57 protein-coding genes, 1 tRNA gene and 1 pseudogene (1 of these 59 cut by a window edge) are annotated in these 56766 nt (G+C 41.9%); 11 read left to right on the top strand and 48 right to left on the bottom strand.

Annotated elements, in window-relative coordinates; translation table 11 throughout:
• Positions 1-39: 39 nt before the first annotated feature.
• From pepT to AC4HAF_RS02405, 8 genes are all read right to left on the bottom strand, one after another.
• Entirely contained in the window at positions 40-1260 is a 1221-nt protein-coding gene (gene pepT / locus AC4HAF_RS02440) for a peptidase T (RefSeq protein ID WP_491096524.1), read from the bottom strand.
• An 88-nt stretch (positions 1261-1348) separates the two neighbouring features.
• The gene (locus tag AC4HAF_RS02435; protein ID WP_491096523.1) at positions 1349-1957 is read right to left on the bottom strand and encodes a DUF6287 domain-containing protein; all 609 of its coding nucleotides are present in this window, start codon (positions 1955-1957) and stop codon (positions 1349-1351) included.
• A gap of 15 nt (positions 1958-1972) precedes the next feature.
• The gene (locus AC4HAF_RS02430; RefSeq protein WP_491096522.1) at positions 1973-4855 is read right to left on the bottom strand and encodes a GBS Bsp-like repeat-containing protein; all 2883 of its coding nucleotides are present in this window, start codon (positions 4853-4855) and stop codon (positions 1973-1975) included.
• Positions 4856-4997: 142 nt separating this feature from the next.
• Positions 4998-5315, bottom strand: a complete 318-nt coding sequence (locus tag AC4HAF_RS02425; protein ID WP_491096521.1) for a hypothetical protein — start codon at positions 5313-5315, stop codon at positions 4998-5000.
• Between the two features lie 33 nt (positions 5316-5348).
• Positions 5349-5921, bottom strand: a complete 573-nt coding sequence (locus AC4HAF_RS02420) for an acyltransferase family protein (protein ID WP_491096519.1) — start codon at positions 5919-5921, stop codon at positions 5349-5351.
• Positions 5922-6176: 255 nt separating this feature from the next.
• Positions 6177-7475 carry a surface-displayed alpha-enolase gene (eno, locus tag AC4HAF_RS02415; protein ID WP_491090773.1) on the bottom strand — a complete coding sequence of 433 codons (1299 nt, stop codon included), beginning with the start codon at positions 7473-7475 and terminating at the stop codon, positions 6177-6179.
• Positions 7476-7672: 197 nt separating this feature from the next.
• Positions 7673-8323 (bottom strand): DUF4352 domain-containing protein, encoded by a 651-nt coding sequence (locus AC4HAF_RS02410; RefSeq protein WP_491096518.1) that lies wholly within the window; start codon positions 8321-8323, stop codon positions 7673-7675.
• A 23-nt stretch (positions 8324-8346) separates the two neighbouring features.
• The gene (locus tag AC4HAF_RS02405) at positions 8347-8622 is read right to left on the bottom strand and encodes a hypothetical protein (RefSeq protein ID WP_491096517.1); all 276 of its coding nucleotides are present in this window, start codon (positions 8620-8622) and stop codon (positions 8347-8349) included.
• 137 nt (positions 8623-8759) lie between these two features.
• Between AC4HAF_RS02405 and AC4HAF_RS02400 the strand changes: the two genes are divergently transcribed.
• Both AC4HAF_RS02400 and AC4HAF_RS02395 read left to right on the top strand, forming a co-directional pair.
• Positions 8760-9212, top strand: a complete 453-nt coding sequence (locus tag AC4HAF_RS02400; protein ID WP_491096516.1) for a YueI family protein — start codon at positions 8760-8762, stop codon at positions 9210-9212.
• 9 nt (positions 9213-9221) lie between these two features.
• Complete coding sequence (locus AC4HAF_RS02395) at positions 9222-9884, top strand: HAD family hydrolase (protein WP_491096515.1); 663 nt, start codon at positions 9222-9224, stop codon at positions 9882-9884.
• 168 nt (positions 9885-10052) lie between these two features.
• Here AC4HAF_RS02395 and AC4HAF_RS02390 read toward each other — a convergent pair whose 3' ends face one another.
• Together AC4HAF_RS02390 and AC4HAF_RS02385 are read right to left on the bottom strand one after the other, a co-directional pair.
• Positions 10053-10724, bottom strand: a complete 672-nt coding sequence (locus AC4HAF_RS02390; RefSeq protein WP_491096514.1) for a response regulator — start codon at positions 10722-10724, stop codon at positions 10053-10055.
• Positions 10721-12259: a Spo0B domain-containing protein gene (locus tag AC4HAF_RS02385; protein ID WP_491096513.1), complete on the bottom strand. Its 1539-nt coding sequence runs from the start codon at positions 12257-12259 to the stop codon at positions 10721-10723. Before AC4HAF_RS02385 ends, AC4HAF_RS02390 begins: the two co-directional genes overlap by 4 nt.
• A 337-nt stretch (positions 12260-12596) precedes the next feature.
• Here AC4HAF_RS02385 and AC4HAF_RS02380 point away from each other — a divergent pair, with 337 nt between their 5' ends.
• Together AC4HAF_RS02380 and AC4HAF_RS02375 are read left to right on the top strand one after the other, a co-directional pair.
• Positions 12597-13916: a 2-hydroxycarboxylate transporter family protein gene (locus AC4HAF_RS02380; protein ID WP_491090783.1), complete on the top strand. Its 1320-nt coding sequence runs from the start codon at positions 12597-12599 to the stop codon at positions 13914-13916.
• Positions 13917-13950: 34 nt separating this feature from the next.
• A complete protein-coding gene (locus AC4HAF_RS02375) occupies positions 13951-15114 on the top strand; it encodes an NAD(P)-dependent malic enzyme (protein ID WP_491096512.1) in 1164 nt (387 codons plus the stop codon).
• 136 nt (positions 15115-15250) lie between these two features.
• Here the strand turns inward: AC4HAF_RS02375 and AC4HAF_RS02370 are convergent, their stop codons facing one another.
• Entirely contained in the window at positions 15251-16228 is a 978-nt protein-coding gene (locus tag AC4HAF_RS02370) for a hypothetical protein (RefSeq protein WP_491096511.1), read from the bottom strand.
• A gap of 246 nt (positions 16229-16474) precedes the next feature.
• Between AC4HAF_RS02370 and mazE the strand changes: the two genes are divergently transcribed.
• Positions 16475-16690: a type II toxin-antitoxin system PemI/MazE family antitoxin gene (gene mazE / locus AC4HAF_RS02365; RefSeq protein ID WP_491096510.1), complete on the top strand. Its 216-nt coding sequence runs from the start codon at positions 16475-16477 to the stop codon at positions 16688-16690.
• A complete protein-coding gene (locus AC4HAF_RS02360) occupies positions 16680-17036 on the top strand; it encodes a type II toxin-antitoxin system PemK/MazF family toxin (RefSeq protein WP_491096509.1) in 357 nt (118 codons plus the stop codon). The genes mazE and AC4HAF_RS02360 overlap by 11 nt, the downstream gene beginning before the upstream one ends.
• A 129-nt stretch (positions 17037-17165) precedes the next feature.
• Here the strand turns inward: AC4HAF_RS02360 and AC4HAF_RS02355 are convergent, their stop codons facing one another.
• From AC4HAF_RS02355 to AC4HAF_RS02340, 4 genes and pseudogenes are all read right to left on the bottom strand, one after another.
• The gene (locus AC4HAF_RS02355) at positions 17166-18059 is read right to left on the bottom strand and encodes a ketose-bisphosphate aldolase (protein ID WP_491096508.1); all 894 of its coding nucleotides are present in this window, start codon (positions 18057-18059) and stop codon (positions 17166-17168) included.
• A 22-nt stretch (positions 18060-18081) separates the two neighbouring features.
• Positions 18082-19172 (bottom strand): annotated as a pseudogene (locus AC4HAF_RS02350) (PTS fructose transporter subunit IIC).
• A 30-nt stretch (positions 19173-19202) separates the two neighbouring features.
• On the bottom strand, positions 19203-19520 hold the full coding sequence (locus tag AC4HAF_RS02345) for a PTS fructose transporter subunit IIB (protein WP_491096507.1): 318 nt from the start codon (positions 19518-19520) through the stop codon (positions 19203-19205).
• Between the two features lie 13 nt (positions 19521-19533).
• Entirely contained in the window at positions 19534-20004 is a 471-nt protein-coding gene (locus tag AC4HAF_RS02340; protein ID WP_491096506.1) for a PTS sugar transporter subunit IIA, read from the bottom strand.
• Positions 20005-20240: 236 nt separating this feature from the next.
• Here AC4HAF_RS02340 and AC4HAF_RS02335 point away from each other — a divergent pair, with 236 nt between their 5' ends.
• Positions 20241-22163 carry a BglG family transcription antiterminator gene (locus AC4HAF_RS02335; protein WP_491096505.1) on the top strand — a complete coding sequence of 641 codons (1923 nt, stop codon included), beginning with the start codon at positions 20241-20243 and terminating at the stop codon, positions 22161-22163.
• A 120-nt stretch (positions 22164-22283) separates the two neighbouring features.
• On the opposite strand, the gene AC4HAF_RS02330 is transcribed toward AC4HAF_RS02335, so the two are convergent.
• The 18 genes from AC4HAF_RS02330 to AC4HAF_RS02245 all read right to left on the bottom strand — a co-directional run bounded on the left by AC4HAF_RS02330 (position 22284) and on the right by AC4HAF_RS02245 (position 40024).
• Positions 22284-22466 carry a DivIVA domain-containing protein gene (locus AC4HAF_RS02330; RefSeq protein WP_491096504.1) on the bottom strand — a complete coding sequence of 61 codons (183 nt, stop codon included), beginning with the start codon at positions 22464-22466 and terminating at the stop codon, positions 22284-22286.
• Positions 22467-22477: 11 nt separating this feature from the next.
• Positions 22478-22792 carry a phosphoribosyl-ATP diphosphatase gene (gene hisE, locus AC4HAF_RS02325; protein WP_491096503.1) on the bottom strand — a complete coding sequence of 105 codons (315 nt, stop codon included), beginning with the start codon at positions 22790-22792 and terminating at the stop codon, positions 22478-22480.
• Between the two features lie 144 nt (positions 22793-22936).
• Positions 22937-23278, bottom strand: coding sequence for a phosphoribosyl-AMP cyclohydrolase (gene hisI / locus AC4HAF_RS02320; RefSeq protein WP_027976354.1), 342 nt, complete (start codon positions 23276-23278; stop codon positions 22937-22939).
• Positions 23275-24033 carry an imidazole glycerol phosphate synthase subunit HisF gene (gene hisF / locus AC4HAF_RS02315; RefSeq protein ID WP_491096502.1) on the bottom strand — a complete coding sequence of 253 codons (759 nt, stop codon included), beginning with the start codon at positions 24031-24033 and terminating at the stop codon, positions 23275-23277. The genes hisI and hisF overlap by 4 nt, the downstream gene beginning before the upstream one ends.
• A 1-nt stretch (position 24034) precedes the next feature.
• Positions 24035-24754, bottom strand: coding sequence for a 1-(5-phosphoribosyl)-5-[(5-phosphoribosylamino)methylideneamino]imidazole-4-carboxamide isomerase (gene hisA / locus AC4HAF_RS02310; protein WP_491096501.1), 720 nt, complete (start codon positions 24752-24754; stop codon positions 24035-24037).
• A gap of 386 nt (positions 24755-25140) precedes the next feature.
• The gene (gene hisH / locus AC4HAF_RS02305; protein ID WP_491096500.1) at positions 25141-25749 is read right to left on the bottom strand and encodes an imidazole glycerol phosphate synthase subunit HisH; all 609 of its coding nucleotides are present in this window, start codon (positions 25747-25749) and stop codon (positions 25141-25143) included.
• Position 25750: 1 nt separating this feature from the next.
• Positions 25751-26335 (bottom strand): imidazoleglycerol-phosphate dehydratase HisB, encoded by a 585-nt coding sequence (hisB, locus tag AC4HAF_RS02300; RefSeq protein WP_491096499.1) that lies wholly within the window; start codon positions 26333-26335, stop codon positions 25751-25753.
• Between the two features lie 72 nt (positions 26336-26407).
• The gene (locus AC4HAF_RS02295; RefSeq protein WP_491096498.1) at positions 26408-26800 is read right to left on the bottom strand and encodes a DUF6608 family protein; all 393 of its coding nucleotides are present in this window, start codon (positions 26798-26800) and stop codon (positions 26408-26410) included.
• A gap of 67 nt (positions 26801-26867) precedes the next feature.
• On the bottom strand, positions 26868-27509 hold the full coding sequence (gene serB, locus AC4HAF_RS02290; protein ID WP_491096497.1) for a phosphoserine phosphatase SerB: 642 nt from the start codon (positions 27507-27509) through the stop codon (positions 26868-26870).
• Positions 27496-28779, bottom strand: coding sequence for a histidinol dehydrogenase (gene hisD / locus AC4HAF_RS02285; protein ID WP_491096496.1), 1284 nt, complete (start codon positions 28777-28779; stop codon positions 27496-27498). Before hisD ends, serB begins: the two co-directional genes overlap by 14 nt.
• Positions 28776-29423 (bottom strand): ATP phosphoribosyltransferase, encoded by a 648-nt coding sequence (gene hisG, locus AC4HAF_RS02280; protein WP_491096494.1) that lies wholly within the window; start codon positions 29421-29423, stop codon positions 28776-28778. The genes hisD and hisG overlap by 4 nt, the downstream gene beginning before the upstream one ends.
• A gap of 8 nt (positions 29424-29431) precedes the next feature.
• Positions 29432-30394 (bottom strand): ATP phosphoribosyltransferase regulatory subunit, encoded by a 963-nt coding sequence (locus tag AC4HAF_RS02275; RefSeq protein WP_491096493.1) that lies wholly within the window; start codon positions 30392-30394, stop codon positions 29432-29434.
• Positions 30391-31440 carry a histidinol-phosphate transaminase gene (gene hisC, locus AC4HAF_RS02270; protein WP_491096492.1) on the bottom strand — a complete coding sequence of 350 codons (1050 nt, stop codon included), beginning with the start codon at positions 31438-31440 and terminating at the stop codon, positions 30391-30393. The genes AC4HAF_RS02275 and hisC overlap by 4 nt, the downstream gene beginning before the upstream one ends.
• A 1550-nt stretch (positions 31441-32990) precedes the next feature.
• A complete protein-coding gene (gene ezrA, locus AC4HAF_RS02265; protein ID WP_491096491.1) occupies positions 32991-34715 on the bottom strand; it encodes a septation ring formation regulator EzrA in 1725 nt (574 codons plus the stop codon).
• Between the two features lie 93 nt (positions 34716-34808).
• Positions 34809-36761, bottom strand: a complete 1953-nt coding sequence (gene gyrB, locus AC4HAF_RS02260; protein WP_491096490.1) for a DNA topoisomerase (ATP-hydrolyzing) subunit B — start codon at positions 36759-36761, stop codon at positions 34809-34811.
• Positions 36762-36772: 11 nt separating this feature from the next.
• Entirely contained in the window at positions 36773-37333 is a 561-nt protein-coding gene (locus tag AC4HAF_RS02255; RefSeq protein WP_491096550.1) for an HAD-IA family hydrolase, read from the bottom strand.
• Between the two features lie 145 nt (positions 37334-37478).
• Positions 37479-38726 (bottom strand): FtsW/RodA/SpoVE family cell cycle protein, encoded by a 1248-nt coding sequence (locus AC4HAF_RS02250; protein WP_491096489.1) that lies wholly within the window; start codon positions 38724-38726, stop codon positions 37479-37481.
• 173 nt (positions 38727-38899) lie between these two features.
• The gene (locus AC4HAF_RS02245) at positions 38900-40024 is read right to left on the bottom strand and encodes an alpha/beta hydrolase family protein (RefSeq protein ID WP_491096488.1); all 1125 of its coding nucleotides are present in this window, start codon (positions 40022-40024) and stop codon (positions 38900-38902) included.
• 139 nt (positions 40025-40163) lie between these two features.
• On the opposite strand from AC4HAF_RS02245, the gene AC4HAF_RS02240 reads away from it, so the two are divergent.
• Positions 40164-40724 (top strand): TetR/AcrR family transcriptional regulator, encoded by a 561-nt coding sequence (locus tag AC4HAF_RS02240; protein ID WP_491096487.1) that lies wholly within the window; start codon positions 40164-40166, stop codon positions 40722-40724.
• A gap of 202 nt (positions 40725-40926) precedes the next feature.
• On the opposite strand, the gene AC4HAF_RS02235 is transcribed toward AC4HAF_RS02240, so the two are convergent.
• The 9 genes from AC4HAF_RS02235 to add form a co-directional block, all read right to left on the bottom strand.
• Positions 40927-40998 (bottom strand) — tRNA-Arg (locus tag AC4HAF_RS02235).
• Between the two features lie 190 nt (positions 40999-41188).
• Positions 41189-41533 (bottom strand): 50S ribosomal protein L19, encoded by a 345-nt coding sequence (rplS, locus tag AC4HAF_RS02230; protein ID WP_027976371.1) that lies wholly within the window; start codon positions 41531-41533, stop codon positions 41189-41191.
• Between the two features lie 204 nt (positions 41534-41737).
• Positions 41738-42979, bottom strand: a complete 1242-nt coding sequence (locus tag AC4HAF_RS02225; RefSeq protein ID WP_491096486.1) for a voltage-gated chloride channel family protein — start codon at positions 42977-42979, stop codon at positions 41738-41740.
• A gap of 49 nt (positions 42980-43028) precedes the next feature.
• Entirely contained in the window at positions 43029-44240 is a 1212-nt protein-coding gene (locus tag AC4HAF_RS02220) for a chloride channel protein (protein ID WP_491096485.1), read from the bottom strand.
• Positions 44224-44514, bottom strand: a complete 291-nt coding sequence (locus AC4HAF_RS02215; RefSeq protein ID WP_491096549.1) for a chorismate mutase — start codon at positions 44512-44514, stop codon at positions 44224-44226. The genes AC4HAF_RS02220 and AC4HAF_RS02215 overlap by 17 nt, the downstream gene beginning before the upstream one ends.
• A 44-nt stretch (positions 44515-44558) precedes the next feature.
• A complete protein-coding gene (locus AC4HAF_RS02210; RefSeq protein WP_491096484.1) occupies positions 44559-45236 on the bottom strand; it encodes a TVP38/TMEM64 family protein in 678 nt (225 codons plus the stop codon).
• Positions 45237-45316: 80 nt separating this feature from the next.
• Positions 45317-46699 carry a Fe-S cluster assembly protein SufB gene (gene sufB, locus AC4HAF_RS02205; protein WP_491096483.1) on the bottom strand — a complete coding sequence of 461 codons (1383 nt, stop codon included), beginning with the start codon at positions 46697-46699 and terminating at the stop codon, positions 45317-45319.
• 193 nt (positions 46700-46892) lie between these two features.
• On the bottom strand, positions 46893-47336 hold the full coding sequence (locus tag AC4HAF_RS02200) for a flavodoxin (RefSeq protein WP_027976377.1): 444 nt from the start codon (positions 47334-47336) through the stop codon (positions 46893-46895).
• Positions 47337-47370: 34 nt separating this feature from the next.
• Complete coding sequence (gene add, locus AC4HAF_RS02195) at positions 47371-48417, bottom strand: adenosine deaminase (protein WP_491096482.1); 1047 nt, start codon at positions 48415-48417, stop codon at positions 47371-47373.
• Positions 48418-48527: 110 nt separating this feature from the next.
• On the opposite strand from add, the gene yghU reads away from it, so the two are divergent.
• The 3 genes from yghU (at position 48528) to AC4HAF_RS02180 (ending at position 50937) form a co-directional block, all read left to right on the top strand.
• Positions 48528-49319 (top strand): glutathione-dependent disulfide-bond oxidoreductase, encoded by a 792-nt coding sequence (gene yghU, locus AC4HAF_RS02190; RefSeq protein ID WP_491090829.1) that lies wholly within the window; start codon positions 48528-48530, stop codon positions 49317-49319.
• Between the two features lie 202 nt (positions 49320-49521).
• On the top strand, positions 49522-50463 hold the full coding sequence (locus tag AC4HAF_RS02185) for a DHH family phosphoesterase (protein ID WP_491096481.1): 942 nt from the start codon (positions 49522-49524) through the stop codon (positions 50461-50463).
• A gap of 231 nt (positions 50464-50694) precedes the next feature.
• Positions 50695-50937 (top strand): type B 50S ribosomal protein L31, encoded by a 243-nt coding sequence (locus AC4HAF_RS02180; RefSeq protein ID WP_491090831.1) that lies wholly within the window; start codon positions 50695-50697, stop codon positions 50935-50937.
• Between the two features lie 121 nt (positions 50938-51058).
• Here AC4HAF_RS02180 and AC4HAF_RS02175 read toward each other — a convergent pair whose 3' ends face one another.
• From AC4HAF_RS02175 to whiA, 6 genes are all read right to left on the bottom strand, one after another.
• The gene (locus tag AC4HAF_RS02175) at positions 51059-51361 is read right to left on the bottom strand and encodes a cupin domain-containing protein (protein WP_491096480.1); all 303 of its coding nucleotides are present in this window, start codon (positions 51359-51361) and stop codon (positions 51059-51061) included.
• Entirely contained in the window at positions 51354-51701 is a 348-nt protein-coding gene (locus AC4HAF_RS02170; RefSeq protein ID WP_491090834.1) for a cupin domain-containing protein, read from the bottom strand. Before AC4HAF_RS02170 ends, AC4HAF_RS02175 begins: the two co-directional genes overlap by 8 nt.
• A gap of 90 nt (positions 51702-51791) precedes the next feature.
• On the bottom strand, positions 51792-52742 hold the full coding sequence (locus AC4HAF_RS02165) for a zinc-binding dehydrogenase (protein ID WP_491096479.1): 951 nt from the start codon (positions 52740-52742) through the stop codon (positions 51792-51794).
• Between the two features lie 160 nt (positions 52743-52902).
• Positions 52903-54426: a metal ABC transporter solute-binding protein, Zn/Mn family gene (locus AC4HAF_RS02160; RefSeq protein ID WP_491096478.1), complete on the bottom strand. Its 1524-nt coding sequence runs from the start codon at positions 54424-54426 to the stop codon at positions 52903-52905.
• Positions 54427-54587: 161 nt separating this feature from the next.
• Positions 54588-55985, bottom strand: a complete 1398-nt coding sequence (locus AC4HAF_RS02155) for a C69 family dipeptidase (protein WP_491096477.1) — start codon at positions 55983-55985, stop codon at positions 54588-54590.
• A gap of 13 nt (positions 55986-55998) precedes the next feature.
• A protein-coding gene (gene whiA, locus AC4HAF_RS02150; protein ID WP_491096476.1) for a DNA-binding protein WhiA crosses the window boundary here: on the bottom strand, positions 55999-56766 show its 3' portion. 144 nt of this gene lie beyond the right edge of the window; 768 of the gene's 912 nt are visible here — the last part of the coding sequence; the start codon falls outside the window, past its right edge; it ends in the stop codon at positions 55999-56001.

Here is a 56766-nt window from a genome sequence, read left to right as displayed (position 1 = left end):
TACATTATTTTATCATAGTTAAGTGATTTTTTCCAAACTTTAATGTCTGAACCTAGCAATGCCTATGATGACTTCAGCAGCTTTCTGCATGGTTTCTAAGCTGACAAATTCAAAGCGGCCGTGCATATTTTCACCGCCTGCAAAAAGGTTAGGGGTCGGCAGACCCATAAAGGATATTTTGGAGCCGTCTGTTCCGCCCCGAATAGGTTCAATGACGGGTTTTATCGCTAAATCTTCCATGACTTTCTTAGCGATAGTAACACAAGTCATATCTTTCTCGATTACTTTTCGCATATTGTAATATTGATCATGAAGTTCAAGCTGTACCCGTTTTGTTCCTAGCTGTGCGTTCATTTTTTCAGCAATTTGCTGCATCAAGGCTTTACGATCAGCAAAGCTCTGATCCCCAAAATCGCGGATAATGTACGAACTGCGCGCCTCTTCCACTGTTCCATTAAGACTAAGCAAATGATAAAATCCTTGATAGCCGTCTGTCTTTTCAGGACGGTCACCGGCAGGCAGCTGCTCATGAAAATCAATAGCTAACTGCAGGGCATTGACCATCTGATTTTTAGCAGTTCCCGGATGAACATTGCGCCCCGCAAAGCTAATCTCTGCCGCAGCAGCACTGAAAGTTTCATACTGCAGCTCTCCAAGCGGTCCTCCGTCAACAGTATAGGCAAAATCAACATCAAAATCAGCTGCGTCAAATTTATCAGCACCAATGCCGATTTCTTCATCCGGCCCAAAACCAACACGAATTTCACTGTGTTCTATCTCAGGATGACTGACCAGATACTCCATTGCTGTCATAATTTCAGCAATTCCGGACTTGTCATCACTCCCCAGCAAGGTTGTCCCGTCTGTCGTAATCAAAGTCTGCCCCACATAGTTTTTAAGATTGGGAAAATCTGCCGGGTCAAGAGTAAAATCGGTCTGACCAAGCTGAATAGTTCCGCCATCATACTGTTCAATGACCTGCGGATTTACACCTTCAGCATTAAAATCAGCCGTATCCATATGGGCAATAAAACCGATTTTATAAGGAAAATTCCCATTTGCGAGTAAGGTTCCTACCAAGTAGCCATTCGGCAAATAATGAACATTTTTGAGACCAATGCTCTCCATTTCCGGTTTTAAAACAGTCAATGCAAAGTCTGTCTGACTTTGCGTTGTTGGTGTTTTCGTACTGTTTTCATCACTTCTTGTATTGATTTTGACATAGGTCAAAAAACGTTTTAGTAAATTATCGTAAGTCATTTTCTACCTCTTATCCTCTTAATTATAACAGAAAAAACCGCAGATATCTGTGGTTTTTAAAATATTATTCAGAAGTTTTTCAGTTTTATTAATGGTCTGATACATGATAATAAACATGCTCTGTCAGCTGACTGCTGCTCAAATCCTCAGAAGAAATGATACGGTCTTTTGATTTATCAGATGTATCTGTCTGCCCATTAGGAAAGTATTGCTGGGACAGAGTATGGTTGGCCGGAACCATATAGAGAATCAGATTGGTTTTGTTCCCTGTTTCCACATTCAGCAAGAGAATACCATTCTGGTCAATATCCAACAGACTGACTGTCATTCCAGAAGTTGTCAAGCCTTGGGCATTAAAATTAAGATTCTGCCCTTGGGCATTTTTCCAAGTACCTGCTGCAGTGCTGTAATCAGCCTTCAAGATAGCACCTGTATCAATAGGAACGAGACTCTCTGCCTCATGGCTCTCCTCACTGGAAGAGCTGGAGGACTGAGTGCTTTCCGAGGTGGACTCTGCCGTCTTCTTTTGCTCAGATGAGCTGTGCCTATCGCTCTTATGTGATTTCGACTGCAAACTTGTCTTAGGAGAAGCCGATTCCTCCCTGTCATTATTCTTTTTCTGATTTGAGCAGCCGACAAGAAGAAAAACTGACAGCAATACGACAGCAACACGCTTGAAGATAAGTTTCATTTTCATAAATCGAACTCCTTGTTACGACTGTCGGGTAAAGCGGCCGGTATAGTCAATGTTTTCATCTAAAGGATGAGATAATTTAGGAGAAACACTTGTGTATTGCCAAGCCGCTGCATTGGCATAATAATTAAAGGATTTAGCCTCTTCCTGACTCATGTAAGTATAGCCTTTGGCATAGTGGGCAATCCAAAAATTGTTAAGGCCAAATTGTCCTGTATTGACACTTCCGCCACGGATATCCAACCAGCTTGCCATGGTATAGTGAACCAAGTTGCTGTAACCCAACCGCTTCATCTCATTTTGCCAGGCCTGAACATTGGCATTGATGTTGTTCAGCATAGAAGATTCTTCCATGTCATTGACCATAACAGTCGAAGAGGACAAGCCATGTGCCTTAGCAGCATTGACAAAGTAACGTGCTTCTTCCTGTGCTCCTGCTGCTGATGTGTAGTGCGAATAGTGATAGGCAGAAACTTTGACACCTGCTGCTTTGGCATTAGCAATTTGTGATTTTGCATAAGGATTGATATAGCTGGTACCTTCTGTCAGCTTAACAACAACTCCCTGAATCCCTTGCTGCTTTAAACTTTTAAATTCTGCAACAGAAATACTTCCGTTATGACTGCTGATATCAATAAAGTAAGATGGCAGAGCAATCGCCGGCTTTTCAGCTTCCAATTGATAAGTTCCTGTATCAAAACCAGCTTCTTGGCCGTCTTGATAGGTCACATAAGCATGAACATGGTAGCTTCCTTTGATGTACCCATGATTTTTTTCATTGACCGTAATACTGATTTTGCCGTCTTTGACAGTATTGCTGGTATACCAGTAGAGATTGCTCTGTTTGTCTTCTGACCAAGCAGCGACCTTAACAGATTTTAGTTTTTTAGAATTACTGTTTTCCGTAATGACAACATCCAAAGTACCTTTCTTAGCCTGGTGATTAATCACGGCAACCTTGGCATTAGCGATTTTAGCCGCAGCAACTGTAAATTCTTTTCCTCCCATGCCGATTAATTTATTGTTTTCCAGCCTGCTTTTGCCATAGACATGAGCATTGTAGCGGCCTGTTTCAAACTGATGGTTTTTAAGGAGAACTTTGACCTCATAGGTTTTGTCTGATACCTTGCGGGTTCCGTACCACTTAATATCATCCTGATTGTTCTTGCTGGTCCACACAGGAACCTGCACGGAGGAGATGTAATAAGGTACATTTTTAAGCGTAACAGTGTACTCATTGTCACCTGTTTTAGAAATGCTTGTTGTTACAGTCGGTTTGGGAACTGTCAGTGTTGCTGTCCCAAGATCTGACAATCGGCCGTTTTGATTATGATAGACATGGATATTATAAAGACCGTAGCCCTTGTGATTATCATATCCGGCAACTGCTTCACCACGCTTATCCGCCTGATACCATTTCAGGTCGTCCTGACCTTTTTCATTTGACCAAACGGCAAAGGAAACCTTGCTCTTATCCTTGATATTAGCGGCAGTTAGCTTCAGTGAAATCCCTTTGGGCGTTAATTTAGCCTCGGCGACTGATTTGGTAATTTTATAAGTTCCTAAAATTTTTCCTGACTTCGTTCCGTCAGTATAGTCTGTATAAACATGAACATGGTAAAGTCCGGAGACGTCAGCATGGTTAGCAATATTTATTTTAGCGGTCGCTTGATTATTGACAACTGCCGGTGTATACCATTTCAGATCATCCTGACCCTTGTCTTCTGACCAGACAGCAACACTGACAGATTTTATGGCATTTGTAGTCGGACTGCCTTTAACAACTACATCAAAAGTACCTGAGGTTTCTTTGTAACCCACGACTGAAGCCACCGCATTGGAACGGCTGTCAGTATTATTAAAACCTGAACTTGTACCTAAACCAATTTGAGACTGAGTAACAGCGCTGTAGCCGTAAATGTGAGCTTGATAGTGTCCCAGAGTATTTTTATGATTCTGCAGATTGACCGTCGTTTTATAGCTGCCGCTAGCTGTTTTTACTGCCTTATACCACTTAAGGTCATCCTGGCCGTTTTTATCTGACCATACGGGAATCTGAACCTGTGTGATGGTAATTGGCACATTAGAGACAGTAATGTCAACATGATTAGCCGAAGTCTTTTGAATTTTTGTTTTAATCTGCGGCCTAGCAATCGTAACAGTCATCGCATTGAGCCCAATCATCTTACCTTTTTGATTTGCATAGGTATGGACATGATAGACGCCATATTCGCGGTGATTTTTAAATTCAGCATAGGCAGCTCCCATATTATTAGCGGTGTACCACCTAAGATCATCCTGTCCTTTTTGTGCCGTCCAAACTGCAAACTGAATCTTGCTGCCCTTGGCAATAGGCTGTTTGTACTGTAATTTTATCCCTTTTGCTTCAACTCTAGCGGCTGTCACTTCCTTAGGTTTAGCCGCTTTTTGCACAGTTGCAGCACTTGACTGAGGAACCTGTGTCACAGCTTCTCTTTTTAAAGGGGCAGCTTGTTTGAGAGACTGAGAAGACGAGGATTGTTGGCTTTGAACATCAGCTGCAGCTGTTGCCGGCTGACTTTGACTTTGGTTGTCTGGCTGATCAGATACAGACTGGTTCGTCGTTACAGCAGCAGGCTCTTTAACAACTTGAGAGGATTTTGCAGCTTGCGGTTCAGTAACAGCCGTCTGGGCATCTGCTTGTCCTGCTGTCTCCTGACTGACCGTACTTGTGCTTGGAAGCGTGTTTGCTTCTGATACCGATGTTTCAGTGCCGGATACTGCCGTTACCTCAGAAGATACCGGCTTATCTGAGACAGAGGAAGTCTGAGCTGTTTCGTCTGCAGACACCTTGCTTGCAGCCATAAAAAGAGTCAGAGCCAAGGGTATCATCAGATAAGTTTTAACGTTATTTTTTGCCATATTGCTTTCCTTCAAAATATACTTGTTTTCATTATAACATATTCGCAATTGCCGCTCAAAACCAGCTGTTTTCTCTGCAATATTTTAAGTCTCATTTTTTACAATTATAAAAATAACAATAAAGATAAAAGAGATCACTCTTCTATCTTCCATATATAATTCTGTTTAGCTTTAACTTACTAGCGATGTAATCCACAATTAACGGGAATAGTACACCAACAATGATAAGTATGATAATCAATACAAGTATATTCTCAAAGCCCATAAACCTCGTTATTATTATTCTGCTGCCAGCTATTGCTAAAATATGCCATAAGTAAATGGGTAATGATTTAATGCCAAGATATTCAATCACCTTGTTTTGTTTGAATGATTTTGAAAGCATGACAGTTACAGCAGTTCCCAGTAAGCCATAAATAAAAAATTCTAGTAAGTCAATATCGAAATAATAAGCTGCCATTGAAATAATCGCTAAGAATATTATAATCCACAATTAGTACTTTTTTAACTGTTTTTCATAGTCAAAAAACATTGAACCCAAAACCAAGAAAATAAAATGATGGAAAATTCTTGACAGTTCCCAACCACTCATCCAAGGTGTGGCAGCAAACAAAGCTAAAGATACTAATAAGACCAGTTTACTGTTTTTTAATAACTTACTAAGAACATAAAACAATATTGTCATAAAGAACAAGTCATATAAATACCAAAATTGTCCTAAAGGATCAATTGGCAGCGATATAATCTTATCCCACCCTTGACCGCTATTGGTAAATCTAGAAAAGACAGCCATGATTGAGCCTTGAGTAATTCCCCATAAAAAGTATGGATAAAGTAAATTTTGTGCTTTACTCTTCAGTACTTTTGCAAACTCTCTAGCAAGCATCTTATTCAAAAACAAACCTGATAAAAAAAAGAATAAAGGCATATGGAATCCGTAAATTATTGCATGCTGAATATCATAACTTCTGAAAGAATAGCCGCCTTCAGCAAGCCCCTCTATAACATGTCCATATACGACTAAAAATATAGCAAACCCTTTAGCTACATTTACCCATCTAACCAAATTAACTCTTCCTTACCGTTAATATTCTATACAGTATTATACTATAGTCTGACATTTAATATCGACTATGCAAAATTTCGCTGAAGCCCAGCGTTTACTAATACAAGCGACAATTCAAAAATACAGAAAAACATTGCCGCAGACAAGCTCGACAAAATTAACAAACGATAAATACTTACCCCTTATTTAGCCCATCGAAAACCAAAAAACCTCAGCATATAAACTGAGGTCTTTAAAAGGTTATTCAATCACCGATTATTTTTTCAAATTGTAGAATGATTTCAAACCGCGGTATTCAGCCACTTCACCAAGTTGATCTTCGATACGAAGCAATTGGTTATATTTAGCAATACGGTCAGTACGTGACAGTGAACCTGTCTTGATTTGGCCGGCGTTAGTTGCAACTGAAATGTCAGCAATTGTTGAATCTTCAGTTTCACCTGAACGGTGTGATACAACAGCAGTGTAGCCAGCTTCTTTAGCCATTTCGATAGCTTCAAATGTTTCAGTCAATGTACCGATTTGGTTAACTTTGATAAGGATTGAGTTAGCTGCACCTTCTTTGATACCGCGAGCAAGGTAGTCAGTGTTTGTAACGAAGAAGTCGTCACCAACCAATTGAACACGTCCGCCAAGGCGTTCTGTAAGAGCTCTCCAGCCTTCCCAGTCATTTTCATCCATACCATCTTCGATAGTGATGATTGGGTATTTGTTTACCAATTCTTCAAGGTAATCGATTTGTTCTGCAGCTGTACGTTTTGCACCTGTTTCACCTTCGAATTTAGTGTAGTCATAAACGCCGTCTGCATAGAATTCTGATGATGCACAGTCAAATCCGATGAATACTTCTTCACCTGGTTTGTAACCTGCTGTTTCAATAGCCTTGATAATTGTTTCTACAGCATCTTCAGTTCCGTCAAATTTAGGAGCGAATCCGCCTTCGTCACCAACAGCTGTTTCCAGTCCGCGTTCTTTAAGAATTTTCTTAAGAGCATGGAAGATTTCAGCACCCCAGCGAAGAGCTTCTTTAAATGTAGGTGCACCGGCAGGTACAATCATAAATTCTTGGAAAGCAATAGGAGCATCTGAGTGAGAACCGCCATTGATGATGTTCATCATTGGAGTTGGGAGAACTTTAGTGTTGAAACCGCCAAGGTAGCTGTAAAGCGGAATTTCAAGGAAGTCTGCAGCAGCACGGGCTACGGCGATAGAAACACCAAGAATGGCATTAGCACCAAGTTTACCTTTGTTTGGAGTACCGTCAAGAGCGATCATAGCACGGTCAATAGCTTGTTGGTCACGAACATCGTAGCCGATAAGTGCTTCTGCAATAACATTATTTACGTTATCAACAGCTTTTTGAGTCCCAAGACCACCATAGCGTGATTTATCTCCATCGCGAAGTTCAACTGCTTCGTGTTCACCAGTAGAAGCTCCTGAAGGAACCATACCACGTCCGAAAGCACCTGATTCAGTATAAACTTCTACTTCAAGTGTTGGGTTACCGCGTGAGTCAAGGACTTCGCGAGCGTAAACATCAGTAATAATTGACATTATGTTACTCTCCTTATGAGTTTTAATTTTTACATGTTAATAATACCACAAAGTTAGAACTTAGGCAAACCAAAAAAAGATTTGTTTGCTGATCTTCTCTTTTTTGCCCTGTTTTTTTCTGAGAAACAGACCTCTGACTAAAAAAGACCGGAAACACTTCAGCTGTTTCCGGTCTTGTGATTTTATGCATCTAGCGGTTAAACTGAGCGGGAGTTTTTTTGATAGGCAGACTGAGGTACCCAGTAAGCATTGCCGAAATTGACGATATAAGGGGATGTTTTAGAGATGGTGAAATAAATTTTGACATCAATGGTCTTTCCCGGTTCAATGGTCTCTGGAATTTTTTCATTGGCGGCATAGTCGCTTAAGTCTGCAATATCAAATGTTCTGTCATAGATATAGAAATCTTGGGGACTGAACTGAATCATGTTCCTCGTTGTATTTTTCACGCTGACAGTCAGAGCAATTTTTTGATCGCCATCAGAAGTCTCCTTCATCTTAGTATTTGATACTGTTTTAACACCTGTTACAGTGACCTCTTCACCGCTAGCCAATTCAGCGCTCTCGCCAAAAATATACTGTTTAATTTTATTATTTGGATCACTGTACCAATCATCATAGCTGCCGCTGCCATTTCTTATCCTATCATAGAGCTTTAGCCGTTTAATTTCTTTTTTCTTGTTGGCAATGGTTCTGTCCTGCATAGCGTTTGTCGCCATCCATTGGTTAAAATCCTGTCTGGATGCTATATAAAGAGCACTCATAACCAGGGTAATGAGAAAGAAAAAACCTGCTAAGCTCATAAAGACAATACTGATAATTTTCCAGACATTCGTTCTTTTTCCCATTTTCGTCTCCTTACTGTCCGCTTCTAATCATCGTAGCTTCCATCTAAACCGCGGTTCCAGCTGTAGCGATAGTAAGTATTTCTAATATCTTTAGCTTCTTTTTCCTTATACTTTCTCGCTGTTTTTCGATAGTCGGAAATTTTATCTTCCTTATCTTCTGAACGTTCAATTAACTGATGAACATCCTGATGGGATAAAACGTACACGGTTGTCATAGTCACCGTTGAAATGACAAAAACACTGGTTAAAACAATGAAGATTATGCCGAGAACCTTCCAGACATCTGTTTTTTCTTCCATTTTTCCTGCCCTCCCTCAACTTTTCTTGGGTTGATTATATCACTAAATTTCCTTAAAAAGCAAATTCTGCTTTATCCGCACAGCTTTTCTCTGTAAAATAGTGTATAATTTTGATAAATGATAAAACGAGGTGAACAATGACTGATTTAGAAAAGAAAGTTCTGGAAAGTGCCCAGGGTGAACGCCGGTTAAATCCTGATGAACAGCGCAAGTATTTGGGCACTTTTGCTGAGCGTTTGGTGCTGAGTATTTTTTTAGCAGATGCTGAAAAACAGGCTGTTTTTGAGGCCATAGATAGTGTTTTTGCCGACCTCAAAGCAAACTACGGTGAATGTTCCCTGAAAATTTCACCCAAGCTGTCGCTGAACAGCCAAATGGTTTACATGAAAAAAGCACAGAAAGCCGATCTGTCTGCAACCATCGTTGATGAGGACAATTCTCAGTCTCCTTTTGGCCTGCTGGCGCATACAAACAAGGCTGAAAACCTTGAGAATACTGATATCAGAGTCCTCTATCCCAAGCTATTTAAAGAGCAGGCTGAACAGCCCCGGCCAAAGTCTTTTTGGAAAAAATGGTTTTCAAAAGATTAAGGAGAAAGTATGTATCAGACAATTTTATTTGATTTAGACGGTACCTTGACCGATTCAGGACAGGGAATCCTTAATTCTATCCGCTATGCTCTGACTCAGCTAAAACATCCGATACCAAATGATGACCTGCTGAAAACCTTTATCGGGCCTCCTTTAAAAGTCAGCTTTGAACAAACTCTGGGGCTGTCTTTTTCTGAAAGTCAGGCAGGCATTCAATTTTACCGGGAGTATTTCAGACAAAAAGGAATCTTTGAAAACCAGATTTATTCAGGTGTTCCTGAACTTCTGACAGCCTTAAAAGAGCAGCAAAAACAGCTCTTGGTCGCTACATCAAAGCCCGAAATGTTTGCGCGGCAAATTTTAGAACACTTTGAACTCAGTCATTTTTTTGACTACATTGCCGGTGCCAGTATGGACAGTTCCCGCAGCAACAAATCAGATATCATTGCCTATGCTCTGGCAAACGTCAGCAGCACAAACCTTCGTGCAGCCCTTATGGTTGGCGATCGGAAATATGATATTGCAGGTGCCAAGAAAAATCACATTGCTTCAGCTGGCGTGCTTTACGGATATGGCAGCTTGGAGGAATTACAGGCTGCAAAAGCTGATTATATCGCCAAAAACACGCAGGATTTAAAACGGATTGTGCTGGAAACCAGCAAAAACAATTAGCATTTAAGGTATAAAGAAAGTGAGGAAAATCATGATTTTCCTCACTTTTTAGGAGATTTATGAAAAAGAAAGTTTTAGGATGGTTATAATATAACAAGGAAGGCTTAAACGAAACTTAAGATTGTTTGCTGTTTATAATTTTTTATTTAACCTTGCAGAATAGCCTTTTTACTTTTTTCTTTCAAAGACTTTATAAGGACGTCCGACTTTTGTATAAATAACTTGACTCTTAAGGTACTCATGTTCCTCTAGGTAGGAGATGTATTTGCGGATGGTCACATGCGAAATCTGACAGCAGTCAGCCAGTTCTTGAACGGTAAAGGGAGCAGACAGTTTTAAGATGGCTGCTTTTACTTTATCCAAAGTCTCCAAAGACAGTCCCTTATCAAGATCTACTCTATGCTGAGGAGCATCTGCTTTACTGCTCACAAGCTGATCAATCTGAGCCTGCTCTACAGTGTCTTTATTCAGATTGATCATTTGTCTGATAAAGAGATTAATGCTTTGCTGAAAACGCTGATTTGTAAAGGGTTTGATCAAATAGTCGACAACGCCTAAGTGAAGCCCTTCCTTAACCGTTTGGGCTTCATTGGAGGCTGTGATGAGGATGACATCACTGCTGCAGCGGCGTTTTCGCAGCTCACTGAGCAAATCCAGACCGTTCCCGTCTCTCAGGTGAACGTCCAGCAATATCAAAGCGACCTCACATTTTTCCAGAAGTTCCTTAGCATCTTTTAAAGAATTAGCCGAATAAATATTGTCAAACTGTCCGCCTTTTTCCAAGTAATTGCGGTGGATAAATTCAACCATCGGATCGTCTTCTATGATGAGTACGTTCATGTCTTTGCCTCCTTGTAAGGTGATACCAGAACAAGCCGGATGAAGTTTTCTTCTGCTTTCATGTCAAATGCTGCCTGATTTTCCTTGAGTATCTGTTTAAAGAAATGGTTGTCAAAATGACTTTGCAGCTGCTCTTTTTGATCCTGCGGCAGCGTGAGAAAATACCTGGTTGTCAGCTCATTGTCTTCATAGTGAATCACCAAAGAAAGGTTTCCCTCCAGCACCAATTGTAAGAGAGCATGGTGAATATAGCGGTAAACATTGATAAGAGCTTTGGTTTCTTCCTCATTTTGGTTAGCCGGTATTTTGGGTGAGATTTCAACCAGAAATGGTATCTTTCGTTCAGTAAATTTTTGACGTTCACCATTGAGAAACCCTGCAATCTGAGGATTTTGCACCAAAAAGGACAATTGGTGAGCAAACTCCTTGTCCGGCGCCAGAATATCTTCCAAATAAATTTTCAGCTCCTCATAAGCATTGAGATCGGCTAAACCGTAAATCACGTGAAGACGGTTGACAAACTCATGCGTCTGAGCCTGAAGCGATGAAGCGTAGGCGGTCGTATTGGCCAGCTGGTCCATGATCAGAAAAGACTCGGTCGCATTTCGCAAAAAAATAATCCAGCCGATCAGCTTACCGTTGACCTCGATCGGGGCAGAAGAAAAAATGTAATCCTGTCCTTTTTGACGATAGACCTGCTCTTTTTTGTCCTTGAGCATCTCTTTCGAAAAAGCTGTTATCAGCTGTTCAATCGGCTGATGCACTAAGCTGTCTTTTGCTCCGCTTTGTTTGCGATAAAGTTCCTCAGCCGCAATATTAGCCAGATTTATCCTGTACTTAAGGTCAATCACGACCATGGCATCCTTTGTCTGATCCAGCATGGCATTGCGTTCTTCAAACAGACGAGAAAGCTCCCGCGGCTCCAAATTCAGGAGCTGCTTTTTTAGGTAAAAAGCGAGGCCGGTTGCAGCTGCAAAACCTATTGTCATGCTAAGAAGCAGCGCTAAAGAGTAGCCCTGCCGAGAATTCTTAATAAGCGTACTTAAAGACTGCACCTTAATGCCCAATACCGCAACGCCGATTTGCTTTTTCTTAGCCTTATCAGCATAGATGGGAACAAAGCCTCTCAACGATTTGCCGAGGCTCCCCTGACTGACCGAGACTTTGGTCTTTCCTTTGAGGGCAGGCAGCTCATCGCCCCCTTCAAAGTGCTTGCCAATCTTGCTTTTGTCAGGATGGGTCAAACGAATGCCCTGCATATCCATAACCACTACAAAATCCAAATGATGGATTTTAGCAATTTTTTTAGTATATGCTTCAAGCTTATCATCTCTCTTTTTAGTTAAAAGTGCATGTTTAATCTGAGGATCAAGAGCCAGCTGGCGGCCAACAGACAGCAAATGCTCTTCTTGCTGCTTGCGAATAAGCTGGGAGTGCTGATAGAGGGTCAGTCCATAGAATAAGGAAGCCATCAGCAGCAGTATTAAGATAAAGACCATGGTCAATAAATTTCTGAGATGCAATCCCTTCCTCATGCTCAAATCTCCTATTCTCGGATAACCCAATGTCAGGCGCAGGTCAAAGTATGCCTGCCACAGTTTTGCAGTTTTTTATTCCCTCTTATTATCTGTCTTAAAGAAAGCAGAACCGAAAAAATGATTGCCCCAGACCATCTTTCCCCTTTTAAATCAGCTGACAAGGCTCTTTTGCTGCTTTAAAAAAACCGTTTTATTGTCCATTATTATACCATATTCTTAAAACGGCAGCCGTTCTTAAAAAAGTTGATTTACTTAAATTACTTAAAAAATCTTAAGTTTAAAAAGCAGTTTTTCTATAATGGGGGTAATTCCAATCATTTAGGAGGAGAAACTTATGGCAAAAGAGAAAACAGCTGAGACGTCTCCAACAGGATGGGATAAATGGATGAACCGCTATGTCGGCTCTGTTCCCCTCCCTGTCTACGTCGCCTTATCACTCATTATATTAATAACAGCCCTCTTGCAGCAGCTCCCGGTCAATATGCTGGGCGGCTTTGCTGTTATTTTGACTTTGGGCTGGCTCTTAGGAACGATTGGTGCCAGCATTCCAATTTTAAAAAACTTTGGCGGACCGGCAATCCTTTCCTTATTGATGCCGTCCATTTTAGTTTTTTTCAATCTCGTCAATAAAAATGTTTTGGATTCTGCTGATATCCTGATGAAACAGGCTAACTTTTTATACTTCTACATTGCCTGTTTGGTCTGCGGTAGTATTCTGGGAATGAACCGCAAAATTCTGGTACAGGGACTGATGCGAATGATTATTCCGATGATGCTGGGTATGGTTTGCGCTATGGCTGTCGGAACGCTTGTCGGCGTTTTGCTGGGACAGGATTGGAAACACACGCTCTTCTTCATCGTAACCCCGGTTCTTGCCGGCGGAATCGGCGAGGGTATTCTTCCGCTGTCGCTGGGCTACAGTGCTATTACCGGCATGGGAAGCGAGCAGCTGGTGGCTCAGCTCATTCCTGCAACGATTGTCGGTAATTTCTTTGCCATTATGTGCACAGCTATCCTATCACGCTGGGGCGAACGGCGGACGGATCTTTCCGGACAGGGGCAGCTGGTAAAAATGAAATCAGAAGACGATATGGCTGATGCCCTTAAAGATACTTCCGGTCCGCTTGACATCAAAAAAATGGGAGCCGGTGTATTGACAGCCTGTACCTTGTTTATCGTCGGCCATCTGCTGCAGCATTTGACTGGTTTTCCGGGACCGGTACTGATGATTGTTGCTGCTGCCGCTCTCAAGTATCTCAACGTCATTCCGACTGAAACACAGCACGGAGCTAAACAGCTTTATAAATTTATCTCAGGCAACTTTACCTATCCTTTGATGGCGGGACTTGGTCTTCTTTATATTCCTTTGAAGGATGTTGTCGGGGTTCTGACCCTGCCTTACTTTATTATCGTTATCAGTGTTGTCTTTACTGTTATTTCAGTAGGATTTTTCGTAGCTCGTTTTATGAATATGTATCCTATTGAAGCTGCTATTATTTCAGCTTGCCAAAGCGGTATGGGCGGTACAGGTGATGTTGCTATTTTAAGTACAGCAGACCGCATGAATCTCATGCCCTTTGCACAGGTAGCAACACGGCTCGGCGGAGCTATCACTGTTATTACTATGACAGCTATCTTACGGATTATCTTTTAATGATTAAATAAAAATAGAAACAGGAGAAACAATTATGGCAAATGAAGATGTTAGAGAATTGGCCTTGCAGCAAGCAAGAGAAAACGGCGGCAAATTAGAAGTTGTTTCCAAGGTTACCGTCGAAAACAAAAGGGATCTGAGCATCGCTTATACACCGGGTGTTGCTGCCGTTTCATCGGCTATTGCAGAAAACGAGGAGCTGGCTTATGAGCTGACAACCAAAAAAAATACTGTTGCGGTAGTCAGCGACGGCTCGGCCGTTCTTGGGCTGGGAAATATTGGAGCTGAGGCGGCTATGCCTGTTATGGAAGGCAAGGCAGCACTCTTTAAACGCTTTGCAAATGTTGATGCTGTTCCGATTGTTCTTGCTACACAAGATACCGAGGAAATTATCGCAACGGTTAAGGCCATCGCTCCAACCTTTGGCGGTATTAACTTAGAAGACATCAGTGCACCGCGCTGTTTTGAGATTGAGCAGCGGCTCATTGAAGAGTGTAACATTCCTATTTTTCATGATGACCAGCACGGAACAGCCATTATTGTCCTGGCAGCCGCCTTTAACAGTCTGAAACTGATTGGCAAAACCCTTGATGAGGTCAAAATTGTTGTCAACGGCGGCGGATCGGCCGGCCTATCCATCACACGTAAATTCTTAGCTGCCGGCGCCAAACATATTACCGTTGTTGATCGAACAGGTATCATCAACGAAGAAGACAGCAGTCTTCCTGCCCACCATGCCGATATTGCTAAGGTTACCAACCGTGAGCATCTCTCAGGTGACTTACAGACAGCTCTTAAAGGTGCAGACATTTTCATCGGGGTCTCCGCACCGGGTGTCCTTAAAAAGGAATGGATTAAAGAAATGGCAGACAAGCCTGTTATCTTTGCCATGGCCAATCCTGTTCCTGAAATTTTCCCTGATGAAGCTATTGACGGCGGTGCTTACATCGTCGGAACAGGACGCAGTGATTTTCCTAACCAAATCAATAATGTTTTAGCCTTTCCGGGCATCTTCCGCGGCGCCTTGGACGCTCGCGCCAGAAAGATTACCATTGACATGCAGATTGCTGCAGCACACGGCATCGCTGATCTTATCCCTGATGCCGAACTCAGCCCGACCAATATCATTCCGGATGCCTTCCAAGAAGGCGTCGCTAAAACCGTTGCTGCTGCTGTCAGAGAAAGTGCCGCACACTAGAGTCACAATTCAAAGGCCAGTAAGCTACTCCGCATAAGCCAAAAAAGACTGAATTTGTACTGTTTTTCTAAATCGGACATCAAAATCCAATTTAGGGACAGCCAGATTCAGTCTTTTTATGCAGCCATTTTAAGGCTCAGTCTGCTTTTTTTGCTTTGGTGTACTGGATATGCAAATGCTTAGACAATTTGCGGTAAGTAAATTTAGAAAAGTTAAAGTCTTCAAGCGATTTCGTGATTTCTGGGTTTTCCATAGTCCAAAAATAATCTACTCTCTTTCCAGACCTGACAGGAATAATCTCGTCCGGGCGTTTGCCTAAAATGGTTAAACTCTTGACTTCTTTTTTATTGTGCCACATGCCAAAGTATAAATCCTGCTCTGCCATGGCTGAGACACCTGCTCCCGGCGTATATTTAAAGAAGTACTCTTCGGAAATACTGTCACAGGCAGCATCATCACAGTCATATAAGTAATAATCATCTAAGTAATCTTTCATAAAATATTCTTCCGCAGCAGGTTTAAAATATGTGCCGTCTTTCACCTCCAGCGTGTATACTGTAAAGGTCTTTGATTTGCTGGGAGTATAAAAATAATGCACAGTGCCCCTTAAGCCTTTAATGTAAAAGAAATCTTCATTCGTTTTTCCCTTTATTTTTTTAAAATGATTCAAGGCTTCGCTTTCAGTTGAGTACCAGCGACCATTTTCTGATATTTTTTTCCGTTCTTTATGTCTATTTACTGACTGATTGGATGAATGAGTCGATCGGACACCAAAGGACTGAGGCAGATCAGAGACATCTGATTTTATAGTAAAAACAGTAACAAGGAACATAATGATCACTGTCATAACAGAAGCCAGGCAGGTCAGTAGAATCTTTTTTAAAATCTTTTGATACTTGAGCATAAAGACAGCGCTAATCAGCATATTGAAAGGCAGAAAAGCCATTATAGCAATGACCAACACTTTCATCTGCACAGGCGAAGCATCTTTAGGCAAAAAATCCGTAACAGCATAAATCATCAAACTGACTAACAAGAAACTGCTCACAATAATCATACTTGCAGCCAGCCATTTTCTTAGTTTGGATTGTTTTTCCTTTTGCTTAGCAGACATAGTTTTTCCTCTTTTCTGTCAATAAATTTTTATTCAATATTGTTGACATTTGTCTTTTTTGCCATTATTTTCCTCTTTTTAACAATTTTATTACACTTATTATTATAGCACTATAAAAATACTATTTATACCAAGACTTGACTATTTTTGTCTAGTTTTCCCGAATAATCTAAATGAAAACCATTTGACTTTGCAAGTCCTTTTGCATATACTTGATGTATACAAAAGAGTTTAGAGGTGATTTTCATGGTAACAGTAAAAGCGAGAAAGGTTGGGAATTCTATGACGGTGACGATTCCAAAGGATTTAAAGGTAAAAGAAGGCACCGAATTCTCTGTTTACAGAGGGGTGGATGGTGTGATTGTTCTGGCACCAAAGCTTGCAAATCCTTTTGATGGCAAGACTGATTTAGCCATGTCCGACGATTTTGAAGGGATGGCTTTGCTGGATCATGAAGCCTAACTATATTCCCCAGAAACAAGATTTGGTCTGGATAGATTTTGATCCTTCAGCAGGCAGAGAAATTCAAAAACGCCGACCGGCACTCGTGGTTTCCAGTTACAATTATGCTAAGCAAACTGGTTTTGTGGCAGTCTGTCCTATCACCCATGGACAAAAGAAACTGAAAGCACAAAATCTTCTTGTTGAGGTCCATCATCCAGAGATAGATGGTGATGTCAACCCTTTCCAACTGCTTACCTTTGACTATCGTGCCCGCAACATTCAGAAAGTCGGACAGCTGGACACTGGGGCTTTTCAAAAGGTGGCACAGCTTTATCCCTACATTTTTGAAGATTCAAAGGGTTAATTCTGCATCAAAAAAGCTGCCAGAGTGATTTCTCTGGCAGCTTTTTGTTTTGCTGTTGCTTTAAGTAATGGATAGTGATGTGAACTTGTTGTCTTTTCCCAAGTCATCCTGTTTGGTCTATGGTCATAACTATAGAAATTCAGCACGCCATGGTTTCACTGATTTATATAGTTCAGCTTTTCCAACAGAATTGAATAATTCATTCTTGTGATGGACAACTTTTTTACCTTCTATCAAGCATTCTGGGAAGAGATTATTTGGATCCCAGCCTTCATCATTTGCTAAGATTTCACGAACTTTATCGAAGAATGCATGTTTGAAATCAGATGAGATATTGACTTTTGTAATACCATGTTTAACAGCTTCAGCAATTTGATCATCTGGATTTGATGAACCGCCATGTAATACGAATGGAATATTGACCTTGCTCACAATGTCGTCTAGGATATCAATGCGAATTTTGGGGGTAACATCTTTTGGGTAGATTCCGTGAGCAGTACCTATACCTATAGCTAGAGTATCAACACCAGTTTCTTCAACAAAACGCTTTGCATCATCTGGCTTCGTATAAATACCATTTTGTAATCCATCTTCAACAGCAGTACCTGTTTTGCCAATAGTACCGAGTTCTCCTTCAACGCTCACTCCGACACGATGGCAAATTTCAACCGTTTTTCTTGTAATGTTGACGTTTTCTTCCCATGACAGCAATGAGCCATCAATCATAACAGAACTAAATCCATTGTGAATAGCCCTTACGACACTATCTAAGTTATCACCGTGATCAAGGTGAAGTACAAAAGGCACGCTGCTATTTTTAATCCGTTGCAAGACATAAGCAAAGAAATCATCTTTACAATAAAATACTTCTGTTGGGTGAACTTCAATGATAGCTGGTGCGTTATCTTCTTCACATTGTTCAACAACGATTCTCATTAATTCAAGATTTGAAATATTATAAGCACCAACAGCGAATTTATTTTCTTTTGCAATAGACAACATTTGTTTCATATTAATTAACATATTAAGACCTCCAAATTTTTTATTATTCAAACGAAAGATTAGACAGATCAACTTCCTCTTCGGTATCATCAAGTGTGCTATCAAACTCTGCATCAGATAACGGTTTTTTTAGCAAGACAAGAAGAATTGCAGTGACACATGAGCCAACTAAAAGAGCAATAATTGCAACAAGGGGTTTATCCATTGCCGGAATTACAAAGATCCCCCTGATGGAACAGGGCTGCCATTACCAAATAAATAGCTAATTGCTCCTGTTATTCCACATCCGATAGAAGTTGAAATAACAGTGCGTATCAAGTCATTCATTGCAATTGGAATTACGCCTTCAGAAATCATACACAATCCCATTGGAAAGGCTACTTTGATTGCATTGACCTCCTGTTTAGTGTAAATACGTTTGTGAACTATATTGGAGAATAGATATGCAAATGTTACTCCAATTGGAGGAACCATAGCTGCAAGTACTTTGATCCCTTCAGGTCCTGTAATTCCTTCAAGTAATAAACCATCACAAATCAAGTTAGGAACCTTCGAAATTGCTCCACCATAGTCGATACATCCAATAGTACCGATAATGAAACCATACATTGCTTTTTGAGATTGGTCTAATCCAGTAATAAAATCCGTCAGACCTTTTGTTGCCATTGTCAGAGGAGTTCCTAGAATGAAGAACATAAGTGTTCCACCGATAATAGCAGAAAGTGTTGGTACGATCATCATAGGCATCAAAGCTTGCGCCCAATTAGGAACTTTTAGATAATCTTTAATGAGTTTCGAGATATAACCAGCGATGAAACCACCAATAATACCACCTAGGAATCCAGCTCCAAGATATGAGGCAATTTGTCCCATTAAGAAACCGGGTGCAATACCTGGTCTGTCAGAAATGGAGTAGGAAATATAGCCTGCGATGAAGGATGGCAGTAACCCCATACCTAAGACACCAAGAGTTGTCAAGGCATCAGGGAAAGACATGCCACTTAGCTTAGTTACGTTTTCTCCGCCCATTAAATTACCAATAGCAATCAATAGACCTGATGCTACGACCAAAGGCAGCATGTAGGAAATAGCAGTTAGCAGGTGCTGTTTAACTTCTTGGCCTACTTTTTTCATTTTGTTTTCCTCCTTTTCAAAAAGATAGTTTTACTTTTTATTTTTTAAATCTGCTTCAATTTTTTCAAGCAACTGCTTTGGAGCTTTTACGACCATAGAAGTTGGTACTTTAATGGTCGGCAATGATTTAAAGCGTTCGTTTCCAGTTGTTTGAATATCGACTGCAAGAATAGCAACATCTGCGTTTTTGATGTCTTCTGCCGATAGTTCATCCTCAACACCAATTGTTCCCTGTGTCTCAACATGAATGTTGTGACCAAGCGCTTCCGCAGCTCGAATTAGCTTTTCTTTTGCAATGTAAGTATGAGCGATGCCTGATGTGCAGGCTGCAACAGCTACAATGTTCATAACGAAACCTCCTTTATTGTAGTAATAGTTGAATTAATTCCTCTTTTGATGTTATTTTATGTAATGCTTCTACAAATTCCTCGTGTGCTAAAAGTGTTGCTATTTTTTGAAGTAATTTCAAATGCAATACGTTTGAATCTTGGTCTCTGACAGCAAATAAAAAAATAGCCGTTACAGGTTCATCATCTAATGCTTCCCATTTAATAGCCTTATTTGACAGACCAATGGCAATTGTTGTATTTTCTACTGCTATTGATTTTCCGTGTGGGATAGCAACCCCATTACCAATGCCTGTCAGTCCTTCCGTCTCTCGAAATAGAACATCTTCAACAAATGCTTTTTTATCGTTGATATAGTGGTTTTGGAATAATAGATCGCTCAGCTCTTCAATAGCATCTAACTTTGATTGTGCCTGCAAATGAATTGAAATTAGATTCGGATTTATAAATTCTGATAAATTGAGAGTGTTTTCATCGATACTCATAACTTACCTCCTGATAAATTTACTTTTCTGCTGACTTAAAACTTTACGGTTAAATCATAACATGGCAATAATGGCTTGTCACTAACTCTCTTTGCCGTTTTCAGTGTCAAAGAAATGTAAAAAATATTCCTTTTAATTTCCGAATTTTGCGGCAATAATTCAATCTGATCAATCATACATATGTGATATAATAAGTATCCACATGACGTCGTAATATTAAAGGAGTAAGGAAATTCATGTCAAAACTAGATTATATGCGCTTAGATGATATTTTGAATTACTTAATTGTACAAAAAAATCCTATTCCCTCTGATATCCTATGCAAAGATTTGAATATTTCTATTCGGACATTGAGGAATGATATTCGATTGATTAACGATTATATTGGGAAACACGGAGCTAGAATTGAAATTATTCGTAAGGAAGGTTATCGACTACAGTATGACAATAAAAATGAATTTGATGAATTTTGGTCACATGAAGATACTGGAACTTTTTTATTTACTTCATCTGAAGCAAGATTGCAATTTCTACTCAGAATATTTTTGACAACAGAACATTTTATAACAAAAGATTATCTGCTTGATACAATGTTTATCAGTCAAAACACACTGTATAATGATTTAAAAAAACTAAAAACAATGTTGGCTTTTTATAATGTTAAGATTCAAAATAAAAGCAATCTAGGCTATACCGTCAAAGGGGAGGAAGAGAATATTAGGAGAGCAATTGTAAATCTTATTTTTCAGGATGATTTACACGATTTTATCATTGAACAAACAACCACAGTCAAAGATGTGTGTGGAAATGTGGACTATGATTTGTTTTCAGAATTATTTTATTCCCTTTTTGATGAAATCAAACTCAGCAATACAGATTATTTTGAAAAGCTGACATTTGTTCATCTGCTCCTTTCTGTTAGTCGAATAAAATCTGGCCATAAAGTAAATCACGTGTTGATTTCTCAGACGAAACTGTCCAAAAAATATGATAAATTTTTTATTCAATTTATTAAAGAGATAGAAAACCGATTTCAAATTGAAATATCTGACAATGAAAAGTCCTATTTTCTATTTATTTTATCTGAAAATTATCCAAATATTATTTCTAGTCTTTATTCTGTAAAACATAATGAAATATTAGCAGATGAGATTGTCAAAGTGATTATCCATAATCTTTCAGCTTCTGTAGCCAGCAATTGGGTTTTTGATGTTGATTTACATAATAATTTAAAAAATCATATCTTAAGAGCCTTGAATATTCAAATTATCAATGGTAACCGTACAAATCCAATTATTGAACAGATCAAAAATAATTTCCCATATGCTTTTGAACTGGCAATAAATGAAATGTCAAAAGTTGAGACAGAATTTAGGCTGTCATTTTCTGAAGATGAGATTTCTTTCATAGCCTTATATTTTGAAAATGCAATCGAGAAGCATCGTTCAGATGATACAGATAAACTGTCAGTAGCCATTATATGTGGGACAGGAAAAATTGTTAGTTCGATCATAGAGAATAAATTGATGAGAAAATTTGTAGGACTCTTAGGAAAAATCGATAAATTATCCTACCGAGAGTACGAAACCTGCAATTGTGACGAATATGATTTAGTTATTTCAACAATTCCAAATATTCATGATAAGACTAATGTTTATTATTTAGATATTAGTAATTTTGAACAAAATTTTAAGAATTTAGAAGGACTATTAAAGGAAAAAAGAGCAAGAATCACCTTGTTTTATCCCCAATTGTTACATGTTGTTGATACACCCATTACGAAAGAACAATTATTACAACGTTTATCAGAACAATTGGTAAATGAAAACTTTGTATATGATTGCTTCTACCAAGACGTCTTGCAGCGTGAAAAGATATCGAATACCGTTTTAGATAATGTACTGGCTATTCCTCACCCTATAAAAAATAGTGTGAAAAAATCAGCTATATCAGTTGCTATCTTACCAAAAGGAGTACTTTGGAATGGTAGTAATATTAAATTTGTATTTTTACTTGCAATCAAGGCAGACGATATCCACGCACTTGAATTTATTTATGAGCGAATGATTGATTTTTCAACATCACTATCATTACAAAAACGTTTATTGAAGGATAGAAATGTTAATACTTTGAATTCAATTTTTAGAGTGTCTAGTTGACGAGGCGAGATAAAAAAATCCACGTGTGTGGATATTTTTATTATGTAATTTGTCCATCTCGCAACCTTTGTACAAGATAAAATTAGCCACTCATTTGACGAGTGGCTAATTTTATTAATCCTACAACAAATAGTCATCTCCCGACTTAAGCCGCTTGATCTGTCTTTTGAGTGATTGATTTTCCTGCTCTAAGGCGTCCAAGGTTGCTATCATCTCATCAAGAAATTCATCGACTTCCTCCTGATTATATCCTCGAAATTTAGCAGAGAATTGCTTGTTGCGGATGTCCTGCTGGCTTAGCATTTTGATGCTCCTTAATAATTTGTGATTTCTTTGCGGTCGTGGACATTGCTTTTTTTGCCCTGGCGGGCTTCCAGCACTCTATTGACATCGTCCGGTGTCACGCCGCTTTCAACCATCATGACGGCCAAATGATAGAGGACGTCTGCTGTTTCGTTGGCAATTTCGTCCTTATCTGCATTTTTGGCAGCAATAACGACTTCTGTTGCTTCCTCACCGATTTTTTTGAGAATCTTATCCAAGCCCTTGTCAAAAAGGTAGTTGGTGTAAGACCCTTCTTTGGGGTTCTGTTTGCGGTCAAGGGCTTCTTTATATAGTGTTTCTAACATAATTAAGATGTGAGAGCGTCTAAAAAGTGACCGAATTTTAGGAAATTATCGGAAAATCCTGATTTTCCAGATAATTTATCTAAATTCCGAGCTTTTAGCTCAAACTCAATTCCTTTCTTTCGATTTTTTGAAAAATAGCAGAGCTTATTGCTGTGAGTTTTCTTCGCTGTATATCTCATTAAAAAAACAGCTGTAAGCACCCGTATGGCAAGCTGCGCCGACTTGCTCAACAGCGATGAGCAGGGTGTCGCAGTCGCAATCGGCTGTGATGGATTTGACATATTGGTAGTGGCCGCTGGTTGCGCCCTTGTGCCAGAGTTCCTGCCGCGAGCGGCTCCAGTAGTGCATTTGCTTGGTTTCAAGGGTCAGTTGGTAGGATTCTTCATTCATATAAGCCAGCATGAGGACTTGCCCTGTCTGATAATCTGTGACAATGACAGGGATTAGTCCGTCTTGCTTAGCAAAATCAAGTTGAATATCTGTCATAAGCGCACCTCAATTCCCGCGTCAGCCATGGCTTTTTTGGTGTCAGCGATAGCAACTTCTCCATAATGAAAAATGGAAGCCGCCAGGGCACCAGTCGCCGGGGTCTTCTCAAAGACCTCTACTATGTGATCGCTGTTACCCGCACCGCCTGAAGCGATAATGGGCACGTCCGCCACTGCTGCTACACTATTAAGCATGTCCACATCAAAACCAGATTTTGTGCCATCCTTATCCATAGAGGTGAGAAGAATTTCACCCGCACCCAAACTAACGGCTTCTTTAACCCAGTCAATCAGATCTCTGCCGGTATCCTTGCGGCCTCCGGCCACATAGACATGCCAACTGCCGTCTGCCTGTTTCTTGGCATCAATCGCCACAACCACACACTGACTGCCAAATTTTTCAGCACAGTCCCTGATGAGCTGGGGATTAGCAAGTGCAGAAGAGTTGACAGCGACCTTGTCCGCACCGGCCTTGAGCATCTTATTCATGTCATCGCTGGTGCGGATACCGCCGCCGACTGTAAAAGGAATAAAGACCTGATCGGCGACGCGGCGCACCATGTCTACCGTAGTATCGCGCTTTTCATGGGTTGCGGTGATGTCCAGAAAAACCAGTTCATCACAGCCTGCCTCATAGTAGGCACGCGCCGAGTCAACAGGGTCGCCCACATCGGTTAAATTGACAAAATTGATTCCCTTGACAACACGTCCGTCCTTAACATCCAGACAGGGAATAATCCGTTTTTTCAGCATCTCACTCCTCCAGTTCTTTGAGCTCCTCTAAGCTGATATTGCCGCTATAATAGGCCTTGCCAACGATAGTGCCTGCTACTCCCAGTTCTTTTAGTTTGGTCAGATCAGACAGCTCAGCAATTCCTCCGGAAGCAATAACCTGGGCGGTCGTCAGTTCAGTTACTAATTGTTTGTAATGGTCAAAATTGGGACCAGTCAGCGTACCGTCACGATCAACGTCTGTATAGACAAAGAGCTTGACCCCCATTTTCTCCATTTCCTTAGCCAAGCTGATGTAGTCAACTGTACTGGTCTCAAGCCATCCCTCTGTAGCGACATAGCCATTTTTAGCATCAATGCCAACCACAATCTTATCCGCCCCAAACTGCTCCAGCGCAGCCCTGACGAAATCAGGATTTTTGACTGCCATGGAACCGATAATGACGCGGTCGATACCGACATTGAGATAGTCTTCAATCTGCTCCAGCGTGCGAATCCCGCCACCCACCTCAATACCAAGGCCTGACACCTTCTTGATTTGGGCAATTAAATCGCGGTTGGTCGCGCGGCCGTCCAAGGCGCCGTCCAAGTCCACCACATGGATAAACCGGATGCCTGCCCGTGCAAAGATTTTAGCTTGATCAAGAACATCGGGGTTGACCACTGTTTTCTGGCTGAAGTCCCCCTTAAACAAGCGAACCGCCTGTCCATCTTTAATATCAATCGCAGGTAAAATTTGCATAATTAAGATACCAAGAGCGTTAAGAAAGCGAGATGAAAATAGGAAACTGACGGCGTATGCCCGCACACAAGGATGTTTATCTTTTTCACAACGCTTTTAGCTCGGGTTCAGTTCAAAAAATTTACTTGATCTTATCCCTGAACCTTCCTTTCTTTTTTATTATCTAGTTCAAAATAACGCGGAGAGTACATTGGTTTGGAACCTCTGACAAAAAGTGTCTTAGGTCCTTATTTTCTTAGAGGAATACCCTCTGATACAGTGGCGCCGTCAGAGCGAACAAGCTATTTTTTTGACTAACTTTCGAGCCATACTCTCTCGAAAGATTGCGTCCTATTCCACTAGGGCGAGAGTATCTGTTTCTACTCACTTCGTTCGCAATAACTGAGCTACTTGCACAAATCCACAAATTTTTTGAGAATTCCCAAACCAACCTGCCCTGACTTTTCCGGATGAAACTGGGCTCCGTAGACATTATCCTTATGAATCATAGCCGGCACTTCGATACCATAATCAGCAGTGACATCGATGTATGCTTTAGGGACATCTGTAAAATAGCTGTGCACGAAATAGACATCCTGTCCCTGTAGGTCAACGGTCAGTGGCGTTTCTTGCTTGACCTGTAAATCATTCCAGCCCATGTGGGGCACTGGAAAACCATCCTTGGCTGGGATTTCACGTGTCGCACCCGGAATAAAGCCCAGACCAGCCGTTTCCTGATGTTCCAGCCCTGTTTCGGTCAGTAATTGCATACCCAGACAGATGCCCAGCAAAGGCGTCTCGGCAGCTACAGCTTTTTTGATAGCAGATACTAACCCGCGTTTTTCCAGCTCGACCATGGCTGTCGGATAGGCACCGACACCCGGTAAAATCAAGCCGTCTGCTGCTAAAATCGCGGTCGGATCGGCCGACAGCTCAGCCTCAACACCAATTTTAGACAGTGCCCGTAAGACATTGGCCGTATTGCCGGCATCGTAATCAATAACAATCATTTTCATATCACAAGAGTCCTTTAGTTGAGTTGACACCCTTAATTTCAGGATTGAGCGTAACAGCTTCGCGCAGCGCCCGTCCCGTCGCCTTAAAAAGACTTTCTGACTTGTGGTGGTTATTCTTCCCGTGCAGGATTTTGAGATGCAGGTTCATCTGAACATTGAAAGCCAAAGCCTGGAAGAATTCCTCAACCAACTCCGTATCAAAATTCCCCAGTTTGGGATTGTCAAACGTGCAGTCAAAAACTAAATAGCTACGCCCCGACAAGTCAAGACTGGCCATTCCAAGTGTTTCATCCATAGGCACAAAACTGGTCCCATAGCGATTGATACCGGCCTTATCGCCAAGAGCCTCTTTCAAGGCTTGTCCGAGGACAATACCGACATCTTCCACCGTGTGATGGCTGTCTACATGGAGATCCCCATCTGCTTTAACCACCAGCGACATACGGCTGTGGCGGGCAAAAAGCGTCAGCATGTGGTCAAAAAAGCCCACACCGGTGTCAATCTCAACCGGATCCTGAGCATCTAAGTTCAGACTGAGCTTGATTTTCGTTTCAAATGTATTGCGTTCAATGCTAGCTTGTCTCATCGTTAGTTCTCCTTTGCTATTACCTTCGTAATGTTTTTAATAATCACCCTAAACTTTATCAGAAGCCTAGACTTATCCTCGTTTCCTTTTTAAAAAATCGGCCAATTCTTTTACCATGATAAACAGCACAAACATCCCTGTGAAATTAAACCAAATATCTCTATAAGCGCTGCTTGCCAATGGTTCAATAAAACCTGACAGCCACGTATATATAAAAGTCAATAAGAGGCTGGGAATATAGGATAAAAGACATCGTAAGACAAACGTCTTTTTCTTCATAGCTGCGTATAAGGTGTAAGCTGCCATACCAATTAGTACAATTGCAGCTCTGTTAAGCTCATGCCAATTCCCGTTTGGGTCCTCGTATACACCATTAAGCAAGTACAAAATACTATTAAGTATGGTGGCAAAAGTATACAGCACTGAGTAACCAAATAAAAATTCTTTCCAAATGTGTTTATTCATAACATTACCTTTTATTGATTTCTTGCTTATATTGACTAAAGAACCGCTGAATGCAGTCTTGAAACAGCTAAATATTGTCCAAGAGCTCAATCACCTTGTACAGATCAGCTTCATTGATTTGATAAGGTGCTTGCTCTCGAACAATGGGCTTGGCACAAAAGGCAATACCGACGCCGGCCGTCTGTATCATTGGCAAATCGTTGGCACCGTCTCCCATGGCAACGGTCTGTGCCAAATCAAGATTATTTCGGGCAGCCCATTCTTTTAATTTGGCGACCTTCACTTCTTTTGTGACAATGTCGCCCAATGTCCGGCCCGTCAAGACACCGTTTTCTACTTCCAGACGATTGGCCATCACATAGTCAATATTGACCGCTGCTGCCAGCCGGTCTACGGTTTCATGAAAACCGCCGGATACCAGGCCAACCTTGTAACCGCGCGCATGAAGTTCAGCTACCAGCTCCTTGGCACCTTTATTAAAGTGAATGCGGGCATAAACCTTATCAAAAATGGATACGGGCAGGCCTTTGAGGGTTGCCACCCGCTCAGCAAGCGCTTGTTTGAAGTCAAGTTCTCCCCGCATGGCACGCTCAGTGATTTCCGCAACTTGGGCACCGACACCTGCTTCTTCCCCCAGCAAGTCAATGACTTCTTCCTGAACAAGGGTAGAATCCACATCCATGACCAAAAGACCTCTAGTTTTTGCCATTTCTCACCTCAATAGCTTTTGCGTGCGCCTGCAGACCTTCTGCATAGGCCAAAGTTGTAATATCCTTTTCTGCGCTGTTGACCGCTTCCTTACTGTATTGGGTGTATTGGATGCGTTTGACAAAGTCATGCACTCCCAGAGCCGATGAAAAGCGGCTGGTCGCTGTGGTCGGTAGGATATGATTAGCACCGGCATAATAATCACCAATCGGTTCGCTCGTATAGTGCCCTAAAAAGACAGAACCAGCGTTTTGGACCTTGTCCAGGCAGTCGTAAGCATTTTCCATAGCAATTTCCAAATGCTCCGGTGCTACTTTATTCATCAAATCAAACATGTCATCGGTAGTTTCTGCAATGATCATGCGGCCGTTATTTTCAATAGACGGACGGGCAATCGCCTCGCGCGGCAGCTCCTTTAACTGCTGTTCAATTTCTGCTTCAACCGCATCCGCCAGTTCTTCAGAATCCGTCACCAAAATCGCGCGTGCACGGACATCATGTTCGGCCTGTGACAGCAAATCCGCAGCAACATAGACGGGATTGGCTGTGCCATCCGCAATCACACCGATTTCTGACGGTCCGGCAATCATATCAATGCCGACAATACCGTAAACCTGCTTCTTAGCTGTTGCCACAAAGATATTGCCGGGACCTGTGATCTTATCAACTTTTGGAATGGTTTGAGTGCCATAAGCCAGAGCAGCGACCCCTTGAGCACCGCCGACTTGGTAAATCTTATCAACCCCAGCCAATTTAGCTGTTACCAGAATGGCCGGCACAAAGTGCTCCTGCGGCGGTGTGATCATAATGATTTCTTTGACCCCTGCAATCTTAGCCGGGATGACATTCATGAGAACAGAAGACAGATATGCTGCTGTTCCTCCCGGCACGTAGACGCCCACGCGCCCAATCGGGCGAATAAGCTGGCCGCGAAGCACACCTTTACTCGGCTGGTCTTCAAAGCCCGTTTCCAGCTGCTGACGGTGATACGATTCAATGTTAATTTTGGCATTTTCAAGAGCTGTCAGAACATCCTTGTCAACCTCAGCAAAAGCCTGATCAATTAAATCCTGCCCAACTTCAAAGTCTGTCACATCAATCTTATCAAACTGGTGTGAATACTCACGCAGCGCGTCATCGCCGCGTTTTTTTACCTGGTCAATAATGGTGCGGACGGTTTCTTCTACATTGATATTCTCCCGGCTCAACTCCAGCTGCTCCTGATAGAGAATCTTTGATATTTCTTCATTAGTTCCTGTCAGACGTTTCATTTAAAAGCCACCTCCCGGTCTCCAACCAACTCTTCAATTTTTTTAATAAAAGGCAGCAGCTCCGTTTTGTTTTTTAAACTGGCCTTGTTGACAATCATCCGTGCCGAAATGCGGCAAATATCTTCAAATACCTCTAAACCGTTAGCTTTGAGCGTATTGCCAGTTTCCACAATATCGACAATAGCATCTGCCAGACCGATAACAGGGGCAATTTCAACACTGCCTTGGATGGAAATAATTTCCACATCTTCTCCCTTTTGGTTGAAGAAGTTTTTAGCGAGGGTGGGATATTTTGTGGCAATGCGTTTGCGCTTATGGTCAGTCGGATTATAATCTTTGGTCGAAGCTACAGAAAATTTACAGAGTCCAAAATTCAGATCCAGCATTTCCAGATAGCCCGTCGGATGCTCAATCAGAACATCCTTGCCAACCACACCGATATCAGCCACCCCGTGGCGGACATAGGTCGTCACATCCGGCGCCTTGACTAACAAAAAGCGAAACCGTCTGTCAGGACTTTCAAAAATCAAATTGCGGCCCTTATCAGCCATAAAAGACATATCAAATCCTGCTTTTTCCAGCAGTTCCACTGTGCCTTTTTCGATCCGCCCTTTGGTCAGGGCAATGGTTAGTTGCTTAGTCATAACGCCTCCTAAAAACGAATCTGATCATGAATAGCCTGATAAACACTGTCAATATCAAGCGCCCAGCCAAAAGCCGTCAGCTCTTTGGCACCGAAGCGCTCAAACAGCTTGTCATAGCGGCCGCCGGAAACAAAAGCATCCGGAATTTTATCGCCAAATACCTTAAACATGATTCCCGTATAATAAGGCATGGTGGCAATTTGTGCCAAATCCAAAGTGATCTCTGAAAGCAGCTCATCCAGGCCTGCAAGTACATTTTCCAAATCAGCCAGAGCCTGTAAAATACCCGAATTCTGGCTCAGACGGCGGGCTTTCTCCAATACCTGAGTGCTTTCTCCAAACAAGAACGGCAATTCTCTGATAAGACTGTCAAATTCACTGGGATAGCGAAAGGTAAATTCATTGAGCCCTGTAATATTTTTACCCTGAATGAGCACAGCCAGCTCCTCTTTGGCATAATCCGGAATCTGCAGGGAAGCAAAAATGGTCTGCAAAATATGGGCATGGGAAAATTCAAATTTGTAGTCTTTCAGACCGCTGACCTTCAGTGCATCATTTGCGGACAGCAGGGCATCTTTGAGGGCATGGTCAGCTTCATAGCCGACGATTTCAATTCCTGCCTGAGTATGTTCGTTCAGCAAGCCGCGCAGCTCTTCATTGTCCTTAAACACCTTGCCGGAATAAGAAAATTTAATAGGCGTTTCCACCTGGGTTGAAGCAATGACTCGCCCAATCTGACTGGTGATGTCAGGACGCAGACTTAAAAGATTGCCTTTCTTATCAAACAGATGGTAGTGCTCGGGCAGCACCTCATCTGCAAAGACTTCAAAATGCTCCAAAGTCGGTGTTTCAATTCGATTGAATCCTTCTTTTATCAAAAGATCGCTGATATTGCGTTCAATCTCATACATGGCACGCGCTCTTTTAAAGAGCTTGTCATGCATACCAACCGGTAAACTTGTTTTTTTCATGTCAACTCCTTAATAGTTCTGATGACTTCTTCCATTTCTTCCCGCCTGCCGATGGAAATCCGCAGGTAATCTTTGATTCTCTTAACTTTCGGAAAATAGCGCACGTAAATGTTTCGGGACTGCAGCCCCTCAAATAAATCCTTGGCAGCAATACCTGCCGGTTTTGTCAGCACAAAATTCGTCTTGCTGGGCAGAACTTCAAAGTCCAAGGCTTGCAGCTGCTGTGAAAACCAATCCCGTGTCCGCTCAATCTTTTGCGTATTGTTCTGATAATAGTCCCAGTCCTCAACAGCTGCTGTCGCTAAGGCTTCTGCCAGCAAGTCCACCGAATAAGGATTGATGGAATGTTTGACCGCAGTCATCACCGCAATCAGCTCAGGACTCGCAATCGCATAACCAACGCGCAGGCCGGCCAAGGCTGCATCTTTGGAAAAAGTCCGCGTGATCACAAGATTGTCGTAGCGATCAAGCAAAGGAACAGCCGACTGACCGCCAAAATTAATATAGGCTTCATCCACCACAACCACCGTCTTCGGATTAGCTTTGAGAATAGTCTCGATTTCTTCAAGCGGTTTGTAAATACCAGTAGGCGCATTGGGGTTTGCAAGAATAATGCCGCCATTTTCAGCCGTCAGATAATCCTCTGTTTTAACCGTAAAATCATCCGCCAAAGGAATTTCTCTGTAAGGGGTTTTATAAAGATCTGCCCAGACCTTGTAAAAACCATAGGTTAGATTGGGGAAAAGAACAGGCTCCGGATTGTTAAAAAAGGCCAAAAAGGCGATGGATAACACATCATCCGAACCGTTAGCAATCAATAATTGCTCAGGTTTTACGCCTAAATTCTCGGCCAAAACAAGACGCAAGTCAGCCTGATCCAGCGTTGAATATCGGCGCAAGTCATCAGCTTTAAACCCTGACAAAGCCTTGCAAACTCTGGGACTGGCACCATAGGCATTTTCATTGGTATTTAACTTAATGATATCTTTTTCAGCAGGCTGAGTGCCTGCCACATAAGGTTCAATTTTCCGCAATCCTCTAATCATCTCATCACCTCAGATAACGATTTAAAAAGCGCCCCTGCAAAAATTGCAAGGACGCTTGAAACGTGGTTCCACCTTTACTTCAGCAGCCTGTCGCCAGACTGCCCTCAGGGAGTTAAAACTCCAATCCGTAACGTGGATAACCCGTCAGGCACTACTCTCATCCAATTTGGCACCTGCGCTCAAGAATGTGTCGTCTAACTGTCTTGTATGTTCTCAGCTGCCATACTCTCTGTTGTTGCCGGATAGATATATCAGCTTGTCTGTGCCTGTAACCCACCCGGTGACTTAGACTTTTTCTCTCATCGCTTTTCTATTTTTCTCTATTCTACAAGAAAATTCTGAATATTGCAAGCCCTAAATTATTATCTAACTTCTAATGAACAGCTGTATGCTTATTACTAAAAACTGCTTATTCTTTCTGAAATTTGAGCAGTACTGTCTCGAATATTTAAAAAGCAACGGTATCAAAACCGTTACTTTTTTGTTTGAGCTGGGTCACTAGTGTTCCAGTTCTTGGTCATTAATTTATCTATCTACTGTTTTTCAGATGAAAATTGAGCACCCAGAAATCTCCAACCAACTGAATTTGAAGTCTCTGCGATTGCTGCAAGCTGCCAAGTTGGTACAAGCCTTAGGTTTTTATTTATTTTTCATAAAATCGACAATGCCTTTGAAAATTTTTGTAAAATCTTTCCAGCAAAATGCAGTGACTAAGATAGATTCAACTATAAAAAGTCCAAAAATAATAATCTTTACCGTTGTATTTTCTGAAAAAACTGAGACTAGCAGGATAATTGGCAGGCTAAATAAATATCCATAACTCAGATAAAGTGATCTTTTTGAAGGTATCATAATGACTTGCCTTTCCATAGATGATAGATAAACGACTTATTAAAATGGTAAGTTATATCCGGCAATGCCTCCAGTAATAGCACCGCCGATACCGTCAACTGCGGCTGAGGCTCTTTTAATCACAGATAAATAGTAATTGGTGGTGCAGAGAAATTCAAATCATTAGCGATTAAGATAATTATTTTTCAAATAACTATAAATAATTACCAGTGCATTAATCACAAGTAGGGCATAGATGAACAGTCTCATTTTATTATTTGGAAATATAACCAACAAAAGTAACAGTATTGGTATAGCTCCCATGATAATGCTAATAAATTTAGGAAAATGCATTTTCATACCTTCTTTAAATCCATGGTCCCCATGTATCACCAGCCGCACCAGCAATACCAAGCAGCGAGTCCTTGCCTTCTGATTACCAGAAAGAGCCATTCTGTCCGCTTGCCTTAAAGCTGTCAAACATTCTTGACTAAACGATATTTAGCTTAGCAAATTCCCTTTCACTTGGCAATATCATTAAGCTTGTTTTAATCAAATCTCAAAGTTATTGTTGCAAGAAACATAATTTTCTGTACTCTTTAATTTTTGTTAGTAATAAAAAATCGACGCTATTGGCTTCCTTATCACTATTTTGGCACTTTATTCTAAAAATAAAAAACAACACCAATTAGCCTTGCTAATCAGTGTTGTCAGTATTATTAAAAGCGAATGGTTTCACGTGTCTTTTCATATGAAGAAACAAAGCGGTCTGTAACACCGGGTTCTACGGTTTCCAAAGCATAGGAAATTTCATCAAAAGACCCTTGGTAGTCGTATTCTTCTTCAAAGAGCTTAAGAGCGATATCAAAGCTTTCCTGAACACTTGGCTCAAAACTGCGGTAACGGTTTGAGTACTGCAGGAGCTGCTCAGTCAGGGTTGCATTTTGAACCACACGATAAGCCGTTTCCTCCAAATTAGCTACAGCTGCCGTTGCTGCTTCTGTCAGGCGGTTCACTGTTTCAATATGGATACGGGCACGATTCAGTTCATCCATTAAGGTTTCCAGCTGAGCGCTGGTTGTGAAGAAAACACTCAGAAATTCTTGAGGGATTCCCGGAAGATTGCGTTTCTCCATGAAACGTTTGATGGCGTGCAGCTGATTGATGTAGCCGTCCAATTTTTGACGCGAGGTCTTTTCGATATTTTCAATATCTTTCAGACTGTTGAAAACATCCAGCTGACCTTCTTCAACGAGATCCAGTTTCTTGATGGCACGGTCAAATTTATCCTCTAACAGCGAGAATGGTTTTTCCTGCACATCAAAATTCTCAATAATCGGCAGAACATCTTTTTCAATGGCTGTCAAATCTTCATTGAAATCACGGACATTGATTTCTTCTTTTTCGTTCAAGACATAACGATGCGTCAGACGTTCAATCTCTGCTTCCAGCTGTTCGTTGTTTTTCTTGGCATGCTCCAAGTAAGCCGGAATGATTTTCTTGCTTTTAACAATCTTTTTATGAGCTCTGATTTCACGCTCAAAGATATCGTAGAGAGCATCAATTTTTTCTTGGATGGATTCATTTTCTGACTCAGCCTTATCCAAGTCCAAAGAGACCAGTTCACTGGAATTGCTGCCAATTGCTTCGCGGATTTCTTGAAACCGTTCTTCAATATTTTTCTCAGGGAAGTGATAATTTTCTTCCAAGAGACGGCGGTAGCCAGACTCCAAATCATCCAGCTGATCCGGAAAATCATCCTCTAATTTAGCAACAATGGCCGGAATCTTTTCAGTCATTTGTCCCAGTGCAATGGTATGCTCTTCGGCACGGTCGAGAATCTCAGAAGCTTCTACGGGATCGCCTGAGGAATTCAGGGTGACAAACTGTGAAAATTCAGCTTCAATATTTTTCAGCTGTTTTTCAATTTCGGGCATGGTCGTCCCAAAATTGCTGTCTCCTTCTTCTACTGAAGCCTGCAGTTTTTCATACATTTCCAGCGCATGCAGAACACGGGCACTGTTCTTTTCTTCCTGCTCTTTTAAGACAGCAAGGGCTTCTCTGATTGATTTGATATCTTCTTCTGCAAGGTTCAGCTGACTTTCAATACTGTTGATTTGATTGTGAGCACGGATAAAATTGAAGGTATCATTGAGATTTTCTGCTTCAAAGATATGATTTTCAATATCGCTGAATGAGTTGAGGGATAAATCAACCCACTTTTGATTCCACTCACGAAAAGTCGTCTGACTCTGACCGATTAAATGCAGTTTCTTAACTTCTTCAATCTCATCATTGACAGGCAAATCAAAAAGATTTTGTTTGCGTTCTTCTAATTTTGTGATTAACGAATCATTTCGTTTTCTGATAATAACAGCAATCAGGTAGGCTGTAATAACTACCAGCACTATTGCCACTATCAGCAATACAATTCCGCTAGACATCTTAATCTCCTTAAATTGTCTTATTATTGTCAAAATAGGCTATAACGTTACGATTATAACATACTTCCAGCTGCTTTTCAAAAAAATCTTCGATTAAATGTCAAGCGTACTATAAACCGCATTTTCTTCAATAAATTCACGACGGGGTTCGACGCGATCCCCCATAAGCATATCAAATATCTTATCAGCTTCAGCAGCATCATCTACAGAGACACGGGCCATCAGGCGATTGTCAGGATTCATGGTTGTTTCCCACAGCTGGTGGTCATCCATTTCTCCCAGACCTTTATAGCGCTGAACAGTCGGCTTAGAGCGGCCCTGACTGTATTTTTCCAAAGCTTCCTGCAGTTTTTCTTCCTGATCATTGCCCGGCTGAATGTACTCTTTGATGTCACTGCCGACCTTGACGCCGTAAATAGGTGGCTGAGCAATATAAACGTAGCCGGCCTCAAGAACGGGACGCATGAAGCGATAGATAAGGGTCAAGAGGAGGGTTCTGATATGGGCACCATCAACATCGGCATCGGTCATGATTACCAATTTTTGATAGCGTGCCTTGGAAACATCAAATTCTGCTCCAAAGCCTGTTCCCATAGCTGTAAAGAGACTTCTGATTTCGTCATTGGCTAAAATCTTATCCATGGTCGCTTTTTCGACATTGAGGATTTTACCGCGAATAGGCAAAATTGCCTGAAACTCTCTGTTCCGTCCGGACTTGGCAGAACCGCCGGCGGAATCTCCTTCCACGATGAAGAGCTCATTTTGCATAGGATCGTTTGAGGAGCAGTCTGCCAGTTTACCCGGCAGATTAGAAATTTCCAAGCCGGACTTCTTGCGAGTCACTTCACGCGCCCGTTTAGCCGCAATTCGTGCCTTAGAAGCCAGTATGCCTTTTTCAACAATCTTTTTGGCAATCTGAGGATTTTCCAATAAGAAACGGCTGAGCGCATCGCTGAAGAGGCGGTTAGTGATCTTAACCACTTCTGAATTGCCAAGCTTAGTCTTAGTCTGTCCTTCAAACTGAGGATTGGGATGTTTGACTGAGATAATGGCTGTCAGACCCTCGCGAACATCTTCACCAGTCAGATTGTCCTCATTTTCTTTGAGAATCTTGTTTTTCTTGGCATAGTCATTGATGACCCGGGTAAGAGCTGTCCGAAAACCTTGCTCGTGCGTTCCGCCTTCATGGGTATGAATGTTGTTGGCAAAACTCATGATGTTTTCATGAAAGCCGGTCGTGTACTGCATGGCCACTTCAACAGCAATACCATCGAGTTCACCGTCCGTATAAATAGGCGTATCAAATATAACTTCTTTGTTTTCATTGATAAATTCCACATAGCTGACAATACCGCCCTCATAGTGAAACTCTTCAGCTTTTTCCTGACCGGGACGCTTATCTGTAATAGAAATTCTCAATCCTTTATTCAAGAAAGCCAATTCCTGAATGCGTTTGGCCAGTTTGTCAAAATCAAATTCAGTTGTTTCGGTAAAAATTTCAGGGTCCGGTGTAAAATGAACAATCGTTCCTGTTATATCAGTATCTCCGATAACCTTTAAATCATCAGCGACAGCACCGCGGTGGTATTCTTGGAAATGTATTTTGCCGTTTTTGTGAACACGGACATCTAATTGTGTTGACAGGGCATTAACAACCGATGAACCAACGCCGTGGAGGCCGCCCGATACCTTGTAGCCGCCGCCGCCAAATTTACCGCCGGCATGAAGGACCGTAAAGACCGTCTCAACTGCCGGACGTCCGGTTTTTTCCTGAATATCAACCGGAATCCCGCGGCCGTCATCAATAACCGTAATTGAATTGTCCTCTTCGATGAAAACCTGAATATGGCTGGCAAAGCCTGCCAAAGCTTCATCAATAGAGTTATCAACAATTTCCCAGACAAGATGGTGAAGACCTTCTTTAGAAGTTGAGCCGATATACATGCCCGGACGCATGCGCACAGCTTCTAAGCCTTCCAGAACCTGAATCTGACTGGCATCATATTCTTGAGCTAATTGATCTAAACTTTTGTTTTCTTCTGTCATTGTCCTAACCTTTATTTTATGATTTCTATCAGGGATTTAGAGCCGTCTGTCAATACTGTATCAAACCCCGCTGCCTGGCCGGCTTCTATATCAATCTTGCGATCGCCGATAACCAGCGCCTTCTTAATGGCGTATTTTTTCTTGAGATAAAGCATACTGGCAGGGTCGGGCTTTCTGGCAAAGCCATTGCTGCTGGTGACAACTTCCGTAAAAAGAGGGGCAATTTCTGTCTTCTCCAGAATATCCAACACCTGGTTATCCCGATGAGACACCAAAAAATTACGTCCTCCGCTTGCTACAACCTTCTCAAGAACGTCTTTAGCCCCCTCAAAAAGAATGGGATGCTCTAAAAATTCAGCCTCCTTTTTCTTGTAGGCCTTTAAAAAACCGGTCTGATTCGGCACGAAATAAGCAAGCGCAGCATCTGTTGACTCCCGCAGCTTGTCGTAGACTTCCTGATGGGAAGCCCTAACACCAAAATCCGCCAGTGTAGCAACAAAGGCTCTGGTTGACAGGCCGTAATTATCAAGCAATGTTCCGCCTAAATCCCAGATATAATCCTGATAATTCATATCTTTCATTGTAACATATTTTTAAGTTTTTTGACAGTTAGAGCCACAAGAAAAAGACCCACTGTCTAAAGAATGAGTCTTTATTATCTTGATTAGTCAGAGAAGCTGCAAACACTCTCTAAAGCTTTAACACCAGCTTTCCGCTTCAAGCCTTAGAAGCTGTTTTAGCTCCTGATTTTGTCTTGGGATGTTCAAAGTGTTTTTCCATTGCTCTTTCTTGATTGAGACTGTTTTGATAAGACATGGAAAGAACCAGACCGACACCGATCAGATTTGAAATCAGCGAACTCCCCCCTTGAGAAATAAAGGGAAGCGGAATCCCGGTCAGCGGTAAAATGCCAACGGCTGCTCCGATATTTTCAAAAATATGAAAGAGAATCATCATGATAAAGCCTGTTGAAATATAGGTATAAAACAGATTATTGGACGCAAAGGTCACGCGCAGCATGCGGTAAATCAAAATCAGATACAAAGCCAAAACAATACTGCCGCCGATAAAGCCAAAATTCTCAGCAATGACAGTAAAAATCATGTCACTTTCACGTACTGGAACAGGCAAATCAATGACATTAACTCCCTTACCTAAGAGCCCGCCGCTGCCAATCGAAATCATCCCTTGTGTCTGCTGATAGGCAATGCTGCCGGCATAGTCAAAGGGATTTAACCAGGCTGAAAGACGGTTGATCTGATAAGTGTCCATGCCCATATGATGATAAAGAAATTCTTTGCCGCCCGGCACCAAAAAGACCACCATGAAAAGTGCAGCTATAAGAGCCGCTGCTCCTACAACCGGCAAAATAATCTGCCAGGAGATCCCAGCAATTAAAACCAAGCCCGCTAAGATTGCCATAAAGACCATAGCTGTTCCCAGATCTTTCTGCAAAGCCAGCAAAATCATAATGGGCAGGGTCAGCAGGGCAAACCACAGCAAAAGTTTGCCGTCTTCTCGCAAATCCTTTTCCCCATCCTTATATTTCTGCTTAAAGCTGACGGTTAAGCGCGCCAGAATTAAAATATACGAAATTTTCATGAATTCAGAGGGCTGAAACAGAGTCACCGATCCGATCGAAACCCAGTTTTTAGCACCGGTTGAAGCCACAAGCTCCGGACTGTAGAAAACCAAAGGCAAAATCATCAAGACCAGACCAAAACCATATAAATACGGCGTGATTTTCCAAAGGAATTCCGTGCTGAAAAGCATGACAATAAAGCTGATAGCACCTCCCATAACCAGCCAGATCATCTGCTGTCCCATAACAAGAAGAATCTTATTGGGATAGTCATGAATCGTTGCCGTATAGACTGAATACAGCCCAATAAGCACTAAAAAGAAGACTGGTAAAATAAGGGAATAATCCACTCGGCTGTCAATAGGTTTTTTTTTCGCTGCCATGCTTGCTCCTAAGAATTTTATAGAAAATATTATATCATTTTTATGACCTCATAGTGTCTTAAAAGCTAAAATCCTGTAACAAAAAATAAGGCTAAATTTTAAGAACAGCAAGCTGCAGTCAACAGTTACACCAATCTACAAAGCAGCCAAAAGGTCTGTCAGTTCTGATTGTTTTAAATTTCCCCTTCTAAAAAATCTTTTACAGCTTTGAGAGCTAAGGAGGTTCCTGCCTGACAGTGCTGCTCTCCGCCTGTCTTTTCTGTAAAAAGATAAGAGCTTACTTTTCCGGCATTGACTAACTCTTTCTTTATTTGTTTCAAACGCCTGACAGGAACATATTGATCCTTTTCCCCTGCCAATAACAGCACTTCTTGATTAATAAGCGCCCCTAAGTTTTTCATGCTGTGACGCTCTAAATCTTTAAGTAATTTGTAAGGCGTTTCGGTTCCTGTCAATTCATAACCACGGTTGATTTTCCAGCTCAAATCCAAACTTTTCTTCATTTCGCGGCTGATAAGAGTATCAATCAATTTTTCCTGTCCGCAGACGATTAAGGTCTTCAAAAGTGCCGCCGAAATAGGATTCAGTCCAGTCATCAAAGCATCTAAACTTTGGTAAAAAATATCCAAGGCAATTACTTTTTCAATCCGTTTTTCAAAGGCGGCCGCCCGCATAACAAAATATCCGCCCCAGGAAAGTCCCAGAGCTGTTACTTTATCTAAATTAAAATAATCTAAAATCGCAGCCACAGGTCTTTCAAAATTCATAATAAAATGGCTCTTTTGAGCTTTAAATAACATGTTGCCTTGTCCGGATCCTTCAAAAATAATCAGATTATAGCCATTATCTTTCAAAGAGGCAAACCATAAGATAAGTTCTTCCAGGTTGCTGTCATAACCTCCGAAAATCAAGAGATTTTTGTCAGCTTTCGGATGACTGAATTTGGCTGCTGATAATTTGATGTTTTCGTAAGGAACCTCATATTTTTCAAACCCTAAATCTGCATAAGCCTGATAAAAATTTTTCAAACGATGCCGCTGAATGAGTTCTCTATCCTTATCGTCTTTCAGTAAGTAAAAACCAGCACCAAAGAAATAAGTCGCTGCAATGTCATGATCTCCCTTTGCCTCCCGCATAAGGGCATACTCTTTCCAAACCTTATTCCAAGAGGGAATATCTTTTAATTTAGGAACGATCTCCTTTAAATCGGCCTCCACCTTTTTGTTACCTTCAAAAGAAAAACAGAGGCGGTTAATTTGTAAATCAAATTGCTTGTTGCCTGTATAGTGATGAAACATTTTCTCCTCCTTCAATATGAGTAACCTCAGTATAAACGGAAAAGCCCTTGACAAACAAGCAATAACTTCTTATAATTTGTAGGAAATCAAACAAAATGTTCGGAAATTATCCGTTAAACAACAAAAAAGAGGTCATTGTATGCCAGAAGATGTTCGGGTTTTTAAAAGCAAGCGCGATATTGAAACAGCTCTTATCCAATTAACTTTGGAAAAAGATTTTCACCGCATTACGATCCAGCAGATTTGCCAAAAGGCTCTGGTCAGCCGCTCCACTTTTTACAGTCATTATTTAGATAAATACGATGTCATTGAACAGCTGGCTGCAAAAACTATAGCTCAGCTGGAAGAAAAATTTTCCCAAAAATATCAGGCACAGATCTCCGCAGATAATTTGCAGGATTTTCTGGCAGACATTTATAATTTTTACCAAGAAAATCGATTGACTTTAAAGGCTCTCCTGAAAACACCTCTGACAGGAAAAGGAAACTTTGAAGAGAGTTTTCGTCAGCTTTGCCAAAAATACACTAACCAGCTCTTTCAAAATGCTAGAACTGATTTACCGCCTCAGCTGCTGACTGAGCTTTTTACCGTTAATATCCTGACCCTTATGAAATGGATGCTGGATCATCAGCCCTCAGCAGAAATTACGGCCTTTGCCAATCAGATGCATCGCTTTTTCCTGCGGTTAATCCAGAACTAGGAATACCAGCAAAAAAGTGTTAATTAGGATGCCTCATTTCTAATGATTACTATTGCAATGATCTGCCGCTGCTTTTACGCAAAGCCAATTAAAAAGCGTTTTGGAGCAGTCACATTTTTTGCTGACTGCTGGCCAAAACGCTTTTTTATGTTTAAACGAAACGAGAAAATCTCTTTTTTGTTCGATTTGTCAGTAACACAAATATCCCCTGCCGGAATCGAACCAGCAACTGCTTCTTAGGAGGAAGATGTTATATCCATTTAACTAAGGGGACCGATTAACTCCTTCTATTGTACCTTAGAGCAAAAAGGAATGCAACTGTTATTTGCCGGAAGAAACCGCCTCAGTAACCGTTGACTGACAGCTGATGCTTTAATAACAGCTGGATTTGATGGATTTCTAACACGGCTTTCTGCGACTGATTGAATTTTAAAAAGGCCTCCTTACGGAAGACCTTTTTAAGTTTATTGACGTTCTTTGATACGTGCAGCTTTACCTTGCAATGCGCGCAGGTAGTAAAGTTTAGCACGACGCACTTTACCATAACGAACAACTTCGATTTTTTCAACACGCGGTGTGTGAATAGGGAAAGTACGTTCAACTCCGACACCGCTTGAAATCTTACGAACAGTGTACATTTCTGAAATTCCTTGACCTTTGCGGGAAATAACCACACCTTCAAAGATCTGGATACGTTCGCGGTTTCCTTCGACAACCTTGGCATGAACACGGACAGTGTCACCGGGACGGAAACTTGGAATATCAGTACGAAGCTGACCTTCAGTCAAACTTTGGATTAATGGATTCATTTTTTTCTTCTCCTTATCTTACTAATCATAAGAGCTCTGTCCCATCGGATTAGCCGTTTTTGTGCGTCCATTACACACAAAGAATATTGTAACAAAATCTGCAGCAGCTGTAAAGTAAAATATCACAAAAGTATGTGTCTGATTTTCTGAGAAAATCTAAAATTGCCGCCAAGGAAAAGAGAGGCTCATAATTGAAAAAGAAGACTACTGCTCATTGTCTGCTGTATTTTCTCTGATCTTCTGGAGGGTATAGATGGAGTGTCTGCGGTTGACAACATAGGCAAAAGTGGCTGCAATAAAGTAAGCCGGCAAATTTTGATAGCCAAAAACCTCTGCCCCAATAAAAATGGGTGCCAAATAAGTATTCGTAGCACTGCCAAAAACACTGATATAACCCAAGGCTGCAGCCAGCTCAGCCGGCAAGTGAAAGAAGCCTGCTAAAAGAACCCCCAAGGAAGAACCGATGGCAAACAGGGGCGTCACTTCACCGCCTTGAAAGCCGGCAGACAGGGTCAAGACTGTCAGAATTAATTTTAAGAGCCAATCATAGGCATAGATCTGCTGCCCGGAAAAACTAGCTGCAATCAAATTGGTTCCCAGTCCCGAATAACGTCCCTGATGAAGGCCAAGAAAGAGGAGGCTTAAGACGAATCCGGTCACTAAAATTCTCAAATAGGGATTAGGAAACAGCTGCGCCTGTACTTGTTTGATCCTTGCTAAAAGATAAGCAAAAAGATTTCCGACCAGACCAAAGAAAAGGCCGAGAACAAGCAATTCTACAAAAAGCTTAGGAGTCAGCGGAAGAGCTTCAGAAATCACATGAGAAAACTTTTCCAGCCCCAGACTGTGCGACGTCAGACTGGCAGTAAAAGAAGCAACCGTCATCGGAACCAAAGCACCAAGGCCGAGACTGCCGACAATCAAGACTTCTAAGGCAAATAAAATCGCCGCCATGGGTGTTTGAAATAAACCGGCAAAACCAGCCGCCATACCGGTAAGCAGAAAGATACGCGATTTATTGGGAAAGTGAAAAAAGCGGCTGAACCAATGAGAAACGGCTCCCCCAAGCTGCACCGCAACACCTTCACGGCCGGCACTGCCGCCGAAAAGATGCGTCAGCCAGGTTGTCACAATAACCATCGGCACCAAACGTTTGGGAATCGTTTTTTCTTCATCAAAACCAACTTCAAACAACAAGCCCATACCTTTACTGCTCTTGCCGCCGATAGTGCGATAAGCATAGACAATCAACAGGCCAATAAATCCTAAAAAGGGCAGTAAATACCAAGGATGCGCCGTCCTGACAGCCGTCAGATACAAAAGCACTCGGCCGAAAACAGCATCAATCACCCCTGCAATACCACCTATAAGGATTCCCATTAGCGCCAGCAAAAGCAAGGCAGAGTAGGGAAGCTCCTTTGCTTCCTGAATTTTCTTTTCAGTCATGCAATCTCCTTTTATAAAGCTGCTAAGTCCTTTGTGCGTTTTTTACATCTTAAGGACTTGCCTTTTGGGCACCGTAAACACTGATGCGTTTTTTAACAATGCTGGCAAAACAAACAACAATAAAAAAATAAGGAATATTGTCAAAGCCAAAAATTTCACCGCCGATAAAGATAGGTGCCAAAAAAGTTCCTGTTCCGCTGCCAAAGACACTGGCATAGCCAAGCGCTGCAACAAAGGCTGCCGGTAAATGAAACAAAGGAGCAAGCACCGCACCAAGGGTTGCTCCAATCGTAAACATTGGCATTACCTCACCGCCCTGATAGCCTGCAGACAGAGTTAAAACCGTCAAAATCAGCTTAAAAATCCAATCGAAAGGATAAACACCGCCGTTCTTTGAAAAGCTGGCAGCAATCAAATCCGTACTCAAGCCAGAATAACGTCCCGCACCCAATACGAGCAATAGCACACTGAGCAGGAGTCCCACAATCGCTATGCGCTGGTAAGGCCTTCTAAAACGTAAAATCAAAGCCAGCTTGGTTCTTCTTAACAAGTAGGCAAACAGCGTTCCTGCCAGGCCAAAGATTATACCCAAAAGGGCAAACTGTATAAACAGCAGAGGATTAAGTTCTATGTTTATCTTGATCAGATGGGTAAATTTTTTCAATCCCAATAAGTGGGATGTGTAGCTGGCGGTGTAAGCAGCCAGACAGGTTGGTAAAAGCGTCGCCAGCTCCAGCCGGCCGATAACAAGCACCTCAAGAGCAAACAGTATCGCTGCTATGGGCGTTTGAAAGAGGCCTGCAAAACCGGCTGCAATTCCGATGATTAAAAAACTTCTCGAGGATTCTTTAAATGAAAAAATGGGAGAGAAGGCATGAGACAAGGCTGCCCCTATCTGGACAGCCACTCCTTCACGGCCGGCACTGCCGCCAAAAAGATGGGTCAGCCAGGTTGAAAAAATCGCTAAAGGCACTAATCTTTTAGGAATAGCCGCCTCCTTTTCATCAGCAACATCAAAAACCAAGCCCATTCCCTTAATACTTTTACCGCCGAAATGATCATAAAGAAAGACGATCAAAAGGCCCGATAAGGGCAAAAAAGGAATGAGGACTAAAAAATGGCTGACTCGAAATGCCGTTAAAGCATTCAAAACAACACCAAACACCATATCAACAACACCGACCAGCAAACCGACAAGAATAGCTGCTGCTGACACCAGCAGCAGACGGCTGTTTTTCTCCCAATCAAGAAAGGCTTTCATCTAAATCCTCTCCTAATGTTTTAATCTGATAGTCTCTTGAATGTTTGAGAATATCAGTAAAAGTCGCCAGAACAGCCGGACGGTAAGCGTCATCGGTCACTAATTCGGCTATTTTTTGCAGCAGGAGCTGCTCACGTTCAGGATCCAGAACTGCCTTGCCGGTTGCTTTTTTATAGGCAGCAACTTGACTGACTAAAGCCATGCGCTTTTCTAAACAAGAGACTAATTCCCTGTCAACAGCATCAATCTGCTCTCTAATATCTTGTAAATCCATCATCTACTCCTTTGCTTCATTATAGCAAAAAAAAGGCCCTGCTTCTAGCTTTTCTTTTGTTCAAAAGCTTTGTAAATAATCAAGCAAACAAGAATAACAGCAGCAATGAAAAGGAGCTGCTTCACATCCCCCAGCATCAGGGCGTGGCCGCCGAAAGCATAGAGAACACTGGTCGGAGTGACACCCAATATCAGGCAAAGCAGCCAGCGCTGCCAGAGCACCTTGGTATCAAGAACTGTATAATCCACTAAAAAAGACGGAATGAAAGGAATCATATAGCCCAATGTTAAAGCCAGATAAGGATTTTTAATCTGTGCCAGCTTATCCAGCCGCTCGTTTAATGTACTGTCTTTTTCTGTCAAATCTATGCGGGCCATGACCCGAATCAGGAAAAAATGCCCCAGCACATTGCCGCTGATATTCATCAAAATACCCAGCCAAGGCCCAAAAACCAGACCGTTAAAAACAGACAGAACTGAACTGGATAAAAAGGGGACGGCAGAGGTCAGGCTGGTTAAAAGTGTTAAAACAACAAAATTCACTATATTTTCTGAACGCAGCTGCTGTTCAAAATCTTTAATGTTTCTTTGAGGATTAAAAAGCAACAGCCACCGATCCCAATACCGATAAAGAATAAAAGCAAGATAGGCAGCCATTATTATCAGACCCAGCCAAAGAAAGAAGCGGCTGATTTGCCTGTATTTGACAGAAAATTTTTTCATAGTTTATTTTTTCTAACAAGACAAATGGAAGAAAGACTGATAAGGCAATCCTTCTTCCATTTCCAGGCTTGCTGCACGCATCAGCCGACAGACCCTTCCATGCTCATGTTGATTAAAGCATTGAGTTCTACTGCGTATTCCATGGGCAGCTCTTTTGTAATCGGATCCATAAAACCGTTGATAATCATGGCAGTAGCCTCTTCTTCGCTGATTCCCCGGCTCATAATATAATAGAGCTGTTCTTCAGAAACCTTGGAAACTTTAGCTTCATGCTCCAGTGAAACATCTGAATTATGGATTTCATTAAAAGGAATGGTATCTGAGCTGGACTCACCGTCCATCAAAATTGTATCACATTCAATATGCGACTTAGAGCCGGTACTGTTCTTGCCAAATTTAACAGTTCCGCGATAGTCTGTTTTACCGCCGTCTTTGGCAACTGATTTTGAGATAAGTGTGCTGGAAGTCTTAGGAGCATTGTGATAAACCTTGCAGCCGGCATCCAAATGCTGGCCGTAATTAGCAAAAGACATAGACAAAACAGAGGTTCTGGCATGCGGACCAGTTAAAATCGAACAAGGGTATTTCATATTGACCTTGCTGCCCAAGTTGCCGTCAATCCATTCCAGAGTGCCGTTTTCTTCAACCGTACCTCTTTCCGTGACCAGATTGTAAACATTGTCAGACCAATTTTGAATAGTCGTGTAGCGAAATGACGCATCGCGCTTAACAATAATTTCCACGGTAGCTGCATGCAGACTGTTGCTGGAATAATTAGGTGCCGTACAGCCTTCAATATACTGAATGGATGCACCTTCTTCAACAATTATAAGAGAACGTTCAAACTGTCCTGCATTTTCACCGTTAATCCGAAAATACGTTTGCACAGGAATCTGGCACTGAACTCCTTTAGGGACATAGATGAACGTTCCGCCGGACCAGACAGCTCCGTTTAAAGCTGCGAATTTGTGCTCAGCCGGCGAGACAACTGTCGCAAAATATTTTTTGACAAGATCAGGATATTTCTGCAGAGCAGTATCTGTATCCGTGAAAATAATCCCTTGCTTTTCAAATTCTTCTTTCATATTGTGGTAAACCACTTCAGACTCATACTGAGCCACCGCTCCGGATAAAAACTGGCGTTCAGCCTCGGGAATTCCCAGACGTTCAAAGGTCTTTTTGATGTCATCAGGAACATCTTCCCAGCTTCTGGAAGGCTTACCGCTTAACTTTTGATAATAGATTACATCTTCAAAATTAATTCCTGACAAATCCGGCCCCCAGCTAGGCATTGGCAGTTTATGGAAGAGCTTTAAACAGCGCAGCCGGTAGTCCAGCATCCACTCAGGCTCATTTTTAATCTCGGAAATATCTCTGACAATTTCCTCAGTTAAGCCTTTGCCGGTCGAATAAAGAGGCTTTATATCATCGTGAAAACCAAAGGCATAATCTCTATTTTTCAATTTCCTTCACCTCACTGTAAAATTTAAAAATCAATGAAAGCGCTCGCTTTCATTTTTCATTATACTCCTTTTTCTATGAAAATTCAGGCATGCGGCTTTCAAATTCTGCACCGCAATCATAAAAAGAGGCAGCAAGCCGCTTCAAGAATCAACAGTTCATTCCTAAACCGGCTCATTGCCTCAGTCTGTCTTATTAGCTGACCTTGCTGGAAATTTCTTCTGCAAAACGCTCCAGATTATCAATGTCTTCATCCTCTGCTGCCAAATCAACTTTGACAGAGTCAGCTCCTTTTGTAGCACCCGTTCCTTCAAAGGCCAGTTCAAAATCATCGACTGATTTGCAAAAATCATCGTAAAACGTATCGCCTGAACCAACAACACCGTAAATTTTGCCTGAAAGGTCAAGGTCTTGCAGATCTTCATAGAAATCTACAATCTCGTCAGGAAGATCGCCGTCACCATACGTATAGCTGGCTACAATTGCAATATCCGCATCCTGAAACTCATCAGCGTCTACTGTCGTACACTCATCCACATCAACTGTGTGTCCTAATTCTTCTAACTTTTGAGCGACAATGTCAGCAATTTCCTCTGTATTTCCCGTCATACTAGCAAAAACAATCTTAGCGAAAGCCATAATTTCCTCCAAAATAATACTGCTGTTTATTATATCACAGTTTCGGGACTTTTAAAATACTTTCACTAAGATAAGGTGCATAGGCAGCCCTTAACGTTTCAAAAAGTTCCTCTTTTTCAGCAGCAGAAGCAAAGGAAGCTTGCAGCGCATTTTGATTGAAGCGGTAAAAATCCGCCAAACTGGTGCCAAAATAATCCGCAAATAATTGGTATTCCCTTGTTAGATTTGTCTGTGAGACCGTCCGGTTATCCGTGTTAATCGTTATCTGAGCACCGGCGTTATAGAGTTCATAGTAAGGAAATTCTGCCAGCGACCGGGCAGCCTTGGTTTGCAAATTGCTGGTCAGGCAGAGTTCTGCTGTTGCTCCTTTTTTAACAAATTCTGCTAAAATGTCGGGATGGTTGTGAATAGCCGTTACATGTCCCAAACGCTTAAGACCAAAGGCAAGAGCTTGAGCGATATGACTGGGACAGCCGCATTCACCGGCATGAAAGGTCATAGGACGTTCCAAATCCTGTGTATAACGAATGAGTTCTTTAATATCTTCCGGCGGAAAATCGTGTTCATTGCCGGCAAAATCAAAACCGCCATACTCCAGACCCTCTGCGCTGTTAATTTGCTTAAAAATAGCCTTGGTCAGCTGCTGAGAAGACTGCCGCATACCGCAGATCAAGGCCTTAGCAACAATGCCAAAGTCAGCCTGAGCCTGTCTCAATCCCTCTTCCACGGCTTCTACTGTCTGAACAGCGCTTAAGCCCTTATCCATAGACAGCTCTGGCGCAAACCGAATTTCAATATAAACAACATGTTCATCAGCTGCCTGCCTGGCTACGTCATAGGCGGCTAAGGCCAGCGCTTCCTTGGTCTGCAGCAGCGGGCGAATAAAGTCAAAGGTTTTTAAATAATCAAGCAGGTTCTCTGAATTCTCAGGAGCCGTTACTAATTTTTTCAGTTCGCTGTCCGACTTCGGCAGCCTTATGTCGGCCATTTCAGCTAATGTTCGAACAGCCTCAAGTGACAGGGAACCATCCAAATGACAGTGCAGCTCTGCTTTTGCTAGTTGGTGCAAGTGATTTTTCATCGTATAACTCCCATTTTACGTATTGCTATCTATCATAACATATTTTAGTTGATTTTATCTTTTTTCTATGCTATATTTTGAAAATATCCCACCAGTTGAAAGGAGAAATCATGTCTCAATATATTCCGCCGAAAGTCTGGTCTGCTGAGGACAGCAGCCAAGGAAGATTTTCCGGCATCAACCGTCCCACTGCCGGCAGCCGATTTGAACAAAAGCTGCCCCAAGGTGACAAACCGCTGCAAGTTTATTCTTTAGGTACACCTAACGGTATCAAGGTTACTATTATGCTGGAAGAACTGCGCGAGCTTGGTATTAAAGCAGCTGATTACGATCTCTTCAAGATCGCCATTATGGACAGTGATCAGTTTGGCTCTGATTTTGTTGCCATTAATCCTAATTCTAAAATTCCTGCTCTCTTGGACAAGTCTGAAAGAAAGCCGGTCCGTGTCTTTGAATCCGGCTCTATCCTGCTTTATCTGGCCGATAAATTTAAACAGCTGATCCCAAAAGACTGGGCACAGCGAACAGAAGTTCTGAATTGGCTCTTTTGGCAAATGGGGGCAGCGCCTTTTGTCGGCGGCGGTTTTGGTCACTTTTTCCACTACGCTCCTGAAAAATTAGAATACCCTATCAATCGTTTCACCATGGAAACCAAGCGGCAGCTGGATTTGCTGGACAAAGAGCTGGCCAATAAGCCCTACATCGCCGGAGAAGACTATACCATTGCCGATATTGCTGTCTGGTCTTGGTATGGGCGCTTAGCACAAGATGCCCTTTACGAGGGAGCTTATGAATTTCTTGCTCTGGATACCTATCCGCACTTGTTAGACTGGACGGAAAAAATTGCTCAGCGTCCGGCTGTCAAGCGGGCTCTTGCGGCAGATTATAAAGCTATCAAGTAAAAAGCCGCCTTAAATGGAGACTCTCAAAAAAAGAGTAAAATACAGTCAGCTCCTCGGAAAAGGCGACTGCTGTTTTACTCTTTTTTATTGTTTTGATTCATTTTGCTGCTTGCCTCTAAAACCTGAAATCTATAGCTGAGTCTGGTTTTTTGTCTCCCTTTCTTTTCTATGTTATAATGGAAAAAAATGAACAGGGGCACCTATGACTACTTTTAAAGATATTTTAGATCAGATTAAAGCATACCAGACAATTATCATTCACCGGCACATGAAACCGGATCCCGATGCACTGGGTAGCCAGGTCGGCTTAAAAGAAATTATTCAGACGAATTTTCCTCAAAAAACTGTTAAAGTAACCGGCTATGATGAGCCTACTCTGGACTGGCTGGCCCGAATGGACGAGGTCGCCGATGATGATTACAAAGGTGCGCTTGTTATTGTGGCTGACACCGCTAACCGCCCCCGGATTGATGACAGCCGCTATTCAACAGGCGACTTTTTAATAAAAATTGACCATCACCCGGATGAAGACTTTTATGGTGATTTGTCCTATGTTGATACAAAAGCCTCCAGCGCCAGCGAGATTGTCACTGACTTCGCTCTGCAAAATCAGCTGGAGCTCTCTGCTCAGGCAGCACGTCTCCTCTATGCCGGCATTGTCGGTGACACAGGACGTTTCCTCTACCCTGCAACCACATCAAAAACATTAAAGATTGCAAGCCATCTGCTTCAATACGACTTTGATTTTGCGGCTTTGGCACGGCAGATGGATTCCTTCCCTTACAAGATTGCAAGGCTTTTGGCCTATGTTTTTGAAAATCTTGACATCGATGAGCAGGGCGCAGCTCGCATTGTTTTAAGTCAGGATCTGCTCAAGGCCTTTAATCTGACAGATGCGGAAACATCAGCCATTGTCTCTGCTCCGGGGAAAATCGAAACTGTTCAGGTCTGGGCTATCTTTGTTGAGCAGCCGGACGGACATTACCGTGTCAGACTTCGCAGTAAATCCGCTGTTATCAACGAAGTTGCCAAGAGACATGCCGGAGGCGGGCATCCCTTAGCAAGCGGTGCTAATTCTTACAGCACAGCAGAAAACGATCAAATCTATCAGGAACTGCAAGACCTCCTTAAAACTTCAAAATAAATCTATCATTTGCCTTAAATCAGCAAGGGCTGATGAAAAAGTGTGTGAGCGGATATTTGCCGGCAGGCGTCTTACAATGAGCAGCAAAAGACTAACGTCGTACTGCCACATTCTATTTTCATGCAAAAAAATGGATAAAAGTCTTGTCAAATCATGCTTTATCTGATAAACTAGAGAAGTTAGATTAACTATGGCTCAAAGTGGGCTATGGCAGAAAGGAAATTTTTTAAAATGAGAAAAGATATTCATCCTGAATACCATCCGGTTGTCTTTATGGATACGTCAACTGGTTATCAGTTCCTTAGTGGTTCAACTAAGACTTCAAACGAAACTGTTGAGTTTGAAGGTGAAACTTATCCGCTTATTCGTGTGGAAATTTCATCTGACTCACATCCCTTCTACACCGGACGTCAAAAATTCACTCAGGCAGACGGACGTGTCGATCGTTTCAACAAAAAATACGGTCTCAAATAAACAAATCTATTTGCACTATTGCAGTATGACTAAAAAATCCTTTCGGAATTCCGAGAGGATTTTTTTGATCCCTTGCTTGCTGCAAGGATTCTCTTTTAATCATGCTTTTTAATGGCCTCTGTCATAGTTCGATCTGCAGGATTTTACTGTTTTCAAGCGCATAGAGATTATGAACCTGACCAGCAGCAATACTCAGCATTCCTTGGGCACCAAGCCGGTATTTTTCACCTGCTGTTTCAACCTGAAGGCTGCCCTCCAAAACCTGAATCAGCTTAGTCAGAGTGCCAGACTCGTTGCTGACGGACTCGCCTGCAGCCATGGCATAGAGTGTTATGGGTCTATCAACAGCCAATTTTCTGCTTAAGGACCGGCTGGCAATTTGACCGTCATGGTATTTGATAAGATTAGAAAGATTATCAATCATGATTCACCTCAGGTTTGACAACAACCAAGAGCATTTGGAAAGCTTCCTTGGCATAGAGGCTGTGCGGAATATCTGCCGGCATGATGATGGTCTGTCCGGCCGCTGCTTCAAAAACATCACTGCCGATAGTGATTTCTGCCAAACCGCTTAAAACGTTAACCATGGCATCACCCGGCGATGTATGGCGGCTGATTTCCTGATCCTTGTCCAGTGAGAAAAGCGTCATCCCCAGATCTTCTCTTTGTACCAATGTTTTACTGAGTATCTGCTCCTCTTCAACCGGAACTTCTTTCTTTAAATCTAACACCTTACCACGTTCAAGTTTTTCAATATAAGCCATCTTCTTCCCTTTCTTTTGCAGCCAGTCTCTCGTCAGTGTCATAAACTGCAGGAACAAAACCTGAGCTGCCTTTTTTCAAGCCTAAAGCTCTTAATTTAAAACAACAACTTTGCCAAAACCCGCTGTGCTTTCGATATAAGCATGAGCCTTGCTGATTTCTTCTAGTTTGAAAACTTTTTCAACACGAATAGGAACTTGGAAGTCAGCCACATAATCCAGCATTTCCTGCAGCCTTTCTCGATCAACATCACCGGAATAAAAACTTGTCAGATAACTATTATGCTTTAATTCCATAATGGGATCAAAGTCCTCCAAATACCAGCGGCCGCCCAGCTGACCGTTGGAACAGACAATTCCCTGCTCTTTAATATGATCAAAGGAATCTTTAACGGAGGCGGGGCCAACTAATTCTAAAATTTTATCAAAGGTCAAATCCGTCTGCAAGATATTGTTTTCATCCAGAATAATTCCATCATAGCCTAACTTTAACAGAATATCTTCTTTTTCTAAATGACGGCTGCTGCCAAAAACCTTATTTTGCGGAAACTGTGCCTTAATCAGACCAAGCATGGCTAAGCCGACACCAGATGATGCTCCCCGTATCAGAGTTACATCTCCTGCCTTAATCTGCAAGTTTTTAAAAGCACCGTAGGCAGTGTAGTAGGTTTCAGGCAGGGCAGCTAATTTTTCTAAGGGCAAATCCGTTTTAACAGGATAAATCTGCTCATCGGGCAAAAGGGTATACTCGGCATAGGAACCATCAAAATCACGTCCCATCTCCCCCATGATAGAAATGATCTGCTGACCAGTCTTCAGATGAGGAGAGCTGGTTTTGACAACCTCTCCGATACATTCAATGCCTAAAACTCTGGGAAAGCTGACACTGGGAGACAGCCCCTGCCTTGTAAAAATTTCCGAATGGTTGATACCAAAGCCTAAAACCTTGATAAGACTCCATCCTTCTTTGACTTCGGGAAGCGGTCTTTCCTCGATGACAAAAGCATCCGGACCGCCAGCTTTATAAACAACTGCTGCTTTCATAAAGACTCCTTTCTGATTACTGTTATTATAAGAAATAGCAGGATGATTTGCAAACCTTTACTCGTTTAAACAGCAATCAAGAGTTATTATTTCCGGGCGGCTCACAAAAAAGCACCAGCTGATCTTAAGAACATCTGATGCTTTGTTTTTCAAACTGTCTTTAGTGAGCCACAATTTCCTGAGCGATTTCCCGGCCGTTTAGCTTACTTGGATAGTAGGTCGGCCAGTTTTCCATTTCTTTCAGGAGTTGTTCTTGACTGTCATTTCCCCAGAAAAGGTGGAAATGCTCTGCTTTTTGAGGTTTGATGCCGTGGTCGCTGAACTGGATATATTTAAAGGAACCGGCATTTTTTGCTTTGCTTTCAAAGAGATAGCGAACACCCCGATTGCCTTTTGCATAGCTGAGAATCTTGCAGCCGACATACTTATAGGTGTACTTGTATTCCTTGCCTTTTTGCGTAAAAGCAACTGTATTTGCCTTACCGTCAATAACAATCTTGTCAACGTCCGTTTTATAGCCTTTAGTATAGTACTCCTTGTATTCCTGGGCAGTCATATCCTTTTTAGACTTGGCCTTATAATCCCAGACACTGTCCAAGCTGCCGTCTTTTAGATAAGGATAAACAGACTGCCACTTGCCCGTCCAATCAGAAAGCTTTCGATCTGTCACATCCTTATCCTTAAAGTAACCATCAGCGACAGTCTTGCTGTCATCTGTTTCCGGCTTAATAATTTTTCCGGCTGTATCAGTCGTCTTTTGGAGAGCTTTTAGGTTGCGCCGCATAACTGAAAAATAATCTTCGCCCTCTGCCATCTGCTTTTTCGTCAGGCTTTCAAGAGGGCTCAGTACAGCCGTTTTTACCCCAGCTTCATCGGCTAAGGTCTTAGAAACTGCTGAGGATGCATTTTCTTCGAAATAAATATAGTCAATCCCATATTTTTTGACATATTTGGACAAATCAGCCAAACGCTTGGCTGACGGTTCAGATTCTGCTGTCAGACCGGTGATGGGAATTTGTGTCAGATTATAGTCAAGAGCTAAATAACCAAATGCAGCATGCTGTGTTACAAAAGATTTTTGCTGCGCCTTGCTAAGAGTGTCACTGTACTCTTTATCCAAAGCCTTTACTTTTTTGATATAAGCGGCAGCATTTTTCTTAAAAATCTTGGCCTTATCAGGAAATTCCTTTGCGAGGTCATCACGGATATTTTCTACCAAGTCAACGGTCCGTTTAGGTGACAGCCAAACGTGAGGATCATAAGCGTGATGGTGACCTTCATGACCGTGTTCATGGTCTCCTTCTTCTGTTCCTGGTGCTAAAATCATATTAGCAGTCGCCTCGATAAAGGGTACTTTCTCAGTATTAACAGATTTTTTAACCGACTTAACCCAAGATTCCATGCTGTCTGAGTCATAGACAAAGGCGTCAGCATCCTGAATTTTGCTAATATCTCTGGTTGATGGTTCAAAATCATGAACCTCTGTTCCCGCTTTAATCAAAAGAGAGACCTGCCCTTGATTGCCGACGATATTTTTTGTAAATTCATACATGGGATAAAAGGTTGTAACAACATCTATTTTGCCATCGGTTTTCCTGCTCTTTTCCTGTCCTATTAAAAATGCGACAGAAGCTACCATGATAGCAACGAGAAGTGAAACGATGATAAGCGGTTTTTTCTTCATGTGAATCTCCTTTTGTTAACCAGTTAATTATTTACTGGTTAAGTATATCATATTTAAAAAATTTTGCAAGCTTTAAAATTATTATTTTTTACCAACGGTGAAAATCGTGGAAAAAACAAAAAGCAGGGCACTTACTTGGAGTTTCCCTGCTCATTTTACCATCAGTCGCTGACACCGTAACGGTTGGTCATCAGATTGCTGGCATCAAAAAGAATTTTTTGAAGAAGAAGCTGGGTTTCAGCCTCAATAAAATCACTCATCGCTTGATTTTCTGCTTCTAAATCAACGGTTTCCCCTGCTTGCAAAGCTCTGTCAACACGGCCGATCATGGCGTGGCCTTTGGCCATGGTCTTCTCAGCATAGGCTTCCAGATCCGACTCGTGCTTATGGTAATGAGGATCAGCAAGGGCAGCAATCAACCGGTTGGCCCAATAAAAATTATCGGCAGAGACCTTATCGCTGGTATTGGCAAAATAAGTTGGCGTTTTTGCAATCTGCGTAAAGAAAGGAACCATGGTATTAAAAGGCATAGAGCCGTAAGAAAGCCATTGGATTCCTTGAGTCGGCTGAGGCTTATCAGGCCTTATCTGCAGCAAAGCGGTCTGGCTGGTACGATTAATGCCAATGGTTCGAAAAGCTGTTCGGCTGACGCGATCGCCTTCAGCTCCGTAAGGATCAAAGGCTGTATCTTGATAATGATTGCTCAGGACATATTTAATATCTTCAACGGTAATCTTGCGATAGGGCTTTTGCGACCAGGGAATGAAGAAACTGCGAGGTTCCTGTGCGATTTCAGGATTTAGAAATCGCTGCATGGCCCAGGCACGGGGCGTATTGTAGTGTCTGTCTTTATCCTTTTGACTGCCAAAGGCATGGCGGGGATTAAAATGCTCATTGGAATAGGTCAAATCCAGATAATTGTCGTCGATAAAGTCTCTCAGATCGCTAGAAAAAAGGTAATCCTCCGGATTATTAAATTCAAAATAATCAATCCCCAGCTGGTTAGGATTAGTCACATAGCAATCATCCGGAACACGGCGCGCAATCCAGTAATGGCCGCCAACCGTCTCCATCCACCAAATCTCTTCTGCATCTGAAAAAGCAAGGCCATTTGATTCATAGGTGCCGTACTCCTCTAAAATTTTTCCCAATCGTTCCACACCTTCACGAGCTGAGTGAATATAAGGCAGTACCAAGGTCAGCATGTCTTCTTCGCCAATGCCTGACTCAACTAAGGGGTCTGCTCCCAATACACGGCTGTTTGTCGTGATGGTTTCGGTTGCACTCATGGCGACATTCATCTCATTGATACCTGCTTCTCCCCAAATTCCATCTTTATCTAATGCATTAGGAACAGAGGTATAGGACAAAGGATTATCCGGCAGATCCAGAGTAAAAGAGGATAAAACGGACTGGTAATGTCTGGGCTGCTTTTGCGGACTGATCACTTCAAACTTTTTAGGGCAAAAATCACCGCTTTGTGAATCTTCGGTTCTGGCAATCATAGTAGAGCCGTCATAACTGGCTTTTTTTCCGACGAGAATCGTTGTACAGGTCACTGTGTCTCCTTTTTTATAATTCTTCTGCTATTTTATTGATCTTTCTGAGTCTGTGATTGACCCCGCTCTTAGTCAGCGGCGCATCTAAGCTGTCAGCAATCTGCTGGATGGAAAAATCTGGGTTGGCGACTCGTATTTGAGCAATCTGCTGCAGTTCTACCGGCAGACTTTCCAAACCGACGCTGTCTCTGATTTTAATGATATTATTGATTGTTTTCATGCTGGCACTGATGGTTCTGGCAATATTAGCTGTTTCGGCATTGCTGGCCCGATTGACATCATTTCTGGTTTCTCGCATGATTTTGATTTTTTCAAAGGCCAGCATGGCTTCCATACTGCCGATGATAATCAAAAAATCCATAATATCTTCAGCCTTTTGCAGGTAAGTAACCGCACCGTGCTTGTGTTCAATGACCTTGGCATCCAGCATGAATTTTTGCATCAGTTGGGCTAAATCTTCCGCATGGTCCAGGTAAACAGAGAAAATTTCCAGCTGATATTTGCCGGATTCCGGATCCCGAATAGAACCGGTAGACAAAAACGCCCCCCGCAAGTAAGAACGTCCGGCATCATCATCCGACAGGATTTTTCCCTGGATGCCCGTCTCAATACCAAAGAATGAGTCTGACAGCTGCAGATCTGACAGGATGCTGTCCACATGGCAGTCAAGAAAAACGGTGTAGACGCGGTTTTTTCTCAGATTAGTCTTTTGATGGTACTTGATCTCGGGGACAATTTGGTAAAACTGCTCCAGCAGGGCATAGATATGACGGGCAATTTT

It is taken from the genome of Streptococcus sp. ELY_90, assembly GCF_058314475.1.
Note: the sequence above shows the minus strand (reverse complement) of the source record. Positions and strands in the feature narration are given on the sequence as shown.

Bases quoted from the DNA above. Each gene is read 5' to 3' on its own strand.
- pepT (WP_491096524.1), bottom strand. From the start codon at position 1,260: ATGACTTACGATAATTTACTAAAACGTTTTTTGACCTATGTCAAAATC.
- AC4HAF_RS02435 (WP_491096523.1), bottom strand. From the start codon at position 1,957: ATGAAAATGAAACTTATCTTCAAGCGTGTTGCTGTCGTATTGCTGTCA.
- AC4HAF_RS02430 (WP_491096522.1), bottom strand. From the start codon at position 4,855: ATGGCAAAAAATAACGTTAAAACTTATCTGATGATACCCTTGGCTCTG.
- AC4HAF_RS02425 (WP_491096521.1), bottom strand. From the start codon at position 5,315: ATGGCAGCTTATTATTTCGATATTGACTTACTAGAATTTTTTATTTAT.
- eno (WP_491090773.1), bottom strand. From the start codon at position 7,475: ATGTCAATTATTACTGATGTTTACGCTCGCGAAGTCCTTGACTCACGC.
- AC4HAF_RS02410 (WP_491096518.1), bottom strand. From the start codon at position 8,323: ATGGGAAAAAGAACGAATGTCTGGAAAATTATCAGTATTGTCTTTATG.
- AC4HAF_RS02405 (WP_491096517.1), bottom strand. From the start codon at position 8,622: ATGGAAGAAAAAACAGATGTCTGGAAGGTTCTCGGCATAATCTTCATT.
- AC4HAF_RS02400 (WP_491096516.1), top strand. From the start codon at position 8,760: ATGACTGATTTAGAAAAGAAAGTTCTGGAAAGTGCCCAGGGTGAACGC.
- AC4HAF_RS02395 (WP_491096515.1), top strand. From the start codon at position 9,222: ATGTATCAGACAATTTTATTTGATTTAGACGGTACCTTGACCGATTCA.
- AC4HAF_RS02390 (WP_491096514.1), bottom strand. From the start codon at position 10,724: ATGAACGTACTCATCATAGAAGACGATCCGATGGTTGAATTTATCCAC.
- AC4HAF_RS02385 (WP_491096513.1), bottom strand. From the start codon at position 12,259: ATGAGGAAGGGATTGCATCTCAGAAATTTATTGACCATGGTCTTTATC.
- AC4HAF_RS02380 (WP_491090783.1), top strand. From the start codon at position 12,597: ATGGCAAAAGAGAAAACAGCTGAGACGTCTCCAACAGGATGGGATAAA.
- AC4HAF_RS02375 (WP_491096512.1), top strand. From the start codon at position 13,951: ATGGCAAATGAAGATGTTAGAGAATTGGCCTTGCAGCAAGCAAGAGAA.
- AC4HAF_RS02370 (WP_491096511.1), bottom strand. From the start codon at position 16,228: ATGTCTGCTAAGCAAAAGGAAAAACAATCCAAACTAAGAAAATGGCTG.
- mazE (WP_491096510.1), top strand. From the start codon at position 16,475: ATGGTAACAGTAAAAGCGAGAAAGGTTGGGAATTCTATGACGGTGACG.
- AC4HAF_RS02360 (WP_491096509.1), top strand. From the start codon at position 16,680: ATGAAGCCTAACTATATTCCCCAGAAACAAGATTTGGTCTGGATAGAT.
- AC4HAF_RS02355 (WP_491096508.1), bottom strand. From the start codon at position 18,059: ATGTTAATTAATATGAAACAAATGTTGTCTATTGCAAAAGAAAATAAA.
- AC4HAF_RS02345 (WP_491096507.1), bottom strand. From the start codon at position 19,520: ATGAACATTGTAGCTGTTGCAGCCTGCACATCAGGCATCGCTCATACT.
- AC4HAF_RS02340 (WP_491096506.1), bottom strand. From the start codon at position 20,004: ATGAGTATCGATGAAAACACTCTCAATTTATCAGAATTTATAAATCCG.
- AC4HAF_RS02335 (WP_491096505.1), top strand. From the start codon at position 20,241: ATGTCAAAACTAGATTATATGCGCTTAGATGATATTTTGAATTACTTA.
- AC4HAF_RS02330 (WP_491096504.1), bottom strand. From the start codon at position 22,466: ATGCTAAGCCAGCAGGACATCCGCAACAAGCAATTCTCTGCTAAATTT.
- hisE (WP_491096503.1), bottom strand. From the start codon at position 22,792: ATGTTAGAAACACTATATAAAGAAGCCCTTGACCGCAAACAGAACCCC.
- hisI (WP_027976354.1), bottom strand. From the start codon at position 23,278: ATGACAGATATTCAACTTGATTTTGCTAAGCAAGACGGACTAATCCCT.
- hisF (WP_491096502.1), bottom strand. From the start codon at position 24,033: ATGCTGAAAAAACGGATTATTCCCTGTCTGGATGTTAAGGACGGACGT.
- hisA (WP_491096501.1), bottom strand. From the start codon at position 24,754: ATGCAAATTTTACCTGCGATTGATATTAAAGATGGACAGGCGGTTCGC.
- hisH (WP_491096500.1), bottom strand. From the start codon at position 25,749: ATGAAAATGATTGTTATTGATTACGATGCCGGCAATACGGCCAATGTC.
- hisB (WP_491096499.1), bottom strand. From the start codon at position 26,335: ATGAGACAAGCTAGCATTGAACGCAATACATTTGAAACGAAAATCAAG.
- AC4HAF_RS02295 (WP_491096498.1), bottom strand. From the start codon at position 26,800: ATGAATAAACACATTTGGAAAGAATTTTTATTTGGTTACTCAGTGCTG.
- serB (WP_491096497.1), bottom strand. From the start codon at position 27,509: ATGGCAAAAACTAGAGGTCTTTTGGTCATGGATGTGGATTCTACCCTT.
- hisD (WP_491096496.1), bottom strand. From the start codon at position 28,779: ATGAAACGTCTGACAGGAACTAATGAAGAAATATCAAAGATTCTCTAT.
- hisG (WP_491096494.1), bottom strand. From the start codon at position 29,423: ATGACTAAGCAACTAACCATTGCCCTGACCAAAGGGCGGATCGAAAAA.
- AC4HAF_RS02275 (WP_491096493.1), bottom strand. From the start codon at position 30,394: ATGAAAAAAACAAGTTTACCGGTTGGTATGCATGACAAGCTCTTTAAA.
- hisC (WP_491096492.1), bottom strand. From the start codon at position 31,440: ATGATTAGAGGATTGCGGAAAATTGAACCTTATGTGGCAGGCACTCAG.
- ezrA (WP_491096491.1), bottom strand. From the start codon at position 34,715: ATGTCTAGCGGAATTGTATTGCTGATAGTGGCAATAGTGCTGGTAGTT.
- gyrB (WP_491096490.1), bottom strand. From the start codon at position 36,761: ATGACAGAAGAAAACAAAAGTTTAGATCAATTAGCTCAAGAATATGAT.
- AC4HAF_RS02255 (WP_491096550.1), bottom strand. From the start codon at position 37,333: ATGAATTATCAGGATTATATCTGGGATTTAGGCGGAACATTGCTTGAT.
- AC4HAF_RS02250 (WP_491096489.1), bottom strand. From the start codon at position 38,726: ATGGCAGCGAAAAAAAAACCTATTGACAGCCGAGTGGATTATTCCCTT.
- AC4HAF_RS02245 (WP_491096488.1), bottom strand. From the start codon at position 40,024: ATGTTTCATCACTATACAGGCAACAAGCAATTTGATTTACAAATTAAC.
- AC4HAF_RS02240 (WP_491096487.1), top strand. From the start codon at position 40,164: ATGCCAGAAGATGTTCGGGTTTTTAAAAGCAAGCGCGATATTGAAACA.
- rplS (WP_027976371.1), bottom strand. From the start codon at position 41,533: ATGAATCCATTAATCCAAAGTTTGACTGAAGGTCAGCTTCGTACTGAT.
- AC4HAF_RS02225 (WP_491096486.1), bottom strand. From the start codon at position 42,979: ATGACTGAAAAGAAAATTCAGGAAGCAAAGGAGCTTCCCTACTCTGCC.
- AC4HAF_RS02220 (WP_491096485.1), bottom strand. From the start codon at position 44,240: ATGAAAGCCTTTCTTGATTGGGAGAAAAACAGCCGTCTGCTGCTGGTG.
- AC4HAF_RS02215 (WP_491096549.1), bottom strand. From the start codon at position 44,514: ATGGATTTACAAGATATTAGAGAGCAGATTGATGCTGTTGACAGGGAA.
- AC4HAF_RS02210 (WP_491096484.1), bottom strand. From the start codon at position 45,236: ATGAAAAAATTTTCTGTCAAATACAGGCAAATCAGCCGCTTCTTTCTT.
- AC4HAF_RS02200 (WP_027976377.1), bottom strand. From the start codon at position 47,336: ATGGCTTTCGCTAAGATTGTTTTTGCTAGTATGACGGGAAATACAGAG.
- add (WP_491096482.1), bottom strand. From the start codon at position 48,417: ATGAAAAATCACTTGCACCAACTAGCAAAAGCAGAGCTGCACTGTCAT.
- yghU (WP_491090829.1), top strand. From the start codon at position 48,528: ATGTCTCAATATATTCCGCCGAAAGTCTGGTCTGCTGAGGACAGCAGC.
- AC4HAF_RS02185 (WP_491096481.1), top strand. From the start codon at position 49,522: ATGACTACTTTTAAAGATATTTTAGATCAGATTAAAGCATACCAGACA.
- AC4HAF_RS02180 (WP_491090831.1), top strand. From the start codon at position 50,695: ATGAGAAAAGATATTCATCCTGAATACCATCCGGTTGTCTTTATGGAT.
- AC4HAF_RS02175 (WP_491096480.1), bottom strand. From the start codon at position 51,361: ATGATTGATAATCTTTCTAATCTTATCAAATACCATGACGGTCAAATT.
- AC4HAF_RS02170 (WP_491090834.1), bottom strand. From the start codon at position 51,701: ATGGCTTATATTGAAAAACTTGAACGTGGTAAGGTGTTAGATTTAAAG.
- AC4HAF_RS02165 (WP_491096479.1), bottom strand. From the start codon at position 52,742: ATGAAAGCAGCAGTTGTTTATAAAGCTGGCGGTCCGGATGCTTTTGTC.
- AC4HAF_RS02160 (WP_491096478.1), bottom strand. From the start codon at position 54,426: ATGAAGAAAAAACCGCTTATCATCGTTTCACTTCTCGTTGCTATCATG.